Here is a 57,671-nt window from a genome sequence, read left to right as displayed (position 1 = left end):
CGCTTACCATTGGTGTCGTAAATATAGGAACCGGCCGCATGCGACACTTCCATGCCCAGCGGGTAGGGCGAGGTTTGGGCTTGATATCGCAGGAAATCTGGGTTAATTCGCTTCATTTGGTTTGACGTTTAAAGCTTAAGGTTTAGCAACTTTAAACATTGAACTAATTTGATGGCTTTGGGTTTACGTCGGTCTTGTCGTAATCGAGCGTTTCCTTACGCACTTCCATCGGCGTGTCTTCTTTGGCCATTTCAGCTTTCTTGTCGGCCTGTATCTTGGCGTCCAATTCATTTTCTTCCGGCGGAAAAATATCGTCCTTGCTTTTGATGCGCTCGTCGGGTCGCCAGACAAAACCCCTCAATTTTCGCGCATTTTCAGGCAGGTCTTTATCCGGATAAATGTCGCCGTCTACGGTCTTGAAAAAGGTAATCGTGTCTATCGCGTTGCCGTCGAGCGTCAGATTGATTTTGCTCGAGACGTTTTTATTGATGCCGATCAGCTCGTTGGTATCGTTATACATGTAATACACGACTTCCGTGTTCTTGACAATGTCCACATCATACAATTTGTTGTCGCGGAACTTGCCATACAGGTTCTGGCCTTTCACCTGATTGTACCCGGTGCCGAGCGTATCTTTGGACACCAAAAATGCGTTGTTCAACACTTTAAGCGAATCCAGTTTCTCGGTTTCCTTGTTGCTCACCAAATGCATCACGTCGCCGGTCATCTGGTTGTCGAAATTCCACATGATGGGTTTGCCGATGAGCTTGGTCAATCCCACAGCCTGTTCGGAGTGGATCGAGTCGCACTTGCCGCTCATGTCGCTCTTGTAGAACCGTGCATTGTTGAACGCCCGCACCACGCGTTGGCCTTCCTTGCCGGTAATCATCAGGATTTTTCCGTGAATGTATACCGAGTCTTTCTCTACCAAACTTACCGCTACCGCGCGCTTGGTAACGTACATTGAATCCTTGTTTTTATAGACTTCGGCGTAATGGCCTTTAACGATGCCCTTGTTGATGGTGTCCGTGATCTTGACATTGTTCGTCCCCGAAGCAAATTCCTTGACACGGTCATAATACAGACTGTCGGCCTCGATGCGCCGGTCGTTGTATTTGATATACGAATGCCGCAGGAAGTGCGCGCGGTTTTTCTTGGTGTCGTAAAATCCTTTCTCGGTGTAGATGTAGTTGTTCTTGCCCGTAATGGTCGATGGGCCGAACAAATACGCATGGCCTGGCCCGGTGTAATAGTCCAGATGGTTGGATTTCATCACGTATTTCGGGTTGGTGAGCGTGACGGCTGTCAGGAATTGGTATTTCCGTTCCTTGACGTAATACCGTCCGGATTTGCTTTTCAAAACATTGTCTTTGTTCGTAATCGTGCCGTACGTATTGTACCAAGCCTGCTGGATGTTCCGGTCGAAATTGATTGTGTCGGTTACGAGCGTCATGTCGGGCGAGCGCAAGTTCACGTTCCCGGTTGCGAACGCTTGTTTCACGTTGCCGTTGTACTCGGCGTATTTGGCATCGAGATAGAGCGTGTCGCCCTGAACCATGTGCACATCGCCGAACGCTTTAAGGTAATTTTCTTTCTGGAAATAATACGCCTTGTTGCAAGTGACCACAATGCCTTCGTGCCGTACGCGTACATTGCCCGAAAGCAGCATCGCGTCTGGAATTTCAGTTTGATTGATGTCGCCGAAATCGGCATTCTCGACAATGATTTTACTCGAACCTTGTTTTTGGGTTTTCACCTGCGCCAAGCCAATCAGCGGAAATGAAAGAAAGAACAAGAAAAACAGCAGTCTGTTCAAGGGGTGAATTTTTTTGCAAATTTAACCAAAAACAGCCATCGAACCGGCTTGTTAAGAATAAATTAGTAACAAGTAATTTGAAAATTTGAGAATTTGAAAATTCGGGAATGATCATCGGATTCTTGGTGGTTTTGCTGGCAAAAACGCGTTCAATTAATCACCCAAATACCTATATTTGTCACTTCCCGCGGGACAAAAACCAACCTGATGAAGAAACTACTTATCGCCGCGTCCGTCATCCTGTCTGTGACGGCTTCCGCACAAAAAGCCAAATCAAAAGCCCAGCCGGCTGCCAAACCCGTACAAATGACCACGCAAACCCAGAATGAAGGCCCGAAGAAGGCCGTCGTGTACCAAGTATTTACCAGACTTTTCGGCAACAAGAACACCACCAACAAACCTTGGGGAACGGTTCAGGAAAATGGCGTAGGGAAATTCAACGATTTTACCGATAAGGCCTTGCAGGAAATCAAAGGTTTGGGCGTAACGCATATCTGGTATACCGGTGTGCCGCACCATGCGTTGGTTGGCGATTACATGGCCATTGGGATATCCAACGACGACCCTGAAGTCGTGAAAGGCCGCGCCGGATCGCCGTATGCGGTGAAAGATTACTACAATGTCAATCCAGATTTGGCCGTTAACCCGAAAAACCGTTTGCAGGAATTCGAGGCGCTCATTGCCCGGACGCATAAAAATGGGATGAAAGTCATCATCGACATCGTCCCGAACCACATTGCCCGCAAATACGAAGGCAAGACCAACCCGAAAGGCGTGCGCGATTTCGGTGCCGACGACGACAAAACCGTCGAGTACAAACGCGACAACAATTTCTACTATATTCCCGGACAGGCTTTCGAAGTCCCGACATCGCCCGATTACCAGCCGCTCGGTGGCGAAAAGCACCCGATGATCGACGGCAAATTCGATGAAAACCCGGCGAAATGGACCGGCAACGGGTCGCGATTGGCCAAGCCCGACATCAACGATTGGTACGAAACCGTAAAAATCAACTACGGCATCAAGCCGGAGGGTTCAAAGGATTTCCCGGAATTGCCGGGCGGTTTCGACGTCAAATCCTATAAAGAACACTACGCTTTCTGGCAAGACAAGAGCGTGCCGTCATCGTGGAAGAAGTTTCGCGACATCGCGTTGTACTGGGTGGCCAAAGGTGTCGATGGTTTCCGTTATGACATGGCCGAAATGGTGCCGTATGAATTCTGGAGTTACATGAACTCGGCCATCAAGATGAAAAATCCCGATGCATTTCTGCTCGCCGAAGTCTACAATCCGCGCGAATACCGCAACTACATTCATTTGGGAAAGATGGATTATTTGTATGACAAAGTCGAACTATACGATAAACTCAAGGCAATCGTACAAGGAAAAAGCGACGCCGACGGCATTGCCGACATCCAGAACGGTTTGCGCGACATCGAAAAACACATGTTGCACTTCCTGGACAATCACGACGAGCAGCGCCTGGCCAGTCCGGAATTTGCGGGCAACGGTTCCAAAGGCCGTTCACTGATGGTCTTGTCGGCCACAATCAGCACCTCGCCGGTGATGATTTATTTCGGGCAGGAAAACGGAGAACCCGGCGATCAGGACGGAGGTTTCGGAAAGCGTTCGCGTACGTCGATTTTCGATTATGTGGGCGTTCCGACGCACCAGCGCTGGATGAACAACGGCGCTTTCGATGGCGGGCAATCCTATGCGGATGAGAAAGAACTCCGCGATTTCTATAAACGGTTGCTGAATTTTACAGCCACAAGTCCGGCCATTATGGGCGAATATCAGGAATTACAAACCATCAACCGCCGCGACACGCCTAATTATGGTGAAGCCGTTTACTCTTATGGGCGCTGGAGTGGCAAGGAACGGTTGCTGATTTCTTGTAATCTTTCCGCCGAAAAAACCGTGTCGTTCGAGTTGAAAATCCCGTCGGAACTGCTCAAGAAATGGGACATGAGCGACGGCCAATACGACGTCACCGAACAACTTTACGGACGCGCCAAATCGAAACTGGTAGTGAAAAATGGCGAAGGCAAGGTTTGGGTCGAACTCCGTCCGTCCGAATCGGTAATCTACAAACTGTAACTATTTGAAGCGGCCTTTGAAGAGCACGATGCGCCAGCCGTCCGGATCTTCGTAGGTGAAACTCTTGTCGTTCCAGTAGGGGTTTTCAGGCGCAACGGGTTCGCATCCGGAAGCTCGTAATCGTTCATTGGCGGCCGCATATGTATTTTCGTCGTCGAAATAAAACACCAGCAAATTTTCCTTGGTCGGTTTCGGCAAATCGAGTTGCTCCGGATGCTGTGTAAACTCCAGATGGTATTTTTCTTCCGGCAGCCCAATCATGATTCCGTCGTAGCCGTCATGGCCTTCAAAATGCCCGATGATGGGAAAACCCAACACATCACAGTAAAACCTTTTGATCTTGTCGAGTTGTGCCGTGGGCCGCGCGATACGGAATTGTACGGCGCTTGCGAATGGGTTGGAGGAGGTCATGGCGTCAATGTTTCAGTTTTCGGAGCGTCATTTTCAGCGACAAGAAACCAATTAAACCGGCAATGAGCGAGGCAACGAGAATGGCCATTTTAGAGTCGTCGATGATGTGGATGTCGTCATAGGCGAGCAGCGTGATGAAGATCGACATCGTGAAGCCGATGCCGCCCAGGAACCCGGTGGCAAAGATGTGTTTCCATTTCACGCCGTTCGGCAGTTTGCAGATGCCCGACTTCGATGACAGGTAGGAAAACAGCCAAATCCCGACGGGTTTGCCCACGACAAGGCCAAGGATAATCCCGACACTTGACACGTGCAACAGGTTTTGCTGCCAGCCGCTTTCCACCGGAATGCAAGTGTTGGCCAGTGCAAACAACGGCAAGATGACAAACGCCACGGGTTTATGCAGGAAATGTTGCAACAGGTAAGAGGTCGATTTTTCGCCGCCGTCGCCAAACGGTATCGCAAAAGCCAGCAATACACCGGCAATCGTGGCGTGTACGCCCGAATGCAGCATAAAATACCACATCGCCACACCGCCAACCAGATACGGAATCAGGTTCCGGACCTTGAAATATTTGCCCATGACGAACAAGATCGCCCAAATGCCGAGCGCGATGCCGAGGTTGAGCAACGACAGGTTATCCGTGTAAAAGATAGCGATGACCAGAATGGCACCCAGGTCGTCGATGACTGCCAGCGCAGTCAGGAAAACCTTCAGCGACGCCGGAACGCGTTTGCCCAGCAGCGATAAAATTCCGACGGCAAATGCGATATCGGTCGCCATCGGGATGCCCGCACCGGCTTGCGTCGGCGTACCGAAATTCAGCAACAGGAAAATGCCAGCCGGGATCAGCATGCCGCCCAACGCGCCGAAAATGGGCAGTGATGCGGTTTTCAGGTCAGACAATTCGCCGATGAAAATCTCACGCTCCAACTCTAATCCGATAAGCAAAAAGAAAATCGCCATCAGGCCATCGTTGATCCATTCGGCCATCGTATGGCTGCCCAAATCCTGATTCCAGAAGGCCACGAAATGCTCGCCACCGGTGATGTTCGAGAAATACAGCGACAGTGCCGTTGCCACAAGCAAAATGACACCACCCGATTTCTCGCTTTCAAAAAAGGCATTAAATAGTTTCGTGGCTTTCATTCGGTACGTGGGTTTTGATGGTACATTTCTACGCAGTCGCGTTGCAAACGTTGGCGCATCCAACTGGCCAACTGTTTTTCCTGTGCGGCAGTCAATGTTTTCGCGCTTTGATAAATCACGGCGAGGCATTGCGTCTTGCCGTCTGAGAATTCATGGTTGCTTACCGAAATGGCCTTGACTTCGGGGAAAAACGCTTTCATTTCAGCCAGGAGTTGCTTTTGGTCAAAGCGGTTTTTGTTCAGTCGTTCCTGAAGTTGTGCGATAAGCTGGTCTTTTTCGTTTTTGGAACCTTGCGCCAACTGGAGTTCATTGAGGATTTCCCGCTTGAGGTCGGTCGTGTCTTGCCTGAAATAAAGCTTCGTCCCGGCCAGCCCATAAGCCGCAAGTTTTTTGCGCAATTCGATACGTTCATTAAGATCAAATCTTTTAGACAACAGCCCGATTTCTATGCTTTTGGGGCGCCGCGCCATCTCAAATTTTTTGTAGATCACCGCGTAACCCTTATCTGAAAATTCAGCTTGGATAAAACGCTGCGCCTGTTGCGTATATTTTTTTTCCTGAAACAAGACGTAGGCGAAATAGATGCTCGGCACCAGCAGACTCATGGTCAACAAGGTCATGACCAGTGCCACTCGCTTTTCCTTTTTCTTGTCGGGCATCGAAAGCCTCGGGTATTTCAGGTATTTGACGATGACGAATGTGGCCAGGCAAATGAACACGCAGTTGATGGTGTACAGATACAGCGCGCCAGCAAAGAAGCGCCAGTTCCCGACAGCCAACCCGTAACCGGCCGTACAAAGGGGCGGCATGAGCGCCGTAGCGATGGCGACACCGGGAATCGGGTTGCCTTTTTCGACGCGCGTAATGGCGATGACACCTACCAAACCGCCGAAGAAGGCAATCAAAATATCATAAATGTTGGGCGAGGTGCGGTTGAGCAGTTCCGATTGGGTTTCCTTAAACGGGCTGAGCAAGAAATATAGGTAAGACACGGCAAGGCTCACGACCGTGGCCACGAAAAGGTTGCGCAACGATTTTTTCAGTAGCTCGAAATCAAACGTGCCGATGCCGAAGCCTGCCCCGATGATCGGGCCCATGAGCGGCGAAATGAGCATGGCGCCAATGATGACGGCGGCGCTGTTCACGTTAAGTCCGATGGACGCCACCACGATGGCACAAGCCAAAATCCAGAGGTTGGCACCGCGGAACGACACGCTGGCGCGGACGGTTTCGAGTACCCGGTTTTTGTCTTCCTCGCCTTGGTGAAGGTCAAAATAGTTCAATGCACCTTTATCCATAGGCGTTAGCAATTTATTTCATGATGGTTTGCTTGCGGTCTGGCCCGACCGATACGATTTTGATGGGAACTTCCACTTCTTTTTCGATGAACGCGATATAATCCACCAGCTCTTTTGGAAGTTGGTCGTAGGACGTCATGCCGGTCAAATCGGCGTTCCAGCCCTTAAATTCGGTATATAACGGTTCGACGTTTTCAGGTTCGATGTTGTATGGCAAGTGATCGATAGACTGGCCTTTGTATTTATAGGCGGTACATACTTTCAAAGTCTTGAACCCAGACAATACGTCGCCTTTCATCATCATGAGTTGCGTGACGCCGTTGATGCGGACGGCGTATTTCAGCGCCACCAGATCGAGCCAGCCACAGCGCCTTTTGCGTCCGGTGACCGAACCGAATTCGTTGCCCACTTTGGCCATGACATCGCCCGCTTCACCGAAGTCCTCGGTAGGGAATGGGCCGCTGCCCACACGTGTGGTGTAGGCCTTGAAAATGCCATAGACTTCCTTGATTTGGTTGGGCGCGATGCCAAGTCCGGTACAGGCGCCGGCTGCGGTCGTGTTGGATGAGGTCACAAACGGATACGTGCCGAAATCAACGTCGAGGAGCGAACCCTGCGCGCCTTCGCACAAAATGGTCTTCCCGGCTTTCTGCGCGTTGTACAGGTATTCTTCGCTGTCGATGAAGTCGAGTTTTTTCAAATCTTCAATCGCGTCGAAGAATTCCTTCTCAAGTTCGGCCAGGTTGTACTGGATGTTCACGTCGTAGAACTTGATCATGGTTTCGTGCTTGTCGGCCAACGTGCGGTAGCGCTCCTTGAAATCGGTCAGTTCGATGTCGCCGACGCGAAGACCGTTGCGTCCCGTTTTGTCCATGTAAGTTGGCCCGATGCCTTTGAGCGTGGAGCCGATTTTGGCTTTGCCCTTGGCGGTTTCTGACGCTGCGTCGAGCAAGCGGTGCGTCGGCAGGATCAAATGCGCCTTGCGCGATATGATGAGTTTGGATTTGATGTCGATGTTGAACTTCTCGAGCCCTTCGATTTCTTTTTGGAACACGACCGGGTCAATGACTACGCCGTTGCCGATGATGTTGATGGAATTCGCGTGGAAAATACCCGACGGAATGGTGCGCAAGACGTGCTTGATGCCGTCAAATTCCAGCGTATGCCCGGCGTTTGGCCCGCCCTGGAAGCGCGCGATGATGTCGTAATTGGAAGTGAGTACGTCGACGATTTTGCCTTTGCCTTCGTCGCCCCATTGGAGGCCGAGTAGGAGATCTGCCATTTTTAGTTGTTAGTTGCTAGTAGTTAGTTGCTAGTGGTTAGTAATTTCTATGTTCGTTTGACGTTTGACGTTCGACGTCTCTGCGTTAGGGATAAAAGCGGAAATCCTTTTTGGCGGTTCGAGTTTATCGAGAACCGCCGAAAAGATTGAAGCGGATAGCCCGGCGGCGGAAAATATCTTATCTGGAACGGCACGGCCGTATCCGCCGCAACGCCCAATTATTCAATATTAATTATTCACTACCCATTGCCTTCTTGGTTCCGTAGAAATACAACGAATGGTTGTGGATGTCGATATCAAAAATCTCTTCGATGGTTTTCTTGATGGTCTGGATGCGCGGGTCGCAGAATTCGATGACTTCGCCACTGTCTGTCATGATGATGTGGTCATGCTGCTTGTCGAAATACGACTTCTCGTAATGCGCCTGGTTCTGGCCGAACTGGTGTTTGCGCACCAATCCGCAATCGAGCAGCAATTCGATGGTGTTGTACAACGTAGCGCGGCTTACCCTGTAGTTCTTATTCTTCATCTTGAGGTAAAGGTTCTCGATGTCGAAATGTTCCTCAGAGTCGTAGATTTCCTGCAGGATGGCGTAGCGCTCAGGCGTTTTGCGGTGCCCTTTGCCTTCGAGATATTTGGTAAAGACAGTCTTTACAATCTCTTGGTTTTTACTGTTGTCGACGGAAATAAGTGTCATGGGGCAAAGGTAGGAAAAAAGTTGCTAGTTGTTAGCAGCTAGATAAGTCAAGTAGCCGGATGTATTATTTTCAAATTTGAATTGGAGTCAAATGTTTCGGCAAGTCAACATATCTAGCAACTAGCCACTAACAACTAACCACTAAAATGCTCCTTCCAACTTCTCCATCGCCTTCGCCATCCGGTTTACTTTTTCATCTTCGGTTTTGGCTGAGAAAATCCAGTCGGTCATTTCTTTTTGTTTGGCTTTCGGGAGTTTTTTGAATCGCGCCAAAAGTGTGGGTTCTTCTTGCAGGCAGGCCATAAAATCGTCTTCGTTCGCCGATTCCGGCTCGTCAAGGAAGAGTTCCAGTTTGACTGTATCGCCGGCTTCTTTTTTAATCACTTTCCGGATTTCGGTCTTTACGGCCAGGAACGTCCCTTTTTTCATCGCCCAGATGTGGATGTCCTTCAACTCGTAATCATCAATGAACCCGCGCACTTTCACCGTCGAATTCTTCTTCTTGGGCAAGTGCGGCATCACGGGCATGGTCACGAACGTCCAGGCGCCTTTGGCTTCGCCTTTTTCGAGTTTGATATGGTCGTTGAATATTGGGTTCAAGGTTTGAGGTTCAAGGTTTCACGTTTATGGTTCAAAGTTCAAGGTTTGAAGTTTAGACAGATGTATTTTTCACCATTCACCATTTACCATTCACAATTTACAATTCACAATTCACCATCAATTTTTATAAACCCGCGTCACTTTATCGACACCTTCTATTTTCTTGATGTTGTCGATGAGTTTCTTCAATATCGTATTGTTCGGGACAATCACCGCTACCTGCCCGTTGAACACACCCGCATCGCCCGAGAGCGAAATGCTTTGGATGTTCACGTGCATGTTGTTCGAGATGACTTTCGTGAGTTTGTTGGTCAGGCCAAGCGTATCCATGCCGGTAATCTTGAGCACGGCCTTGAATTCCTGTTGCGAGGAATCGATCCACTTGGCCACCATGATGCGGTAGGCATAATTCGATTGTAGCGCGATGGCGTTCGGGCAGTCTTTCTTGTGCACTTTGATGCCTTCATTGACCGTCACGAAACCGAATACGTCATCGCCCGGAATCGGGTTGCAGCAGGCCGAGAGCGTGTAATCGAGTTTGTCCTGTTCGGCCCCAAAAACCAGCATGTCGTACTTGGCCGATAGTTCCGGTTTGTGGATGTCTTCATCGGCGGTGTGCGCCGGGCGTTTGATGGTTTTCTTGAAGAAATTGATGAACGTGTTGCTGCGCTGGCCGGCGTAATCCTTAAGCGACTGGTTGTCTATGGCATTGGTGCCCACGCGGTAAAACAAATCGAGGCTGGTCTTGAGCTTGAAGTAGTTCACCATTTCGTTGATGACCGATTCGCTCATCGTAATTTTCAGGTGTCGGAGCTTGCGCAGCAGGATTTCCTTGCCTTCGTCGGCCATTTTCTTCATGTCCTCGTTGAGCACGCTCCTGATCTTGTTCTTGGCGCGAGACGTGGTCACATAATCCAGCCAGTTCGAAGACGGTTTTTGGTTTTGCGACGTAATGACTTCCACCTGGTCGCCACTTTTGAGTTCGGTATTGAGCGGGACGAGTTTGCCGTTTACGCGCGTGCCCAAGGTCTTGATCCCGATTTCGGAGTGGATGGAAAACGCAAAATCAAGCGACGTCGCGCCTTTCGGCAAAGACTTGATTTCACCCTTGGGCGTAAAGACGAAAATCTCTTTCGCGTAGAGGTTCATCTTGAAATCCTGTACGAAATCCACGGCGTTGGTTTCGGCGTTTTCCAAGGCTTCGCGCAAAAGATTCAACCATTGGTCCAGGCCGCTCTCTTCGCCGCCGCCTTGTTTGTATTTGTAGTGCGCCGCGTAACCTTTTTCGGCGATTTCGTCCATGCGTTCGCTCCGAACCTGAATTTCCACCCAGCGGCCTTTCGGCCCCATGACCGTGATGTGCAGCGCTTCGTATCCGGTAGACTTCGGCGACGAAATCCAGTCGCGCAAACGGCTCGGGCTTGGCCGGTAATGGTCGGTCACGACAGAGTAAATCTTCCAGGCCAGGAACTTTTCGTCGTGCGGGTTTGATTTATACACGATGCGAAGCGCAAACTTGTCGTACACTTCATCGAAACTCACATTCTGCACGCGCATTTTCCGCCGGATGGAAAAAATGGATTTCGGCCGTCCTTTGATTGTATATTCAATACCTTCCGCGTCCAGCGACTCGCACAACACATCCGAAATCGCCTTGATGTAAGCGTCTTGTTCTTCCTTGGTTTCCTTGATTTTCGAGACGATGTCGCGGTACGTATCGGGCTCGGTGTATTTCAATCCCAAGTCTTCCAACTCGTTCTTGATGTTGTACAAACCCAAACGGTGGGCGAGCGGTGCATAAATGTAGAGGGTTTCTGAGGCAATTTTCACCTGTTTGTGTTCCGGCATCGATTCCATCGTCTGCATGTTGTGCAAACGGTCGGCGAGCTTGATCAAAATCACCCGGACGTCGTCGTTGAGCGTGAGCAGCATTTTCCGGAAATTCTCGGCCTGCATCGAGATGTTCATGTCTTTCTTAACCTGCGCAATCTTGGTGAGTCCGGCCACGATCTGCGCCACTTTCGGGTTAAATTCCCGCTCGATGTCTTCCACCGTGATGTCGGTATCTTCCACCACGTCGTGCATCAATGCCGCGGCAATGGCCGTCGCGCCCAAGCCAATCTGCGACGCCACGATTTTCGCCACCGCAATCGGGTGGAAAATATAGGCTTCGCCAGATTTGCGCCGCACATCCTTATGCGCTTCCACGGCAAAATCAAACGCCTTCCGAATCAATTTCTTGTCGGCGTCGGTGAGTGTCTGGTAGCTGATGCGCAACAATTCCTTGTATTCCTGCGCAATCGCTTTGTTCTCTTTCTCGATAAATTCGTCGGTCAACTCCATAGACGCTAAAAATAGAGAATTAATTGATAATGGACAATTGGCGACAGATAATGAATAGTTAATAATTGATATTTATTGGGGCGTTGCGTCGGCTGGATGCCTACAGTAACCGAGTCTTGGTGTATGCCGCCGCCGCGCTTTCGGCACTCGCTTTTTTTCCGTTGCACTGCAAAAAGAGCTCAGACAAAGCCTCAATCGCTAACGCGAAAACGGTTGAAGCTGAAGCAGACAATAAAGTCTAAAGACCAGCGACCAAATGACTTCATTGAAAAATACGGTTTTCCCGTACGTCTTGTAATTTCGTGGTCGTTATCTTTGACCTATGGGTAGGGGAATATGGGTTTATCCCTAAAAAATTACTGGACGCCGTGTTGCGGGAAAGCCGTAGATTTTGTTAAGATGGCAGTAAGTCGAATGAAGAAAGAGAAAAGAAGAAAGAATAAAGAAAAAAGACCAGCCACCAACAACTAACAACTAACAACTAGCCACAAAAAAACCACGAACCCGCTTGTTCTTTCGCGAATTCATGGTTTACTTTTTTAGCTGATTCTACAAACTATAATTCAAGTTTACGCTCCAGCGGTATTGGGCTTCCACCATGCCGCCGTTGAGGTTTTGCGCCATCGGCAGCATCGCGTTCAAACCCGCAGAAAACTTTCCCCGGCTGGCTTCAACGCCCAGTTTCCCGAACAAGACATCGCCAGCGGTGTCGGCTATGGTCAAGCCATATTGGTGGTTGGCTTCGTATTTTTCACCCGCTAAGCCCGCCTGTGGCATGACCTTGAAACGTCCGGGTTCGAGCATGTAAAAAATAGTCGCACCATAGTTGAACTGGTTACCAAACCTGAAGTCTTTGTTGTTTTCGGTCTTAAAGGTATAATTCCCGTTGAGCATGAGCCCGCCCCTTTGGTAGTTCACCGAATACTCGGCCGCCAAGAGGTAATCCCAACTTCCGGTGCCAATCTGGAAACTCGCGTTCACGCTGCCCGCATTGTTGGCCGCATCGTATTTGCCGGTTGGCGCTTTCACGCCGCCGCCCAGTTGAACGCCATGGCTCCATTGGGTGCTGTCGCTTTTTGTTTTCCAGGCCTCAAAATACGCAAGCACGGTAAAGTCGCCGATGCCTGAGATGCTTTCGTCGCCCGAAACCCGTTCACGCTCATGCGCATGGTAGGGCAACAGCGCAATCATCTGGATTTTTTTGGTGATCGGAAATTTTGACCACAGTTGCCAGGTGTTGAACTTTTCTTTGGCTATCGGAGAGTTGTTGAAAATGCCGTCGCGGCTTTCGTAGCGTTGGTTCAAGTATCGTATGCCAATGTATTGCGTAGCCAGCATCGAACTGAAACCCATGCTGCCGCCGCTGGCCGAGCAGCCGCAGGCATCGCACGTTCCGGTGCCCAATCCGGCGGCCATTGGTGCCCACCGTTGTACAAAAGCCGGAACCGTATCTTTCGCGGGATTTGCCGCGGCAAGGTTGGCCATCAAGAGTAATATAAAAAGTTGTTTCATCAGAATTCAGATAGTCTTGGGTCGTTAAGGAATTGATCGTCGGTGAGCGTTTTCAAAAAAGCGATAATTTGTTGCTTCTCGGTGGCGGTGAGCGCGATGCCGAATGTGCCGCCTTGCTGCAACAGCGGATCCAGTGTAGCCGAAGCCACCACGCCAGAACTGTAATGGTTCAGCACAGATTCCAGCGTCCCGAAACGACCATCGTGCATGTACGGCGCGGTCTTTTCGATGTTGCGCAGGCTCGGCACCTTGAACTTGTAGCGGTCGGCTTCCTGGTTGGTCACCCGAAAATACCCGATATCGTTGATGACCGGGTTCGGTGTGAGGCCATTGTTCCGGAACGAATGGTCGGTCATCAAATCAGTGGCATGGCAACTGGCGCACTTGGCGTTGAACACCGCATAACCGGAAAGTTCTTCGCCGGTAAGCGTTCCGCCGGCCTCGTTCCGTCGGTATTTGTCAAAACGCGAGTTGGACGACATCGCCATCACCATGAATTGTGACATCGCCTTGAGCATGTTCTCTATGCTTACCTGTTGGTCGGCAAAGGCCAGCTTAAATAGCTTGCGGTATTCGGCATCGCCCTGCATCATGGCCAGGATGTCGTTAAAATCACCATTCATCTCGATTTCGCTGGTCAGTGGGATGATGGGCTGCAAATCCAGGTGATCGGCCGCGCCATCCCACATGAACACGTTTTGGAACGCCAGGTTTTGTATCGGTGGTGAATTCCTCGTTCCGGCCGCGTTGTTCACGCCGTGGCTCACGGTATGGCCGTGGTGTGTAAAGGCATTGGCCTGGATGTGGCAGAATGCACACGAAATCGTGCCGTCCGAAGCCAATCGGCCGTCGTAAAACAGTTTCTTGCCCAGTTCAAATCCTTTTTCCGTTGGCGGATTGGCGTCGATGTCATAGGCGATGTCCGGGAAGTTTGCGGGTTTTTCAAACGCCAGCGGAACGTCCTGGTATTCATCTTCATCGCTACAGCTTACAAACGCCAAAGTGAGAAAAACCATTACCAAGAAAGAAAGCCGCCCTTGACGTTGCAAAAGCGGCTTTTTCTGAGGATTAGTGTCCGTGCGCACCTTCTTCATTGTGAACGTGGTCAACGGTGAATACGCCAGGCATGTTTTGGGTAATCAAAGGCAACAAATCGCCACCCATGATCATGGCACCCGCGCCGCCGTCGTTTTCAGACAAGTTGATTTTATTGGTGCCGTCCAGGATTTTAGACAAATCGGCGATGATGTGCACCACCGGCGAGATGGTCTCGCGTACCAAACCATTGGTAGGCAAATCAAGCGTTACCTCTACATAATTGTAGTTGGCGCCGCTTTTTCCGGTATGTACCATAAATGGCGAGTCGGTATCGATGCTCGGCGAGGTATAGGTGCCTTCAAAAGCCACGAAACGGTAACCGGCAGCCCAAGTCCAGAGCATGCCTGCAGCGTCTGCGGTAGCAAGGAAATTGCCTTGGCCCGCAGCGCCCAGATTGTATTGTTCCTGATCTACCCCGATACCGAATTTCACTTTCGTATAATTGCCCGCCGGAATGCCTTCGAGTGTGATGGCATGCGTAGCTTCGTTGGCTTCGTCTACCACGAAATAGCTGTCGGCTTTCGGATAGGTGTAAGTCGTTCCGTCGGCTTTGGTCAGTACGATATTGCTCACGATGTATTTCATGGATGAAATCTTCAGCACTTCGCCTTCTGAATTGGCCGTTTGTGTGGCGCCGAAAATTAAGTCGTCGCCACCGTAAGCCTGGTCGAATTCGAGCACGAGGTCGCCGTTTCCGGTAATGGCCGGTGAATCGTCATCGCTGCTGCAGGAAGTTAAAGAAAAAGTAAGCGCCAAGGCGGCGAAAGCATATTTAAAGGTATTTTTCATGATAAGTTATTTCTTGATTAAATGTATGGCATGACAGCATCGTCCCAAAAGGACAAAGCATCACAAGTCAAAAACGGGAATCAGGAAATAACGGTGGGCGGATGAAACACCGCGTGGCCACGAAGGTTGCGGTAAAAATTGTGGTAAAGCGTACTGGCTTTGGTTTTTAGCCCAAGGATTTTCCCCGGAACGGCAACGGTTTTCACGTCGTCTATCCAGTCATGGTGTTCCAGCGGATTGGCTTTTTTGTCTGACGAAATCGGTTTTTCGCTCTCTGAAGCCGCCGCGAGTTTTTTCATCAACTGACACTTGCCGTTACATTGCAATTTCGGCTTTTCCTTGTTGACGCAAAGTTTCGTACTGATGTAGTCGTAATTGATGACGTATTCGGCCACCGGCAGCACCGGTTTGGTCAAAATCATGAAACAGACGAATACAATCAGTTTTTTCACGACGCAAAGGTAAGGAACAAATCCCGATTTTTTGTGACTTAAAGCACCTTTTCCACCCGCGAAAAGTCAAGGTCGTGAAAATCATAACTGAAATCTGTCAGCGGCGATATGGCTTTCATGGTAAAACGTTCTGCGGTGGTTTTAAAAGGGTCGAAAAAAATAAAAGCATCGGCCCCGAAACTGCGCTCGTTCCATTTCACGACAAACGTACGGTCTTTGTACAGGAAAATTTCGCCCGACAAACGCGGTGACCGTTCCGAGGCGAAATACATTTTCCCCTTTTTCGTCGAAATCGTCACCTTTCCGAACCATTTGTCCTGAAATGTACCAGAGTATAATTTCGCATCGACTTTGATTTTGTCTTTGATGTTTTTGTTTACTGATGCCCAGACGTCAGCGGTTATTTTGTCGGCGTCGTCTTCCTTGGCCTGACGGTCTGCGCTGAGTGCCGCCACATGATCTGGGTTGGAAATTCCGAGATAGCTGTCTTTTATCGTGTTCGATACGGCGTTAAATGCCGCGCCCGATTGCTGGTTGGTCAAGACAATGATGCCGAGTTTGATTTCCGGATACATGATGACTTGCGTCACGATGCCATCGAGTCCGCCCGTATGCGACACTTGCAGGTGCCCGTTGAAGTCTTGCAGTTGCCAGCCCAAGCCGTAGCATTTGAACAATGATTTGTAAGGCTTCACGTCGCGAACGCCCTGGATGGTTTGCGGCGTCCACATTTCTTTGTGACGTGCTTTGCTGAAGAGTTGTCGCCCGTTGCCGTATTTGCCGCTGTCGAGTTGCACCATGACCCAGCGGCTCAAATCATTGACGCTGGCGTATAAACCAGCGGCGGCGTTAAAGATCGGGTTGGTGTAGCGCGGCACGACTTTGAGCTTGCCGTCTGTGGGCACGTGCGGTACGATGGCATTGGTCGTGTCTTTCAAGGTTTTCCAAGACGGCGCGCTGCGTTGCATCCCGATGGGCGTCATGATGCGTTGCTGTACAAAATCGTCCCAGGATTGGCCGCTGGCACGTTTTACGACTTCGCCCGCAATCACATAAAGCAAGTTGTCGTAATCGTACTTTGCGCGGAAACCCGAAACCGGCCGTAAGTATTGGATGTTCTTGATGATGTCTTCGGGCGTGAAATTGTGTCCATCTGGCCAAATCATCAAATCGCCGGCGCCCAATCCAAGCCCGCTCCGGTGTGTCAGCAAGTCACGTACGGTGAATTCACGTGTCACATAATCGTTGTACATCTTAAATTCGGGAATGTATTTCGTGACTTTGTCGTCCCAATTCATTTTGCCTTCGTCCACCAAAATCGCCAGTGCTGCCGAGGTGAACGCCTTGCTGTTGGATGCAATGCCGAACAAGGTATTGGCGTCCGTTTTTTCGCCTGTACTGATGTTATTCACGCCATAACCTTTCGCCACTACAAGCTTTCCATCTTTAACGACGCCCACGGCCATTCCGGGAACGTCAAAAGTTTTCATCGTTCGGGCGACCACGTCGTCGAGTTGTTGCTCAGTGATTTGCGCAGATGCCGCACAAGCCATCACCAAAGCACAGAGTGCAAGGATTCTTTTCATATTTCGGGTTGTTAGTGAGTTCACGTTTTCCGGCTATCAGCAGTTGTCGTAACGGCGCAATCGGGCAAAACGGGTTGCACGACCGGATGTTAAACGCGGGCTGTCAGCTAAAATTGCGCTGGCGTTTGGCCTCGAAAATCAGCACGGCAGCAGCCACCGACACATTCATGGAATCAATGGCGCCTTGCATGGGAATGATGATGTTTTTCGTGGACGACGTGCGCCAGTCGGTACTCAGGCCGGTTGCCTCGGTACCAACTACAATAGCAGTAGGTTGGGTGTAGTCTTGGGTATGGTATGTGACCGAATCCTGCAGCGTAGCACAGAAAATGGCTATTTTTTTTGCTTTTAAAAACGCAATAATGTCCTCGGTTGTGCCCGTGGCGATTTGATTAGTGAACAAACAGCCCACGCTGGACCGCACGATGTTCGGGTTGTACAAGTCACTTTTTGGGTTGGCGATGATCACCGCATCCAGATTCGCCGCATCTGCAGTGCGCAACAATGCCCCGATGTTGCCGGGTTTTTCGGGCGCTTCGGCCACGAGAATGAGCGGGTTTTGAGACAAGTGCAGGTTGGCCAATGAAAGGTCTTTGCTTCGGGCGATGGCAATCACGCCTTCAGTGGTGTCGCGGTAGGCGAGCTTTTGATAGACCTCACGGCTTATGGCCACACGGTCAATTTGAAAATTTGAAAATTTGGAAATTTGAAAATTGATGATCTCCGGCGTGAATAACAATTTTTCGATTTCATAACCGGCTTTTAGCGCCAATTCAATTTCCCGAACGCCTTCAATAAGGAAGGTGCCCGTTTGCTTGCGGGTTTTGGCTTTTTCCTGAAGTTGGACCAGAGATTTAATGTACGGGTTCTGAACGCTCGTAATTTCCTTCATCGGTTCAAAGTTAGGCGTTTCAGTTGAAAGGCCAAAGCCAAGTTATCAACCGAAAGCCGATCTTAAGAATGAAGGTGTCGAATGTCGAATATCAAACGTCGAACGAGAAATGCATCGCACGGTTTCGATATTCATTATTAATTGTCAATTATCAATTAACTTTGCTTCATGTTCCACATCATCGAAATCCTCGGTACGATTGCCTTTGCCATTTCGGGTTCGCTCACCGCGATGAGCAAAAAGCTCGACCCGTTTGGCGTATTCATTATTGCGTTTGTCACGGCGGTCGGCGGTGGTACGTTGCGCGATGTGATGATTGGGCAAACGCCGGTGGCGTGGATGAAACAACTCGACTACGTTTACCTGATTATTCTGGGTTTTGTGCTGGCATTGTTGTTCCGGAAAAAGCTCGACCGGTTCCGGATTTCGCTGTTCCTTTTCGATACGATCGGGCTGAGTGTTTTCACGCTGATTGGCCTGCAGAAAGGGCTTGAAACCGGTTTGCACCCCATCATCTGCGTGGCGCTCGGCACCATGACGGCATGTTTCGGCGGCGTCATCCGCGATATTTTATGTAACGAAATCCCGGTGATTTTCAGGCGCGAGATTTACGCGACCATCTGCATGGCCGGCGGCATCTTGTTTTTCTTGTTGAAAGCGCTAAAAGTCAATGACGAACTGTTGTCCGTTATCGTAGCCGTATTCATGATTGTGTTCCGAATCCTCGCCGTGACGCGCAAATGGCGTTTGCAACCCGTGGAGCGGCAGTAGTCATGCCGTCAGCAACTTCCTGATCAGCACAATCTGGCCCAAATGGTAGTAACTATGTTCAATCATCGCGTCGATGTTGCGGGCGTATGAACCGTATTTTTGGTTGACGAAATCACTTCTCAACGTTTCGTCAGACATTTTCTCGACGTGTTGCGCAAAGGTTTCGGCGTCGTCCCAAAAGCGTGATAGGAATTCAAGCCATTGCGCTTGTGAAGTCATGGGACGGAAGTCAAAACTGAATTGGTCCCTGATTTCCAGTGCGCCGCCAGAAAACACTTGGTTTACCCCGTTGATGTAATAGTGGATGTGTTGGGCCAGCACGGCGATGGTATTGGCGTGCGCGGTTTGTGTATGGGCCATTGCACAATCTGTCTGTTCAAGTTCCTGCTTGAAATTCGTGTTGGCGATCCAAGTACCATTGAGGATAACTTCCCGGAAGCGTCTGGCAAGTGCGGCAGCAGTAGTCATCGGTTCAAATATAAAAACCCGGTGTACGGTTCGGGAAACCCAGGGTCGTTCAAATCCAAGACATAAAAATAAGTGCCGTCCGGAGCCTCGTTCCCGTCGATGCGCAGCCCTTTTGTGATTACGCCACGCCAGTCTTCGGTGTTGTTGTTGCCTTCCCAGACCAAAACGCCCCACCGGTTGTAAATTTCGAGTTGGAAATTCACGAAAATGTCGCGCAATCCGTCAATGAAAAACGAATCGTTCGTACCGTCTTCGTTGGCGGAAACATAATTGTACACCGTCGGCGGACAATTTTTCGACTGCAGCATAAACGATGTGACGGCAAAGCAAGAGCCGTTTTCAATTCGCACGAATATTTCCTTGGGTGTGGCCTGCGCTAGGTAATTCGATGTGTTGAAGATAGGGTTGAGGTCGTTCTCGGCATCGGCCAGATTGTCGTGGAAACTGACGGTATGCGCGGCGTCGGTACGTACCAGATCTTCGTATGATGAAAAGTCGAACAGCGCCCGGGTAAAACCGAGGTTGCAGGATTCCAACGGCGGCAATTCGTTAAACGGTGGGGCAACCAGCAGCGATACTTCCACGACGAACAAATTGTTGGTTTCCACCAATTCGGTGACATGCCCGTTGCCGTCGCCCATGTCGTCAGCGGCCAGCGTCAGTGTGAAATCGAGCGGAATGTTGTCCGGAATCGTCAACGTAATTTGACCTGATTCAGCTCCGCCAATGGGAATATCGTTGAACGTCAGCGCTTGCCCAACCAGTACGCCGTCGGCATAAAACGCGATTGGGGTTTCGGCCGGAAGGAAATCCGTACAGTTGGTGTTGGACACCATATAATCGAGTACGATAACACGGGAATCGCAATTGCGTTGCACGTTTCCGGCGATGATTGTCGCATCGGGCAATTGGCTGTTGAGCTTGGTGACGATGGCGTTGACCATGACGAAATCCTGCCCGGAAGTCAGGCTGATGTTGGCCGATGTGTCGCCGATATCGATGAAATTCTGGATGTTGTACACGTCCAGATCCATGTTGTACAATTGGTTGGAACCCGTAAAGGAATTCGTGCCGTTGAAGGCGTTGTTTACCGGGTTGAGCGGCAGGCTCGAAAGCGGTTGCCCGTTGATGCGCAATGTTTCATTGACCGCAATGCCCGAGTCGCCTTCCCAAGCCAGAAACCCGATGCGCGCGCCATCGTTGTCAATCACATTGAGGCTATTGAGGTCTATGCTGATCTCGGTCGGAACGGCCTGCAAACCGTCGTACACATTGAGTTGGTTGAGCGGTAGCGCGTCGTTTTTATAGACGATGATCAACGCCCAGCCCGCAAAGTTTGTGCTGGCCTGGGAATGATACACGATGTGGTCGGACACGTCGAGGTCAGACAGCGTGTAATTTCCATTTCCCGTAGCGATGACTTGTGAGGTCACATCCACGAAAGCGCTGAAGAAATTAAGTTCGAGAAAACCGATGAAGCGTGTATGTGCAAACGTCCTTTCGGCGGTAAGCGGTTGCCCGTTGAGCGCGACATCGAAATCGCCCGTACCGCAGCCGGCCCAATACAAATAGGCTTTTTCGATGACGTCTGTGGGTTGCAAAGCCATTGTGGCCGATGACGTCGTATTGACCGCAACGGTAGATTGGAACGAATTCTCAACCGGATTGAGCGTATTGCCCACGAACAAAAAGTCATATCGCCCGTTGAACTGCTGGTACAACGAAATGTCCTGCCCGAATCCAAAGCGCGGGAAGAGCAGGCAAACAATACAGAGGAATAGCAATTTTATCCGCACAGGCGAAGACTTAAATTGATTTTAAAGGTAAAAAATAAATGATTACTTTTCGCATATCAAAAAATTGCCGTGGCAAACTTCACCATCGAATTGTATCGCGCAGAGTATTACCGCCAATGGAATGACTTCATTGCGCTGGCCAAAAACGCGACTTTCCTCTTCCACCGCGATTTTATGGACTACCACAAAGACCGTTTCGATGATTTTTCGCTGCTGGTTTTCGATGGGCAACAATTGGTGGCTGTCATGCCCGCGAACCGCGTCGGCGACCGTGTCTTCTCGCACCAAGGCTTGACCTATGGCGGATTGGTGCACCGCGAAAAATTGAAACTCACCGAAGCGATCGGCATTGTCCAACAGGTGTTAGAATTCCTGCAATCCAGCGGCATTCAATCGGTTCAGGTGAAAATGCTTCCGGCCATTTACCACGACAAACCCGCCGATGAACTGGCGTATGCTTTATTCCTGACGAATGCCGAATTGGTCAGGCGCGATGCTTTGTCGGTGCTCGACTTGTCTAGGCCGTACAAGTTTTCGAAAGACCGTAAACAATGCATCCGACGTGGTGAAACCGCTGGTCTTGAGGTGCGCGAAGACGGTGATTTCAAAACGTTCTGGAACGAGATTTTGATTCCGAACCTGGAGCGGAAACACCAAGTGGCGCCGGTACATTCGCTGGCCGAAATCGAGAAGCTGCACCAATCCTTTCCGGAGAACATCAGACATTTTAACGTGTATCACGAGGGCAAACTCGTGGCTGGCACTACGGTTTTCGTAACGAAAAATGTAGCGCATCCGCAATACATCTCGGGCCAACAGGACAAGAATGCACTGGGTTCGCTCGACTTTTTATACCATTATCTGATTACCGACGTTTTTAAGGACGTGCGGTTTTTTGACTTCGGCATTTCTAATGAACAGCATGGCCGAAAGCTCAACGCCGGGCTGGCTTTCTGGAAAGAAAGTTTCGGCACCGGAACGCTCGTTCAGGATTTTTACGAAGTCCAGACCGCCAATCACGTCCTCTTAGAACATGTACTGCTATGATTAAATTCCTCGACCTGCAACAAATCAACGCGCCTTATGCAGAAGCCTTCCGGACAAAACTGGATGCAGCGCTCGCCAAAGGCTGGTTCATTTTGGGCGATGAGGTGACGCGGTTCGAAACTGATTTCGCGGCTTATTGTGGCGTAAAACATTGTATTGGCGTGGCGAACGGGTTGGATGCACTGACCTTGATCTTCAAGTCCTATATCGAATTGGGTAGGCTGCAACCCGGCGACGAAGTGATCGTGCCGGCCAATACCTACATCGCCAGTATCATAGCGGTCATGCAAGCCGGTTTAACGCCGGTTTTGGTGGAACCCGATGCGCAAACGTTCAATCTTGACCCACGGCAGATCACCGAAAAAATTACGCCCAAAACCAAAGCGCTTTTAGCCGTGCACCTGTACGGGCAATTGTGTGACATGCACGCCATCATCGGCATCGCGAAATCACACCATTTGTTGGTGGTTGAAGATGCGGCGCAAGCGCATGGTGCGGCGATTGGCGATATGAAAGCAGGAAACTTCGGTGACGCAGCCGGTTTCAGCTTCTATCCGGGGAAAAACCTTGGCGCTTTGGGCGATGCAGGTGCGGTGACGACCAACGATGATGCGTTGGCGGCCATGGTGAAATCACTCCGGAATTACGGCTCGGAAACCAAATACTACAACGACCACATCGGCGTAAACAGCAGGCTAGACGAACTACAGGCGGCGTTCCTCAACGTGAAGTTGCCAGACTTGGACACGCAGAACCGCGCACGCAGAACCATCGCGCAATACTATCTGGAAAATATCTCAAACGACAAGATTGTGTTGCCTGCGTACCAATTCAGCGACCATCACGTGTTCCATCAGTTTGTCATCCGGACGGCGCACCGTGATGAACTCCAAGCGTTCCTGAAGAGCAACGACATTGAAACGCTCATCCATTACCCGGTGCCGCCGCACAAACAAAAAGCACTGTCGTGCTGGAACCATTTATCGTTCCCGATCACCGAACAAATCCATCGGGAAGTATTAAGTTTGCCTATCAGTCCGGTCATGACGCCGGACGAAGTCGCGCACATCACCAACATCCTCAATCAGTATTAATGGGCATCGGCAACCGCATCAGGCATTTTTTCCTCGTGACGTTCCGGATTAAAATCTTCAGGAATTTGTCTGATTGCGCTCATGTTTCAGGCCAGCCGAGGTTGTTCCATCCGATGCTACTCAAAGGCCGGGGCAAAATTTCCTTTGGCCGAAATGTCCAGATCGGTGTCATTGCGTCGCCCAATTATTATTCGCACTACGCATATCTCGAAGCCCGAAACCCTGACAGTGTGATTGTCATCGGGGATAACGTTTCCATCAACAACGCCTTTTCGGCTTCGGCCATCACCAAGATTTCCATTGGCGATAATGTGCTAATCGGGATCAATTGCAACCTGATCGATACCGACGCGCATCCGCTCGACCCGCAATTTCGCCACACCGGCGAACCACATTCTGCACCGATACACATCGGAAATAACGTTTTTCTCGGCGACAACGTAACCGTGCTCAAAGGCGTTACCATCGGCGAGAATTCGGTCATCGGCGCGGGTTCGGTCGTCGCGACATCCATTCCTGAAAACGTGGTGGCCGCGGGCAATCCGGCCAAAGTCATCAGAACACTCTAGTTTGAAAGGCATCGCACAAAATAAGCTTTACAAAGTCTTGTCGCTCAATGCGGTTTCGGTTGGCGTCAGTTTGGTGCTGGGCGTGATTTCCACCAAAATCATCTCAATTTTCCTCGGTACGCAGGGCATGGCACTCATGGGCAGCTTGCGCAATTTCGTTGCGATGCTCAAGTCTGCGGCTACACTCGGCATCAGCAATTCTGCGGTGCGGCTACTGGTGGAATACAAAGAAGACAAGGAAGAACTCTCGGGCATCTATGCTACTTTTTTCTGGATTTTCCTGTCGGTTTCAGCCGTACTGGGATTGTTTGTGTTTGCGACCGCCGGACCGGTGTCTGCATTTCTGTTCCAAACCGATGCCTACGTGTTGCCCCTGCGTGTTTTCGCGTTGGCCTTGCCGCTGGTTGTCCTCAACACGTTCTGGCTGGCGGTTTACAACGCATTGGAGCTTTTCCGGAAGATCATCATCATCCAGATTTTGTCGAACATCATCATATTTGGCATTACGGTGTTATTGGTCTGGGAAGGCAATCTCGCGGGCGGTTTGTTGTCCGTGGCCATTGCTGAAGCCGCCATCGTCGCGGTAACTTACTTTTTCATCAGGCAACATCCGGAATATTTCAGGTTTGACTGGCGCAAAGCCATCAACCGGAAACACACAGCGGTCATCGGCAGTTTTTCAGCCATGGCGTTGCTCAGCGCAGTATTGACGCCGCTTACCTTGATTTTGGTGCGCAACCACATCATTGACACGCAATCGCTCGAACAGGCGGGCGTTTGGGACGGCGTGCTGCGGCTGTCCGGGTTTTACATGATTTTCTTCCATTCCGGGTTGTCGTTGTATTACATGCCGAAACTCTCGGGAATCAACGATGACACAGGTTTTCGCCATGAACTAAAGTTATATTTCAAAACGCTGGTGCCGCTTTTCGCGATGATGTTGCTGTTGCTTTATTTCTTGCGCGGTTGGGTCGTCGGGCTGGCTTTCACGGATGCATTTTCGGGCATGAACGACGTGCTTGCGTGGCAACTTGCCGGTGATTTCCTGCGCATCATGACTTTGGCTTTCGGGTTTCAGGTCTTGGTGAAAACAATGATGCGCGAATATTTCTTCATTGAAATCGCGTTCAATGCCACATTCCTGGTATTGTCCTATCTGTTGTTGCCTACAGAAGGCATCGCCGGCGCGCTTCAGGCATACTGCTGGGCAAATGCGTTCGGACTTTTAATTGTGCTGTTTATTTTCAGGAAATTGTTGTTCGCCCGAAGTTAGGCGTTCCAGACTTCAATATATTTTTCCGCAATTTTCACGTAGTCGTGCTGCGTTTCCACAAAACGGCGGGCGCGCTCAGAAATGGCAGCGGTTTCGGTAGGGTTTTCAATCAATTGTGACAGTTCTTTGGCGATGGCTTCGGCATCGGGCAGTGCATTGACGGCCACGCGTTCCGACAATCCGTAGTGTTGTATGAACTCTTTTTCAGCACCCGTAAAAACCACTTTCCCTTTTGCCATGGCTTCGAGCGCGTTGTAACCTTGGTCATACGCATTGACTTGGTCCAACACGATGTGCGCGTCGTCGAACAACTTGATGTATTGCGCATACGGAAGATTCTCCGCAGTGGTCACCACGACCTTGTCTCCGTATTTCCGTTGGATGATTTCGAGCGCTTTTTCAAAATACGCGTTGCCTTTCTTGTGGTAATTCCAACGGTTGATGCCGTGGAAAATCCTCACGGGTGGAGCGGGCTTTGGCGGCTGGACTGTGATCATGTTCGTATTGACCGGGTTCGGGATCATGCCCAAAAATTCGGGCGTGCCTTCGAGCGCAATCGCATAATCGATGTCGGTCGCGATCATGCCTTGGGCCAATGCCATCATTTTTTCGTGGTGTTTCTCATACGCCCGCGTCAGGTGCGGCAACACATGTCTATATTCGGCGACCAGCGCCGGGTTTTGCAGATAAGCATTGAACAACGAGTAGCGGTATTTTTTTTCGGCGACGGCCTGCATGAACCGGAAATCGGTGCCAGAGGAAAGGATGAAAAGCTTTCGGTTGGCGGCCTTGATCCGTCTCAACAACTTATATTCAAAACCGAGATGGGTCTGGATGGGTGTTTCCGAGATGAGTTGCACCACGTCGAAACCGCGCAATTTGGGCAGCATGAAATAAAACCTGATGCCGTGTTCCATCGTCGCGAAGTCGTACTTGAACAGCCGGAAAATTACCTGCCGCAAAGGGTTGAGCAGGAAAGATTTGCTCCAGTTGGCGTCGATATCCAAATCCACGGGATAATCCTTGAAGCCGTCGCCGTTGCCCACAATCGTCACGTCATGCCCCAGTTTTACCAAACCTTCCTTGAGCGTGTTGTGCAACCTGCTGTATTCGCCAATCAATAAAATCCTCATGAACCGGAATAAATCTTTATTTTTGGCTAAAATAGGAAATTAAAAGTTCAAGGTTCAAAGTTCAAGGTTCAACTCGTTGAAACACGGCTTTTGCATTGGGCTTTAAACGCTGAATGTTGAACCGCAAAACGCCAAAAATCTGCCTTATCGGAGAAAGCCTCGCCAATGGTGGCGCCGAGAAGGCCATGGCGTTGCTTTCGCAGTTTTTTCATTCCAAAGGCATCGGCGTGCACAACGTCATCGTGCTCGATCAAATCACATACGATTATTCGGGGCAGTTGCTCAATTTGGGAAAGATGAAAAACACCGCCAACGGGCCGTTGAACAAATTGAAGCGGTTTCTGGCATTGCGAAAATTCCTGCGGCAACATCGGTTTGACTTCATCATCGATTTTCGCGTGCGCGTTTCGTTTCTTCAGGAATACTTCATATCCAAGGTGTTGTACAATGCGCCAACCATTTACACCGTGCACAGCGCCATGACCGATTTGTATTTCCCGAAGAACAAAAAGTGCGCGCACTTGGTGTACAAAAATGCGTTTGCGGTTGTGGCTGTTTCCGATGTAGTGGCTGAAATCATCCGGAAGAAATACGGGTTGGACAATGTCTCGACCATGCACAATCCGATCGATATCCGCAACATTGAAAAGTGGGCCGACGCGTTCGTACCTGCAGAAGAACATTACATTCTGGCCGCCGGACGGATGAACGACGATGTCAAGCAGTTCGATAAATTAATCGCGGCGTATGCAAATTCGGGATTGCCCGCGCAAGATATTTCGCTCGTGATTTTGGGCGATGGCAGCAACCTGCCGACACTGAAAAAACTCGCGATGCGTTCCGGTGTCGAAGCGCAAATCGTCTTTAAAGGCCGCGTTGACAATCCGTTTCCGTATATGAAACACGCCAAATTCTTCGTGCTCTCGAGCAGGCGCGAAGGCTTGCCGACGGTCATTCTGGAAAGTCTGGCCTGCGGCAAACCGGTCGTGTCTTTTGACTGCGTATCCGGTCCGTCAGAAATGATTGCCCATGAACGCAATGGCCTTTTGGTTACCGATCAGGATTTCAATGCCTTGACCGAGGCGATGAACCGGATGGCGTCAGACGAAAAACTGTACACCGCATGTTGTGAAGGCGCGAAACCGTCGGTGCAATCTTTTTCACTCGAAAATATCGGCCGGCAATGGCTGGAATTCCTGAAAATAAACGTAAGTTAGCCACCATGGACATTGCCCTTATCGACATCCCCAAAATCGAAGATTACCGCGGAAATATTGCGGTCGTAGAAAAAAACACCATTCCGTTCGCCGTGAAGCGCGTGTATTATCTGTACGACATCCCAAGTACGGCGCGTCGTGGCGGCCATGCGCACAAAGAGCAGGAAGAATTGCTAGTGGCGCTTTCGGGCAGTTTCGATGTCATCCTGAACAATGGGCGCGAGTCCAAAAGTGTGACGCTCAACAAGCCCGACAAAGGTTTGGTCATTCCACGCAACATGTGGCGCGAACTGGAGAACTTTTCTTCCGGTGCCGTTTGTTTGGTTTTGGCGTCGGACGTGTTCGAGGAAGCCGATTACATCCGTGATTTCGACACGTATGTGGCCGGGATTACTTCCTAAAAGTCGTCAGCCGGACGCCGCGTCTTAAGAACAACAACTTGATTTTACGGACCAAACGCACGACGAATCCCGGTGCATGCAACAAGAATCGTTGGCTGGTCGTGAGGTTTTTCGAATCGATGGCGTTGGCGAGCAAACCGAACTTTTCACTATTTCCTTCCAGTTTATAGGCAATCGCGAGAATGTAACGGTTCACGTCCAGGAATTTCTTCAACGACGGATTTCCCGCGGCATCGGCTTCATATTTAGAAAAGTCCGTGATGTTTTTTGTGCTGAGCGATGCGCGTGTGATCTGGTTTTCGGATGCCATCGTATAAGACGCGCAAACGCCGTTGTAATAGGCCATTTTGAAGAGTTGTCCGGCGCGTATGTTGAAATCGGTATCTTCGCCGTACGTGATTTTTTCGTCAAAATAACCCGCTGCGGCAAAAACTTCCCGTCGCACGACTGCGCTGCCGTACCAGAAAATGGGTTGATAGGTGTTCGCTGCAAAGAAATCTGGAACGAGATTCATTTCGCCCGCCGCAAAATCAAGGTTTTTATGAACCGACAGCGACTTGCCGTTAGGGTATTTTTCGTCATAACCGGCCGCAAAAATCCCGGCTTCAGGAAACTGGTGAATGAGTGTATGCATTCGTTCCAGAAAGTCAGGCTTCCAAACGTCATCGGCATCGACAAAGGCAATCAAATCTGACGTTGCGTTCCGGATTCCGGTGTTGCGCGCCGCAGACAAACCGCTGTTGCTTTGGTGTGAAATGATTCGGAAACCCGACGTGAATTTTCCCGAAAAAGCTTCGGCCACGTTGCGGCTGGCATCGGTAGAGACATCGTCCACGACAACCACTTCATAATCGGTAAACGTCTGCGCCAAAATGCTTTCGAGCGTAGCGGAAACAAACTTTTCCTTGTTGTACAACGGAATGACGATGGAGAAAAACGGCACGGGCGTAATTTTTCCAAAAATACTTTATTTTCCCATAATCGGTAGTATTTTTGGCGGATGCAGTCGCGCAAGCTCCACATCGTCAGTTTTGACAACCCTTATCCGCCGGTCTATGGCGGTGTCATCGACGTTTTCTACAAGCTCAAGGCATTGCACGGGCTGGGTTTCGAGATTTACCTGCATTGCTTCGTGGATCAGGACACAGCGCCGCATCAAGAGTTGCAGCGTTACGCCAAGGAAGTCCATTTCTACCGTCGCAAGAAAAAGCGAAACAGCCACAAATGGTTTTCCGTTTACCCGTTCGCGGTATTTTCGCGCTACAAAAAGGCGCTGTACGACAACCTGAAAAAAGTGGACGCCCCGATTTTATTCGAAGGACAGCAAAGCAGTTACGTGGCGCGCAAACACGATTTTGGAGGTCGGAAAATGTTGCTCCGGCTGCACAATCTGGAAGCGAATTATTTTCTGGGGCAGGCGAGAAGCGCAACCCATTGGTTCAAGAAAGCGGCGTATTTTTCGGAATTCCTCAAATACCGTTGGTTCCAGCGCGACATGAAGAAGTTCGATGCCGTGTTGGCGTTGTCCCGATTCGAGCAACACGCGGCGCGCCAATACAGTGACAAAGTTTATTACGTTCCGGTTTTCCACGGAAACGAAGCGGTTGCCGAATTGTCCGGCTTCGGGAAATACGCCATTTACCACGGCGACCTGCGTTTGGCCGACAACCGCCGGGCAGCCAAATTCCTGATTGAAGTATTCAAGGAAATCCCGGACTATCCGTTGGTCATCGCCTCGAGCGGCCACGGCGATTTCGTGAAACCACTTATTTCGGGTACGGCCCACATTTCCTACACCGACATCAACAACGACGATCCTTCGCACCTGACTCGTCTGCTCGCTGATGCGCACCTCAACGTCATGTTGTCGTTCCAGGAATCGGGCACGAAACTCAAGGCGGTTTATGCGCTGTTCCGCAGCCGGTTTTGCATCATCAACAAGAACATGCTCGACGACGAAAACCTGCGCGGATTGTGTACGATGGCCGAGACGCGACAAGACTTTATCGATGCCGTCAACCAACTGAAAACGCAACCGTTTGACCAAACGTTTCGCCGCAAGGAAGTGTTGGCCGAAATCCTCGACGACCGCAAAAACGCTACGGAAATCCTGAACATCATAAACGATTGGCCATGAGCGCAATGTTGTATCGTTTCCGGTTTCCGATCTTGCTGATTGCGGCGGCGATGGGCTGGCTCGTGGTTTTTGCATGGTTGTCGCAAATCGACCAGCAGGGCATCATTTACGCCGATTCGACCAGTTATGTGGAATCTGCGCGGAATTTCTACGTGCATTTACGCGGCCACAATTACCGCCCGATCCTGATGGCGGCCATCAACGGGTTGCCGTATTTGTTCGGGTTTGGCGATGCCGCGATTTATGAATTCAGCTTTTACGTGAATGTGTTTTGCTGGCTGGCGACTTCGCTGATGCTTTATGCGTTGCTCAAGGACGTCGTCCGCCCGAAAATCGCGTTCTTTTTTGCGTTGGCGTTCCTCTTTACATTGGGCAATGTGTCGTACGTTTTTCATTTGTTGACCGAGAACATCTATTTGTTTTTCATCGTGTCGGCCTTTTACTTCTTGTCGAAATATTACAAAAGCAAACGGTTCCGCGACCTTTCCTTCGCTTTGTCCATCATTGTCCTGGCGATGCTGATCCGGCCGGGGTCGATGCTGCTCGGTATCGCGATGACCGTCTTTTTCCTCCGGGAAATCATCCGGAATTTCAAATCGAAAGCCGCTTTTTTCCTCTACGGAAGCATCGCGCTTGTGCTCGTGCAATGCGCAGGGATTAAGCACCAATTCGGGAATTTCACGATCAGTTACATCGATGCCGTGACGTATTACGGCTATTTGGGCAGCCGTGCAGAAGCGATGCAAAACGGTACCGAATACATCCAGGAGAACAACCCGCGCGGCGTGGCGATGTACAGCCTGCCGATGCCCGAACAAAAAAAGTTGGCTTCCGAGGATTTCGAGAAACAGCTCACCACGAACACCGTGAATTTTTTCAAGGCGTACGCCATAGATTTGCTGGACAACACCAAATCGGGCAACACGGCTTTGATGGATTGCAAAAACGTCGAACAATCCGATGTGTTTTTCGCACCGGAACTTTTTTGGGCGTCCAAATGGCAGAACCGCATCTTGACGGTCATCGGGTTTGGGCTTGCAGTGTTTTTCTTTTTCCGCGGATTTAATAAAGAACCACTGTATTTCCTGATGGCGTGCTACATTTTGTACATCGTGCTGCTTTCGGGCGTATCGTGCAGCCAAGGCGACCGTTTCCACATCGTGACGTATCCGTTTGTGTTGCTGTTATTGGCTAAATTTCTCCAACGAAGAAAAAACCTTGCTTGATGGAAGTAATCGTTGCTTTTTTTTGGCGGATTTGGGAACGGTTCCGTGACGAAATCATTTTGGTGATGATCGCGTTGGGTTGGCTGTTTTTGTTGTCAACCTCAATCCAACTTAAGCCTGAATTTACGATGGTCGGCGACGATTGGAGTTATTTCGAAGCCGTCTCAAAGTTGTATTTTGAAGGATTGCCAGACGAAGGCAGGCCGTTCGGGATCGCCGCGATTTATGGGCTGCCATTGTTATTTACAGATAATTTGGATGCCGCAATCCACTTTGGATTGGGGTTGAATTTATGTTGTTGGCTTGTTTCGATCCTGGTCGTCCACCGGATTCTTACGGAGCGTTACAACTCAGCATTCCACGCCTTCGCTTATTCGGTTTTGGTGCTGTTGTGTGTGGGCAATCTCGCGATCGCTTTCCGGTTTTTGCCTGAGCCGGTTTTCATCCTGTTGATTTTATTGGCGGTATTGTTCCTGAACCGATTCGAATTATCAAGTAAAACGAAACACTTGTCGGTAGCGTTGGCGATTTTGTGTTTCGCGATGTTGATTAAGCCGGTCGCAACCGGATTGGCGGTTATAGTCGCAGTCTGTCATTTCAGGTCGCTTTTAGCTGTCGTCAAGCATAAAAGTTCGGTTTTGGTTTATGCGATGCTGGTCTTGGTTGGCATCCAGATGAACGAAATGCACAAAGCATACGGCGACTACAAAATCAGCTACATCGGCAACACCACCTATTACAACTACTTGGGTGCGAAAGCCGATTGTTACCGCAAAAACATCGAATTTATTCCTGGCGAAAACGCGCGTGCCAAGCATTTCCAAAGTTTTTCAATCCACGATCAGCAGCGATTGGTTCGTGAGGATATCGCCGAACAATTACAAAACAATACCTTCAATCTGATAAAGGCGTACGGCTATTGTCTGATCGATAATTCTTCGAAAGGCAGCTACATTGTGGCATCGACATACAATTGGGACAACACGTTTGTATTCAGGCCGGCCAAATTTTTCTTCAAGGCTTTATCGAAAGCGCAGAACATTTTGCTGACCGCAATTGGCGTTGTGCTGTCGGTTTACGTATGGATTAAAAGGAAGTCAACGTCTGGTTTTTCGAAAATACTTGCGGCAATTACCTTGTATGTTTTCTTCGTTTCCGGGATTTCATGTTTGCAGACCGACCGTTTTCACCTGGTGTTTTTCCCGTTGGTCATCATGATGATTGCGGAATGCCGCAATAAAAAAGCGGGTGAAGAACCCGCCTGATATTTTTGAACAATATTGTTTTTAAACCGTCCGTTGTACAACCTCAAACAACGACTGTTTTTCGAGCTTGAGTGTTTTGGACGGGAATTTCATGATGAGCGCATAATCGTGCGTGGCCATTAAAACCGTTTTGCCGTTTCCGTTGATTTTTCGGAGTACTTCCATGACTTCCACGCTGGTTTGCGGGTCGAGGTTTCCAGTGGGTTCGTCGGCCAGGATCAATTCCGGATCGTTCAGGAGTGCGCGGGCAATGGCTACCCGTTGCTGTTCGCCGCCGGAAAGCTGGTGTGGCATTTTGTGTTCCACGGTTTTCAGGTCAACCTTTTCGAGCACTTCGTCGATCTTCGCTTCCATTTCCTTTTTATCGGTCCAGTTGGTCGCTTTCAGGACGAACACCATGTTTTCATGGACGCTTCGGTCTTCGAGCAACTTGAAATCCTGGAACACGATCCCGATTTTTCGACGCAGGAACGGAATGTCGCTTTCCTTGAGTTTTGCCAGGTCGTAATCTACGATGCTGCCTTGCCCTTCGCGAAGTTTCAGGTCGGCATAAAGGGTTTTCATTAACGAACTTTTCCCCGAACCGGTTTTCCCGATGATGTAGATGAACTCGCCTTGCTTGACATCGAGGTTGATGTCTTTGAGAATGGGGCGATTGTCTTGGTAAATATTGACGTTTCGCAGTGAAAGTACGGTTTGCGACATGGTTTTTCGTTTAATTTCATTCCGCTGGGCCAGGTTGGCCTCGGGTGGCGTAAAAGTAGTGAGTTTGGATTCGGTTTCAAAATTTTTTAGTGGCTAGTTGTTAGTGGCTAGTGGCTGGATAACTCGTCTTGCAAGGTGTTTATTGTTTCTGCGCGTGTTTTGTTTTGGGCGTGTCGGCGTTATCATAAATACGTAATTCAATAAGTTATTTTAACGCCGTCCGGCTTTCCGCTGTAGTCCTCGCTGCGCTGTGGGCTGCCGCTTCAATCCGTCACGCAAAAAAAATGTTCGGTTTAAAGAATATGGCTTCGGCTTGTTATCAATATCTAGCCACTAACAACTAGCCACTAGCCACTGGACTGTTAAAAACCCTGTTTATAATAAAAACTTAAACCCTGCCGTTATACAACGCATTATAAGGTAACTTTGAAATTCTTAAAAAAATGTAGCCATAATGCGTCAAATCGTCACCATTTCATGTGCTTTACTCTTTGCCGGAATCGCCTCTGTTTCGGCCCAAAAATCTGAAATACGCAACCCCGAGACCGAAGATTTCAACCGCGCACTCAACTTATACCAGAACGGTGTATACCAACCGGCGCAAATCATATTCGACAAGGTAAAATCGGAAACGCGCAATCCCGAAGTGGAAGCCGATTGTGCCTATTATTCGGCCAACTGCGCGATTCGCCTCGACCAAGGCGGCGCGGATACCGCGATGGAAAATTTCGTCGCCGATTACCCGACGAGCACCAAGCAAAACCAGGCGTACATTGAGGTCGCGCATTATTATTTCGAGCAAGGCCGTTATCCGCAGGCGTTGCAGTGGTTCGAGAAAGTCGATGAAAATTCCCTGACGCAGGCCGAACAAGACAAGTTCAACTTCCAGAAAGGCTACGCTTTTTTCACAGCCAAGAATAAAAAGGAAGCCGACAAGTATTTCAACATGGTCATCAATTCACCTGAATACGGCTCGCAAGCCAAATATTATCTGGGCTACATGGCGTATGAAACCGATGATTACAAAACGGCCACCAAGCAATTCGACCAAATCCAGGACCAGGAAAAATACAAGGAGAAAATGTCGTATTTCCAGGCCGACATGAACTTTAAGCTGGGCAAATTCGACAAGGCGATCGAACTCGGAAAAGCCGCAATGCCAAAGTCCAACGCGCTGGAAAAGTCTGAACTCAATAAAATCATCGGCGAGAGTTTGTTCAACAAAGGGCAATACGCCGAAGCCATTCCGTACCTGACCGAATACAAGGGAAAGAAAGGCAAGTGGAACAACACGGACTATTACCAGCTCGGTTACGCCTATTACAAGCAAGGCGATTACGAGAATGCCATCGCACAATTCAACAAAATCATCGGCGGCAATGACCACGTCGCCCAGAACGCCTATTACCATTTGGGCGAAAGTTACCTGAAGACCGACCGCAAGCAACAGGCTTTGAACGCTTTTAAGAATGCGTCGGAAATGGCCTTCGATGCCAAAATCCAGGAAGATGCAATGCTGAACTACGGCAAGCTGAGCTACGAAATCGGAAACTCGTACCAGCCGGTGCCGGATGTATTGGCCGGATTCCTTGAAAAATACCCGAATTCTGAAGCGAAAGCCGAAGTAGAAGGTTTGCTCATCGATTCTTACATTACGGCAAAGAACTACGCCGGTGCACTCGAATTGCTTGAAAAGAACAAAACGACAAACCGTGCGGCCTACCAGAAAGTAACCTTTTACCGCGGGCTCGAATTGTATACCGACGGCCAATACCAACAGGCATTGTCGATGTTCAAGAAATCCATCGCCGAACCGCGCGACAGCAGGTTTACGGCGCGCGCCACATTTTGGAAAGCCGAAACCGAATACGTGCTCGACAATTTCAACGAATCGCTCATCGATTTCAAGGATTTCCTGGCTTCGGCAGACGCGAAAGCCACGCCTGAGTTCAAGAACATCCATTACAACGTCGCGTATGATTATTTCAAACTGAAACAGTACGATCAGGCAGGCGATGCGTTCCAGCGTTTCATCGATACCAATCCGTCCGACAAAACCCGTTTGCACGACGCCTACTTGCGACTGGCCGACAGCCGTTTCGTGACGGCGAAATACTGGCCGGCAATGGAAGCGTACAACAAAGTCGTCGAGATGAAGAGCGTCGATGCAGATTATGCCGCATTCCAGAAAGCGATCAGCTATGGTTTCGTGAACCGCAACAATTCCAAGATCGAGGATTTGACCAAGTTCATCAACAACTATCCGCGCTCGAGCTACAAAGACGATGCGTTGTTTGAACTCGGCAATACGTATGTCACCGAAAACAAGACCGACCAGGCCATCAGCACCTACGACAAGTTGCTGGCTGAAGGCAAGAACGGTTCTTACGCATCGAAAGCGTTGCTGCGTCAGGGTTTGGTGTATTATAATGCCGAGAAAGACCAGCAGGCGATCGCGAAATTCAAGAAAGTCGCCGCCGATTATCCGCGCACGCCTGAAGCCTTGGAAGCCGTGTCGACGGCGCGTTTGATCTATGTGGATAACGGCAACGTCGATGAGTACGCGACCTGGGTAAAAACGCTTGATTTCGTTGAGGTTTCAGATGCTGACCTCGACAACGATACGTATGCATCGGCCGAAAAACAATACCTGCAAAACAACACCAAACAAGCCATTTCGCAACTGGCGGGTTACGTGTCGAAATTCCCGAATGGCATCCATGCGTTGAAGGCGAATTTCTATCTGGCGCAATCGTATTACGCAGACAATCAGGAAAGCAAGGCAGCCACGCATTACGAGAATGTGGCGGCGCGCCCACGGAATGAATTCACGGAACAATCGCTGGCACGGCTCGCGGAAATCTACATCAAAGGAGACGATGCCGCGAAAACCATCGCCACTTTGAAACGCCTGGAAAGCGATGCTGATTATCCGCAAAACGTCACCTTCGCGCAGGCCAACTTGATGAAAACCTATTACGAAGAGAAAGACTATGCGAATGCCGTGGTTTATGCAGACAAAGTGCTCGACAACCCGAAAACGGACGCAAAAGTAAAATCGGATGCGCAGATTATCGTGGCGCGTTCGGCCATCAAGACCGGAGACGAAACCAAGGCACGCGCGGCATACGGCAAGTTGCTGACCATTGCCTCGGGCGAACTCGCAGCGGAAGCGTTGTATTACGATGCGTATTTCAAGAACAAGGATGGCAAATTTGAAGCGTCGAATACTTCGGTGCAGAAACTGACGAAAAACTATTCTGGCTACAAATTCTTTGGTGCCAAAGGTTTGATCGTCATGGCCAAGAATTTCTACGGGCTGAAAGATTCATTCCAAGCCACGTACATCCTGGAAAGCGTCATCAAGAACTTTACGCAGTATCCGGATATCGTCCAGGAAGCGCAAACCGAACTGGACATCATTAAAGGAGAAGAATCCAAAACGAATTCGTCGATACAGAATTAGTAAAGTTGCTAGTTGCTAGTTTTTAGTGGCTAGAAGAAAAAAGTTGCTAGTGGTTAGTTGCTAGTGGCTAGAAAATTTAAGAAACAAAATCGAAACAGAAATTTATATGGTAAAGGAGCGAGTTGATGCCAGACAGGACAATCTAACAACTAGCAACTAGCCACTATCAACTAAATATGAAATTCAAAGCCCAATATACCGCATTCATCCTGTTACTATCCGCCACCGCATTCGCCCAGGTCAAGGACGAAAACATCGGGACAGAAGTCGTGAACGTCGTAAAGCCATACACACCGACCATTTCCGATGCATTCAAGGTGAAGGAAACGCCAGCCGTCGAAGACGAAGACAACAGCAAGAAGGCCGACATCAAGTACAACATCTTCTCGTTTCCGGTGGCATCCACCTTTACACCGTCGAAAGGACGCGCGGCCAGTGTAGATAAGACGCCGCAGGAGAAAATCTATAAGAATTTCGTGTCGTTGGCCTTGGGCAATTACGGCACGATCAACGGGGAATTGTTCGTGACCGAAAACATTGGCGATAACGGCTACATTGGCGGCATGGTGCGTCACTTGTCATCGGCGGGCGGCATCAAGGAAGTGGAGCTCGAGGACAGTTTCCGCAATTCGCAAATCGATTTGACCTACGGCACGCGCACCGATGCGATGTCTTGGAGCATCGACGGCGGTTACCAGAACCAGATGTACAACTGGTACGGTTTGCCGCAGGATTATCGTATCGAACTGCCGCAGCCTGATCGTCAGAACATCATCGACGGCATCAGCCCTGAGCATGTATTCCAGAATTTGTATCTGGGAACTAAGTTGTCTTTCAACGAAGGGGTTTTTAACGATGTCTCGGCGAAATTCAGCCATTTCTGGGATTCGTACGGTGGCGCCGAAAACCGTTTCTTCGCCAAGCCGACCATCAGTTTCGACATCAACGACACCAAGATCAAGACGGAATTTATCGTGGATTATGTGGGCGGCCAGTTCGATGAATTGTTCGGGCCGCTGGAAGATTACAAATATGGCTACACCAACATCGGTGTGCATCCGAGTTTTGGCATCGTGAGAGACGATTGGTCTATTAACCTGGGTGCGGCCGCGTTTTACAGCATGGCGACCGAAGGCGGCGACAGCAAGTTTTTCGTCTACCCGCAAGTGAACGCATCGTACAAAGTCGTCGGGGATTTGATGGTGTTTTACGCCGGTGCCGAAGGAACGCTGCAACAGAATTCGTATCGCGACCTGACCACCGAAAACCCGTTCATCGCCCCGATCCAAATCATCGCCCCGACAGACCGCCAGTTCGACGTATTTGCCGGTTTGAAAGGGAAATTGGCCAACGCCGTGAGCTACAATGTCAGGGCATCGTACCTGAGCGAGCGCGACAAGGCATTGTTCAAGGCCAATGATTACGACAACACTTACATCGACAATTACGACCACGGGAATTCATTCGGGGTTGTGTATGACGATGTCAGGACGATTACGGTTTTCGGGGAGCTCAACGCCGATTTTTCCAAAAATGTTTCCTTTGGCATCAACGGTTCGTTCTTCGGATACAATACCGCAGACCAACCCGAAGCTTGGAATTTGCCGACTTTTAAATTGGGTTCGTCGCTCGACGTAAACATCACGCCGAAATGGTATGCCGGTGCGCAGGTCTTTTTCGTGGGCGAACGCAAAGACGCCCAGTTGAATCTCGACAATGTCATCGCGGCCGAAGACGGCATCGTGACCGTGAAGAGTTACTTCGACGCCAACTTTCACTTGGGCTACAAACACAACGACCGCCTGACCGGTTTCCTGAAATTGAACAACATCGCCAACCAACAGTATGAACGCTGGCTGAATTATCCGGTACAAGGCATCCAGGTATTGTTGGGCGCGAGTTATAAGTTCGATTTCTAAGGACAAGTAAAAGTCGGTACGCGGTTAAAGGTTAAACTGAAGAAACCTATGAAAAAGCCATTCCTTATTTTATGGGCGGTCATCTTCGCGAGTTTAGCCATGTTGTTTTTTTTCATCTTTTTAGGAAGGGCAGGGTTGCCTTATAATAGCGAAGGGAACTATTTCGACGAAAATAATATGGTGACGTATCAAACGCAAAGCGTGGCGGCGTACGGCGTGTTGTCGCTTGGGAGTTTAATTGTCGTAGGGATAATTTCGTATAAATATTTCTTACCGAAAAGGCCTGAATGCGACAAACCATAACCAAATAGATGGAATTAAAGGAAGAGATTCTGTTGCGGTACCGACAGTTGGTACAGGATAAGATTGATGTCTTCCGCGACATGATATCCGGGCTGGCCGACGATGCGCAGAACGATGCCAAAGGTTCGGCCGGCGACAAACACGAAACGGCGCTCTCGATGATGCATCTCGAGCAGGAAAAGCTCACGCAGAAACTTCGCGAAAACCTTGACATGAAAGCGGTTCTCGATAAACTCGAACCGCACCCAACCACCAAAATTGCCCTCGGCAGCCTGGTCAAAGCCAACAACACTTATTTATACCTCTGCGCCGCATTGCCCAAAATCACCGTCGATGGAAAAAGCATCATAGCGCTGTCTCCGCAGTCGCCGCTTGGGCAACAACTCTTGGGGCAATCGCCCGGTTTCTGTTTTCAAATCATGGGCACCGAATACGTCGTAGAAGCGGTAAGCTAGTTAACAGTTTTTAAGCGATGGTGTCGATTCCTGACGTTTATCGTTTTCAATTTTCTACAATTACTTTATTTAGATTTAAATTTGTAACTAAAATTAATTTTTTGGTTTATATATTTAAAGTCATCGTACATCTTTGCTTCACCAAATAAACAATTATGTGCGGATTTTTAGCCATCGTCGGCAAAGGGCTCGATGAAGAACTTGTAAAGGAACTGTCCAAAAGGATGTCGCACCGCGGCCCGGACGAAAGCGATATCGTCGTCACCCAAAACGGCCACATCCTGAGCCACGAAAGATTGTCCATCATCGACCTGCATTCCGGCCGCCAGCCCATTCAGGGTTGCAAAGGTTCGTGGATGGTGCACAACGGCGAAATCTACAACCACCAGCATTTGCGCGATACGGTTTTGAAAGACCATACCTTCCGGAGCAAGTCTGACTCTGAGGTCATTGTGCATTTGTACGAGGAATTCGGTTACGACTTCTGCGACAAACTCGACGGCGATTTTGCCTTTGTGGTCATCAATGGCGACGACTTTATCGCAGGACGCGACCCGATGGGCGTGAAACCACTTTACTACGGCATCGACGAGCGCGGACGCACTTGGTTCGCTTCGGAGATGAAACCGCTGGCCGACCAGTGTAAAACCTTCGCAACCTTTCCGCCGGGGCATTTCTACACGCCACAAACCGGATTCGTAAAATACTACCAGCCCGCGTATGAAGACCATGCCAAGGCTATTGAAAAACTTGATTTGGAAGCCATCCGCGAAACGCTGACCGAGGCCACAAGGAAAAGGCTGATGAGCGATGTGCCGATCGGCGTTTTGCTTTCGGGTGGGCTCGATTCCTCACTGACGTCCTCGATTGCGGCACGTTTACTGGCCGAAGCCGGCAAAACACTGCATTCGTTTTCAATTGGGTTAGACAACGCGTCGCCAGACGCCGCCGCTGCCCGTAAAGTTGCCGCATTTCTGGGGACGCAGCACCACGAAATCCACTTTACGGTCGAGCAGGGCATCGACATCCTGGGCAAGCTCATCTGGCATCTGGAAACCTATGATGTCACCTCGGTGCGCGCCAGCACGCCGATGTATTTCCTTGCCAAAGCCATTACCGACTTGGGCATCAAGGTCGTGCTCTCGGGCGAAGGTGCGGACGAAGTTTTCGGTGGCTATCTGTATTTCCGTAACGCGCCGTCTACCGAGGCGTTCCAAAAGGAAACCATCGAGCGCGTCCAGAAGTTGTTCACCGCAGACTTGCTCCGCGCCGACAAATCCACGATGGCGCACGGCCTGGAAGCGCGCGTGCCGTTCCTCGACAAAGCGTTCCTGGATTTGGCTATGACCATCGAAGCCAAGGAAAAACAGCCGCAATCCTACGATGGGCTCGAAAAATATATTCTAAGGAAAGCGTTCGACACGCCCGAAAAACCCTATTTGCCCGATGAAATCCTCTGGCGTCAGAAGGAACAATTCTCCGACGGCGTGGGCTACAACTGGATCGACACGCTCATCGCACACTGCGAGTCGCAAGTCACTGACGCCCAGATGGCGCAGGCCGCTGAGCGTTTTCCTTACAATACGCCGCTCACCAAGGAAGCGTATTATTACCGCGACATCTTCCACAAGCATTACCCTCAGAAAAGCGCTGCCCAAACCGTGCGCAAATGGATTCCGAAATGGCAGGAAAACCAAGACCCGAGCGGCCGCGCCAATGCCGCGCACGTTCACGCCGATGTCGACATTGCAAAAAGCAATATATCCGTTTAAAATATAAAAGTAAGGTTGTTGTTTAGTTTGTTTGTATTTTTGAAAGCGCCGGGTTTCTGGCGCTTTTTTTAATTGACAATTGACAGTTGACAATTGACAATTGGGCATAACGCCGCGCCTGAGGCCAACGACCGAACGGAGCGAAGCCAATCCGTAACTTGCTTGCGTCAGTCGGGCGCTATTGATACATCAATTATTAGCTGTCGAACCGAATCGACAGACTTTCGGTAGATAACATTTTCAATTGTCCATTGTCAATTATCAATTATGAATTTAGACTTCCGCCTTTTCGAAATGCCGCTCAAGCATCCGTTCACGATTTCACGTTACACCGTGAATGTCCAGAAAACCATAGTGGCGCGCATTTCAGACGGAGAAATATCAGGTTACGGCGAAGCCACGGTCAATCCGTATTACCATTCTACGGTCGAGAAACTCTCGGCCAGTGTCCAGAAAGTAACACCCATTGTCGCGGCTTTGCCCGAAGACTTGCACCCGGCCGCATTCTGGGATGTCATCGCACCGCGCTTGCAGGATGATTATTTTGCGCTCTGTGCCATCGATATCGCTTACTGGGATTATTTCGCGCGCAAACAGAGAAGAACGCTCAGAAGCTTTTTTACGGGCACGGAGCAACGCCCCATGACATCATACACCATCGGTATCGACGACATCGAAACCATGAAGGCCAAAATCCTTGAGATGCCTTGGCCGATCTACAAGATCAAACTCGGCCGCGGAAATGACATGGCCATCGTGGAAACTTTGCGCAAAATCACCGACAGTTTGTTCCGCGTGGACGCTAACGCCGCCTGGACCGCTGCGCAAGCCATCGGCTATTCCAGAATTCTCAAAGACCTGAACGTGGAGTTTATTGAACAGCCGCTACCGGCCGCAGATACTGATGGTATGAAGCGCGTTAAGGAAGCATCCGTATTGCCCGTAATTGCTGACGAAAGTTGCCAGCGGTTGGAAGATGTGGCCGCGTGCAAGCCGCTTTTCCATGGCATCAACATCAAACTCATGAAATGTGGCGGCATCACGCCTGCGCTCAAAATGATCGGCGAGGCGCGTTCCGCCGACTTGAGCATCATGGCTGGCTGCATGACCGAGTCGAGCGTTGGTATTTCCGCGCTATCACAACTGGCGCCTTTACTCGATTATCTCGATGCCGATGGCGCACTTTTGCTCGCCGGCGATATTGCCGATGGCGTAACCTTCCGCGAGGGCAAAATCAGGTGGGCAGAAGGTTGCGGTTCCGGTGCTGAAATGCATCGGTTTTAAGTCGAAAAAATGTTAATAACTTCACGCCCGAAAGCCTTGTTTTGACTAGATTTTCGAGCGTGTTTTCTTATATTTGCGCATCGCGTGAAAAAAGCGATTTTATAGCGAAAAATTTATATGAGCGAAGAAGGCAAAAAACAGTATTCGGCCGACAGTATTCAGGCACTCGAGGGAATGGAGCACGTAAGGATGCGTCCTTCCATGTACATTGGCGACATTGGCGTCCGCGGATTGCACCACTTGGTGTACGAAGTCGTAGACAACTCGATTGATGAGGCGCTCGCCGGCCATTGCGACACGATTTCGGTGGTCATCAATGAAGATAACTCTGTATCGGTTGAAGACAACGGCCGCGGCATCCCGGTAGACATGCACAAGAAAGAAGGCGTTTCGGCGCTGGAAGTGGTCATGACGAAGATCGGGGCAGGCGGTAAGTTCGACAAAGATTCATACAAAGTATCGGGCGGTTTGCACGGTGTGGGTGTTTCGGTGGTGAATGCGCTCTCAATCAGAATGCACTCTACGGTATTCCGCGAAGGCAAAGTGTACGAGCAGGAATACGAGCGTGGAAAATCATTGTATCCGGTCAAACAAACCGGCGAAACGACCAAGCGCGGCACACGTCAGCAATTCTGGCCAGACCCGATCATTTTCACGCAAACCACAGAGTTCAGTTACGACACTTTGGCGGCGCGTATGCGCGAACTCGCGTACCTGAACAAAGGCATCACGATTACCTTTACTGATTTGCGGAATTTTGACGACAAAGGCAATCCTATATCGGAAACATTCCATTCGGAAGAAGGCTTGAAAGAATACGTCAAATACCTTGACGGCAACCGTGAGCCGATTATTTCGCACGTCATCTCCATGGAGAACGAGAAAAGCGAAATTCCTGTGGAAGTGGCCTTGATTTACAATTCAAGCTACTCAGAGAACATTTTCTCTTACGTCAACAATATCAATACGCATGAAGGCGGAACGCACTTGCAAGGTTTCCGCATGGGCTTGACCCGTACGTTGAAAAAATACGCAGACCAGTCTGGTTTGCTGGACAAATTGAAATTTGAGATCACCGGCGACGACTTCCGCGAAGGCTTAACGGCAATTATTTCGGTGAAAGTGGCCGAGCCGCAGTTCGAAGGCCAGACCAAGACCAAATTGGGCAATAGGGAAGTGGTTTCCCCGGTGTCGCAGGCGGTGGCTGAAATGCTTGAAAATTATCTCGAAGAAAATCCGAACGACGCGAAAATCATCGTACAGAAAGTAATCCTTGCGGCCCAAGCACGTCACGCGGCCAAGAAAGCACGCGAAATGGTGCAGCGCAAAACCGTAATGGGCGGCGGCGGATTGCCGGGCAAACTCTCGGATTGTTCTGAACAAGATCCGGCGAAATGTGAAGTGTTCCTTGTCGAGGGCGACTCGGCGGGCGGAACGGCCAAACAAGGCCGCGACCGTAACTTCCAGGCGATTTTGCCGTTGCGTGGTAAAATCTTGAACGTGGAGAAAGCCATGCACCACAAGGTTTTTGAAAACGAGGAAATCCGCAACATCTTTACGGCCTTGGGGGTAACCATCGGCACGGCCGATGATTCCAAAGCGCTCAACCTGGAAAAACTCCGGTACCACAAAATCGTCATCATGTGTGACGCCGACGTGGACGGCAGCCACATTTCGACCTTGATTTTGACATTCTTCTTCCGATTCATGCGCGAGCTGATCGAGGAAGGTCACGTGTATATCGCAGCACCACCGTTGTATCTCGTCAAAAAGGGCAACAAGAAGGAATATGCGTGGAACGATTTGCAACGCGACCAGGCCAACGAACGCATGGGCGGCGGCGCGGGCATTCAGCGCTACAAAGGTTTGGGTGAGATGAACGCAGAACAATTGTGGGAAACCACCATGGATCCGGAGCACCGGACGCTGCGTCAGGTAACTATTGACAGCCTTGCGGAAGCCGATCGCATTTTCTCGATGCTCATGGGCGATGAAGTACCGCCTCGTAGGGAATTTATCGAGAAAAACGCCGTGTATGCGAACATTGACGCGTAGTTAATTTTACGTTCTAGATTCTAAATCTTAAATGATTTGGAACTTGGAATTTGAAGTTTGTCTGATGACCTGCAGCTTTAATTTAAAATTTATAATTCAAAATTTAAAATAATGAAAGTTACAATAGTAGGCGCCGGAAATGTAGGCGCAACCTGTGCCGACGTGATTGCTTACCGCGGCATCGCCAGCGAAGTGGTTTTGCTCGATATCAAGGAAGGTTTTGCGGAAGGCAAGGCGATGGATATTTCGCAGTGTACGGCCAATACGGGTTTCAATACACGTGTTTCGGGTGTGACGAATGATTATTCAAAAACGGCAAACTCGGATGTCGTGGTGATTACATCAGGTATTCCGCGCAAGCCGGGCATGACACGCGAAGAACTCATTGGGATCAATGCCGGCATCGTAAAAGGCGTGGCCGAAAACCTATTGAAACATTCGCCGAACGCTATTATGGTTGTGGTGTCGAACCCGATGGATACCATGACTTACTTGGCCTTGAAAGCCACCGGGTTGCCGAAGAACCGCATCATTGGTATGGGCGGCGCGCTAGACAGTTCACGTTTTAAATATTATTTGTCTAAGGCGCTCGACAAACCCATCAATGACGTCTCTGCGATGGTGATTGGCGGTCACGGCGACACGACCATGATTCCGTTGACGCGCTTGGCTTCTTACAACGGAATCCCGGTTTCTGAGTTCCTGTCCCAAGAGCAACTTGACAAAGTAGCTGCCGACACGATGGTTGGCGGCGCAACACTCACCGGATTGCTGGGCACATCGGCTTGGTACGCACCGGGCGCGTCTGTCGCGTATCTCGTGGATTCGATCCTGAACGACCAGAAGAAGATGATTGCTTGTTCGGTCATGCTTGAAGGCGAGTATGGGCTGAATGACATCTGTATTGGTGTGCCGTGTATCATCGGTAACAATGGCATCGAAGAAATCCTGACGATCAATCTGGATGAGAAGGAAAAAGCGTTGCTCGCGAAGAGCGCCGATGCGGTTCGCGCCATGAACGGCGACCTGAAAACGGTACTCGCTTAGTCAACATACATTATATATAGGAAGGGCTGCCGATGGCGGCCTTTTTTTGTCGGATGTCAAACCTAACACGCGGATATCACCTACGATGGAACGCTTCGCAATGTCATGTCTTTCTTTTATCATTGGAGACAGTTTTACGTTTCCACGTTCGTTATCCTTCGTTCGACGTTACCGTCTGACAAAATTCCCGATTAACCACAAATAAAATTGGTTAATCTTTTCCTTAATTATATATTTGCACGTTTCAAAAAAAATGTGATATTGCGGCGCGGGATGCCTTGAAAATCCTAAAAAGGCTAATCGCTTCGTAGCAAACACATTAACCTAGGCCAAAACAAGAGATTAATTAATTTTTAGTAATAATGCAGAATAGAGGACTCGTTAAATTTTTTGCAATTTTATTTGCGCTGGTAAGTATTTACCAATTGACTTTCACTTTCGTAGCCCACAATGTGGAAAGCGACGCCAAGGCATTTGCCAAAGGCGATTCACAGAAAGAAGTGAAGTATCTTGATTCCATCGGGAAGACCGAAGTGCTGAACATGGGCTTCACGAGCTTCACCTACAACGAAGTGCGGGACAAGAAAATCAACAAAGGACTTGACCTCGAGGGCGGTATCAACGTACAGCTCCAGATTTCTGTAAAAGACATCCTGAAAGGGTTGGCGAACAATACAACCAATCCGGCGTTCAACCAGGCTTTGGATAACGCTACAAAGAACAAACAGGGCAACCAAGACTATATCGATGCCTTCTACGACGAGTGGGACAAAGTGTCAAAAGGCACCAAACTCGCTTCACCGGAGATTTTCTCAAACCGCATCATGGGCGATGAGGTCAACATCAACATGACCGACGATCAAGTAAAGAAAGTCGTCGCACGTAAGATAGACGAATCGATCACGTCTGCGTTCGAAGTATTGAACAAACGTATCGACAAGTTCGGCGTGGTGCAACCAAACATCCAGCGTTTGGGCCAATCGGGCCGTATCCTCGTGGAATTGCCAGGTGCAAAAGACGTTGACCGTATCAAGAAGCTCTTGCAGAGCACCGCACAGTTGGAGTTCTGGGAAACCTACAAAAGCGAAGAGTTGGGCAACTTCCTGTTGGCCGCCAACGAAACGCTGAAGAATTCAACCAAAAATGAAGCTGCTCCGGTAGCTGCAGACACGACCAAACCAGCCGATACGAAATCTGAAGAAATCTCCAAACTGCTCGGGGCAGACAAAGCCAAGGATTCGGCGGCAGCCACGGCCAAAACCGGTCGCGGCCCACTACTCGATAAGATTTTGTCTGGCGGCGGCGGTCCAGTACTCGCCATCGTCGCTTCTAAAGATACGGCTGAAGTGGGCGGTTACCTCAGAAGGCAAGAAGTGCGTTCGCTGTTGCCAGCCGATATGCGTTACGCCAAATTCGTTTGGGGCAAGCCAGTAGCAGGTAAAGACGACAAAGGAAAAGATATTGAAACGACCGAACTGTATGCGCTAAAAGGCAACCGTTCCGGTCAAGCGGCCTTGAGCGGCGGTGTTGTAACCGACGCCCGCGATTCATTCGATCAATTGGGCAAACCATCGGTGACGATGCAAATGAATGGTCAAGGTGCGCGTGCTTGGGAAGAATTGACCGGCAAAGCATTTACGACCAAAGGCTTCATCGCCATCGTGCTCGATAACGTCGTGTATTCTGCGCCGGGTGTATCGTCTGGCCCAATCTCCGGCGGACGTTCTGAGATTTCAGGCAACTTCGACGTTACAGAAACAAAAGACTTAGCCAACGTGCTCCGCGCGGGTAAATTGCCTGCCGCGGCCGAAATCGTACAATCAGAAGTCGTTGGCCCGTCATTGGGTCAGGAAGCGATTGACAACGGCACCACATCGGCCATCATCGGTCTTTTAATCGTAGCACTTTGGATGATGGTGTACTACGGCAAGTCTGGTTTGTACGCCAACATCGCCTTGATCGTAAACTTGTTGTTCTTGTTTGGCATCTTGGCCAGCCTTGGCGCGGTATTGACGCTTCCGGGTATTGCGGGTATCGTGCTTACAATGGGTACGGCCGTGGATGCGAACATCATTATCTATGAACGTGCGAAGGAAGAACTTCGTGCGGGCAAGTCTCAGGAAGAAGCCATCAAAGCCTCTTTCGGATGGAAAGGCGCCATGCGTTCCATCGTCGATGCGAACGTGACACACGTCTTGACCGGTGCCGTACTCCTTATTTTCGGAACGGGTCCAATCCAAGGTTTCGCGACGACGCTCTTGATTGGTATCGCTACTTCATTGTTCACGTCAATCTTCATCACCCGCATGTTGCTGGACCGCGGTTTGGCCAAAGGCGAGGCGTTGACTTTCACCACAGGTTTCTCTAAGAACTTCTTTACGAATTTCCACTTTGACTTCTTGCGCATCAAGAAATGGACGTACGCGTTTTCTGCGGTTGTCCTGGTGGTTTGCATCGTTTCGTTGTACACGCACGGTTTGAACTACGGTGTTGACTTCAAAGGCGGACGTACGTTCCAGGTGCGTTTTGAAAAGCCGGTATCTGCCGAGGAAATCCGCGAGGAATTGCTCAAGCCGTTTGACGGTAGCGCAGAAGCAAAAGTATTCGGTTCAAACGACCAGTTGAAGATCACGACGAAATACAAAGTGGACGAACACGGTACCGAAGCCGACGCAGCCGTGAACCAAGTGTTGTTTGAAACCTTGAAGAAACACTATGGCCCGGACATGACGTATGACAAATTCGTCAACATTTACGACGGCAAGAAACTGGGCATTTTGCAAGGATCGAAAGTATCTGCGACGGTTTCCTCAGACATCCAGACCAATTCATATTATGCCGTTATCGGTGCGATGTTGATCGTGTGTCTTTACCTGATGGTATCGTTCCGCAAATGGCAGTATTCGCTTGGTGCGATTGCCGCGATTGCGCACGACGTCATTTTCGTTCTTGGCGCGTACTCGTTGCTGTGGAAATACATGCCGTTCGGGATGGAAATCGACCAGCATTTCGTGGCCGCGATCCTGACCGTGATCGGTTACTCGATGAACGATACCGTAATCGTATTCGACAGGGTTCGTGAATACCTTGGCGGTAAAGTAAAAGGAAATTTCAATGAAATCGTGAACCAGTCCATTAACTCCACCATGTCGCGTACCATCAACACGTCACTCACGATGATCTTGGTATTGGCCATCATGTTCGTGTTCGGCGGTGAATCCATCCGCGGCTTCATCTTCGCGATGTTGATCGGTATCGTGGTAGGAACGTATTCATCGTTGTTCATCGCGACGCCGGTGTTGTGCGACACGATTTCGGATGCCGAGCACAAACGCATCGAAGAAGAGCACAACAGGGAATAATCGATTGAAAGAAAATAAAAAGAGGCCTCGGACAATTCCGGGGCTTTTTTTATCTTGACAGTATGAAACATTTAATGACGATGCTATTGTTGTCGGCATACGCTTCATGTATTGCGCAAAATGTAGCGGACTGCGAAACGGATTTGCAGGCTGTTGCAGCCAGACGCGCGCATTTCTTGGATCGCTACATAAATGGTCATGATACGACCGATATGGATTCGATCGTCGTTTACAACGAAAAGCTGCAGACGCGGTTGCTGGAATGTACGCAAACCCAGGAAAGCCTCGACAAACCATTCAAATCGCTTGAAGAGTATAATGTTGGGTTGACCCGTTCTCCAGACGGGCTTCTCAGTATTTACAGTTGGGACGATGAGACTGGTGGAACGATGCGTTATGCCATCAGCGTATTCCAATTCAGTGATGGCCATCGCGTGTTTTCACAGAAACCCATTTGGCTGGAGACCGAAGACCCGGACGAATCCGTAAGCTTCTTCTATGACGTGTTGGACGAAGTGGTTTCGGGCGGCAAGAAGTATTATGTCGTAAAAGGGGTGGCTGTCGGAAGCTCAGCGGTATCTGTCCATACGGTAAAGATATTCTCCGTGGAAGACGGCGTGCTCAACAGCGATGCAAGGCTGATCAAAACCCAAACAGGTATCCGCAATGAACTGTCCTATGAAATCGATTTTTCGGCTTCTCCCAATCGCGATAATCCCATCAATAGGGAAGAAGCTTGGCTGCAATATGACGCAAAGTCGCACACCATATGCATTCCCCTCATTCAGGAAAACGGCCGCCTAACCAGAAAGAAAATCCGCTACCGTTTTACCGGAACATATTTCGAAAAAATATAAAAAGAGCCGACAACAGCGTTGTCGGCTCTTTTCAATATTAATTACTCCTTATTAATTATCAATTCCTTCAATCGGTTTGTCTGCATTCCACATTAAATACAGGCCAATCAGGATAAACGGAATACTCAGCCACTGGCCTGTCGAGAACAAGCCTAATGCACTTTCAAATCCGCCTTGGCTTTCCTTGACGTATTCCACGACAAAGCGCACCGACCAAAGCAACACGAGGAACAGCCCAAACATAAATCCGCGGCGTTCGCGCGTGTCGGTTCTCCAATACAGATAGAACAAGATGCCAAAAATGATGATGTAGCCAATCGCTTCCATAAGTTGCGCCGGATACTTCGGCTGCACTTCCTGCAACAGATGGGCGAACGCTGGGTTTTCCGCTATGGCTTGGTAGGCTTCGTTGGGTGTTTTCATCCGGGTTTGTGCCATCGCCTCACGCGGCAGGAATTGGTCGCGTACGAACCGAATGCCCAATGATGACGAGGTTTCTTTGCCGACGATTTCAGAGTTGAAGAAATTCCCGATCCTGACGAACACAGCGCCGAGTGTGATCGGGATAACGATACGGTCCAAGATCCAGAGCAACGGCCTTTTCATCACGCGCTTGCTGAAGAAATACATCGCAATGGCGATGGCAATCGCTGCACCGTGGCTGGCCAACCCCTGAAATCCCGTGAATTCGAGTTTAGGCGTAAAGCGCACCGGCAGCAGGATTTCGGCTGGATGGTTCCTGAAGTATTCCCAATCGTAAAAGAAAACGTGGCCGAGACGCGCACCCAGCAAAGTCGCCAAAACCGTCCAGATGAACAGCGAGTCGAGTTTTTCTATGGGCTCGTGTTCGTTGTCGAAAATCCTTTTCATGATGTACCAGCCCAAACCAAAGGCCAGCACGAACATCAGGCTGTAGTAACGAATCACGAAAAATCCAAGGTCGATGCCTTCCGACGGATTCCAGATAATTTGCAGAGGTAAAGTCATGTGGTGAAGTTGTTGGGTAAAAATAGGAAAAATAGTCGAAAGGCAAACGTCAAAGTCAAACGTCCAACGTCAAACGTCGAACGACGGACGTCAAACACTGAACGTCAATTGTTTCCGTCCATATTTTTTTTAGGCACCGGATCGTAGCCGCTTTTGCCCCACGGATGGCAACTCAGGATTCTTTTTATGCCCAAATATCCGCCATAAAATAGCCCATGCGTCCTGAGTGCTTCTATCATGTAATGAGAACACGTCGGCTGGAACCTACAGGTGGCCGGAAATAAGGGCGAAATCACGATCTGGTAAAAACGTACCAGCGCCACAAAAGGAGAAATCAGGATGTTCTTCAGCAAGGCCAATGTCAGTAGGTAAACGTAGTGCCGTCCTTGCCGTCTTTCAACTGGATGCCGAGCGCCGCCAACTGGTCGCGGATCTGGTCAGACATCGCGAAATCCTTGTTGGCGCGGGCAGTGTTGCGCATCTCAATAAGCAACCCAACCAAGCCTTCGATTTTTTCGGTGCCGTCGGCCGGCAATTTTTCGTCCTTCAATCCCAAAACGTCAAACAAAAATGCCTGCATCGTCTGTGCCAGCGTCTGTAAATCGGCCGCTGTCAAGGTCGCCGAGCCGTCTTTCAGTAAATTGATATAACGCACGCCTTCAAAGAGTTGCGCAATCAAAATCGGTGTGTTGATGTCATCGCTCATGGCATCGTAGCAAGCCTGCTTCCAAGCGGCGATGTCCAGTGTAGAAGCGTCCGAAGCCGTCAAGTTCGGCAGGCTGTCCATGGCTTCCATGATGCGGTTAAAGCCTTTTTCGCTGGCGACCATGGCGTCGTTGGAAATGTCCAGCACGCTACGGTAATGCGCCTGCATGAAGCAGAAACGCACCACGCCGGGAGCGAAAGCCTTTTCAAAAAAGTCGTTCTCGCCGTTAACGAGTTGCATCGGCAAAATGTAATTCCCGGTTGATTTACTCATGCGCAACCCGTTCATCGTAAGCATGTTGGTATGCATCCAGTAATTCACCGGTGCCTTGTCGTTGCAGCCTTTTCCTTGCGCGATTTCGCACTCGTGGTGTGGGAATTTCAAATCCATGCCGCCGCCGTGGATGTCAAAATTTTCCCCAAGGTATTTGGTGCTCATGGCCGTACACTCCAAATGCCAGCCCGGAAAACCTTCGCCCCAAGGCGAGTTCCAGCGCATGATGTGCGCCGGCGAGGCTTTCTTCCAGAGGGCAAAATCCTGCGGGTTTTTCTTTTCGTTCTGGCCGTCCAGATCACGCGTATTGGCCAGCAATTCGTCCACGCTCCGGTTGTTTAGTTCGCCGTAATTCAGTCCGCGGCTGTTGTATTCCAACACATCGAAATACACCGAGCCTTCGCTCACGTAAGCCAGCCCTTTTTCAATGAGTTTCTGTGTCAGTTCAATTTGCTCCACAATGTGTCCGGTGGCCGTCGGTTCAATGGTCGGCGGCAGGAAATTAAAGGTGTCGAGGACTTTGTGGAAATCCACCGAATATTTCTGCACAACCTCCATCGGCTCCAGTTTCTCAAGCCGCGACTGCTTTACGAAACGGTCGTTTTCCACGTCGCCGTCATCGGTCAAATGCCCGGCATCGGTAATGTTCCGTACATAACGAACCTTGTAGCCCAAGTGCAGCAGGTAGCGGTAAATCATGTCGAATGACATAAACGTACGTACGTTCCCCAAATGTACATTGCTGTAAACGGTCGGGCCGCACACGTACATGCCAACATTGCCTTCGTGTATGGGCGTAAACACTTCCTTTTCGCCCGAAAGCGAATTGTAAATCTTGAGCGGATGGGTTTTGTATAGCTGCATTTTTAGGAGCTTTTTCCCGCTTTCCGTTGCAATCTTTTTTAAACGTATTTCCTTGCTTCGCCGGCAAACATTTAAAAAAGGATTTCCTCTGCAATCGGGGCTAGGGTTTGGTGGTTTATTCGAATTCCGTATCCAGCTGGATGTAGTCCAAAAACTCACGCTTCACTTGCGGATCTTTGAACTTGCCACCGAATTCAGACGTTACCGTACTGGATGCGATGTCTTTGATGCCGCGCGAGTTCACGCACAAGTGTTTTGCATCGATGACACAGGCAACATCCTCGGTGCCGAGTGCCTGCTGCAATTCTTGTACAACCTGCATGGTCAGGCGTTCCTGCACCTGCGGCCTTTTCGCATAGTATTCCACGATGCGGTTCATCTTGGACAGTCCAATGACTTTCCCGCTCGAAATGTACGCTACGTGCGCCCGACCGATGATCGGAAGCAAATGATGTTCACAGGTAGAGTAGAGGGTAATGTTTTTCTCCACGAGCATTTCGCCGTATTTGTAATTGTTTTCAAAAGTGGACGGCTTTGGCTTGCGCTGTGGGTTCAGCCCACCAAAAATTTCCTTGACAAACATCTTCGCCACGCGGTTGGGCGTGCCTTTAATGCTGTCGTCGGTCAAGTCCATACCCAAGGTGTGCAGGATGTTTTCCACATCTTTTTTGATGCGTTCGATTTTATCCTCGTCAGATAGGTCAAATGCATCGTCGCGAATCGGGTTTACGGCACTGGTATATGGATGATCTTCGGCTGAAAGTTCGTCTAAATCTCTGGAATGGCTCATTTAAGGGCGATTTTTTACAGGCACAAAGATAAATAATAAATAAGTAACAATTCTTAACCGTTTTAAATTAAAACTTTTCTGAATTTAACGTCAATCTTTTCTTAATTTTCTGTAAATTTCGCCCTGCTATAATTACCAAAAAAATGAAAAAGAGTTACCTACTGTTAGTTTTACTGACTTTTTTGTGTATTAACGCTTACGGTCAGTCGCCCACGTGCGCTGGCGCAGATCCATTCTGTGCCGGCGGTTCAGCGTTAACGTTCCCTAACGTAACCAACCAGCCTGCTGCCGAGGCCGGTATCGATTACGATTGTTTATTTACCCAGCCGAACCCGGCTTGGTTCTATCTCCAGATTGGTATTGCCGGTAATCTGAATTTCCAGATTTCCCAGGTGAGTAATGGCGGTACTGGTATCGATGTCGACTTTATCGCTTGGGGCCCATTTGCCACGCCCATTTGCGGTGCCGCCAACCTCAATGCCACATCACAGATTGCCTGTAGTTATTCTGCGGCAGCCGTAGAAAACTTCACCATCACTAATGCGCAAGTAGGTGAGGTGTACATGCTCCTGATTACCAATTTCAGTAATCAGGCGGGGCAAATCAGCTTAACGCAGACCAACAGTGGCGGTCCGGGTGCTGGTGCAACAGATTGTAACATCATCTGTCCGTTGTCCATTTTAGGTGCCGCTCCACCGTGTCCGCAAACTACCTTGACAGCGCAATACCTGAATGCTACCGCACCTACCTTTCAATGGTACAATTCTTCAGGTCCCATTTCTGGGGCAACGGGTTCAACCTACACGACTTCGGTGCCCGGTGACTATACCGTGGTGGCCAACAGTCCGGGTTGTTACGCCAATGCGTCGGCAACCGTAACCATACCACCGCCGGTATTGGCTCCGACGACTCAAAACCCGGTAACGTTAAACGAATGCGGTCCCGCGCCCGCATTTTTCGATTTGACGCAGAATGATGAGGCGTTTATGGGGCTCGATCCCAACGATTATACGATTAACGGATATTATACAGATCCTACCAACGCCGGACTGGGCATATCGCCAATCGGATCGCCGACGAACTATTCAGGCGCCGACGGACAAACCATTTACTTGGCCATCGAAGATAATAATGGCGGTTGTATTACCGTGCTGTCTTTTACGCTCGACATTATCGACTGCGGCCCGATTCCGCCGCCGACACAAGCGGTCTGTGACGACATCTCTAACGATGGAACGGAGACATTTGACCTCGACGCATTGATTCCAGGTATTTTGGGTACGCACAGCGCAACTGATTACACGGTTACATTTCACACGTCACAAGCCAATGCGGACAATGATGTAGCAGATGTTTTGCCAACCAATGCCTATGTTGGCGGACCGAATCAAACGATTTTTATCCGGATGGAAGAAAACGCTACAGGATTGTTCGGTACGACATCGTTCTTGTTGGTCGTTCATCCGCAACCGGCTACGCCAAACCCTGCCGACGTTACCGTTTGTGATTCTTACGTACTCCCGGCGCTTCCAGCAGGGCAAACCTATCATGCCGGTTCCGCTACTGGTCCGGTCATCGCTGCCGGCTCCAGCATCACAACCACGCAAACTATTTTTATTGTAGCGGAATCCGGAACTACACCAAATTGTACCGCCAGCGGCGACTTCCTTGTTACGGTGAACGTCACCCCGACGGCACCGAACCCTGCTGACGTGACGGCCTGCGACAGCTACGTGCTTCCGGCCCTTCCGTCGCCGACACAGACTTACCACGCGGGCACGGCCACAGGCCCAGTGATAGCTGCGGGCACGACCATCACCACGACGCAGACCATCGTGATCGTGGATGAGACGGGCACCACGCCGAACTGTTCCTCCAACGGCGATTTCGTCGTCACTATAAACACGACACCGGTCGCGCCGAACCCNGCNGACGTNACGGTNTGCGACAGCTATGTGCTCCCTGCCTTGCCATNGCCGACCCAATCCTACCACGCGGGCACGGCCACCGGCCCNGTNATCGCNGCGGGCACGGCCATCACCACGACGCAGACCATCGTGATCGTGGACGAGACGGGCACCACGCCGAACTGCAGCGCCAGCGGCGATTTTTTGGTTACGGTGAACGTCACCCCGACGGCACCGAACCCTGCTGACGTGACGGCCTGCGACAGCTACGTGCTTCCGGCCCTTCCGTCGCCGACACAGACTTACCACGCGGGCACGGCCACAGGCCCAGTGATAGCTGCGGGCACGACCATCACCACGACGCAGACCATCGTGATCGTGGATGAGACGGGCACCACGCCGAACTGTTCCTCCAACGGCGATTTCGTCGTCACTATAAACACGACACCGGTCGCGCCGAACCCGGCGGACGTCACGGTGTGCGACAGCTATGTGCTCCCTGCCTTGCCATCGCCGACCCAATCCTACCACGCGGGCACGTCCACCGGCCCTGTGATCGCGGCGGGCACGGCCATCACCACGACGCAGACCATCGTGATCGTGGACGAGACGGGCACCACGCCGAACTGCAGCGCCAGCGGCGATTTTTTGGTTACGGTGAACGTCACCCCGACGGCACCGAACCCTGCTGACGTGACGGCCTGCGACAGCTACGTGCTTCCGGCCNTNCCGTCTCCGACCCAATCCTACCACGCGGGCACGGCCACCGGCCCGGTCATCGCTGCGGGCACGACCATCACCACGACNCAGACCATCGTGATCGTGGACGAGACGGGCACCACGCCGAACTGTTCCTCCAACGGCGATTTCGTCGTCACTATAAACACGACACCGGTCGCGCCGAACCCTGCTGACGTGACGGTCTGCGACAGCTATGTGCTCCCTGCCTTGCCGTCACCGACACAGTCCTACCACGCGGGCACGGCCACCGGCCCTGTGATCGCGGCGGGTACGGTGATCACCACGACGCAGACCATCGTGATCGTGGACGAGACGGGCACCACGCCGAACTGCAGCGCCAGCGGCGACTTCCTTGTTACGGTGAACGTCACTCCAATCGCCGACGCCCCTTCGAACGTGATTTCGTGCGACAGTTATGTATTGCCTTTCCTGAACTCGGGTTCTTATTATAGCGGTCCGGGCGGTACGGGCACGTCCTATGCCGCGGGCGACGTGATCACGTCCTCGATGACGATGTACGTCTTTGCGCAGACGGGCACCACTCCGAACTGCACCGACGAGCACAGCTTCACCATCACGATCTTCAACAGCCCGGTGGCTTTGCCTGCCACGGACATCCATGTCTGCGACGACAACAACGACGGCTTCTCGTGCCTTTTCGACCTTACGCCGGCCATCGCGCAGGTCACCGGGGGCAACGCTGCCCTTTCGGTGAGCTTCCACGAGACGGCCACCGACGCCCAGACGGGCGCCAGCCCGATAGCGACGTCCTCGGCCTACTGCAACATCGTGGCCTCCTCCCAGACGATCCATATCAGGGTATTCGACCCCGCTGCGCCGCAGTGCTCGAGCCAGCAGACCGTCGATATCTTCGTGGATCCGGTACCGGTGCCCAACCCGGTGATCCCTGACTACCGCCTGTGCGATTACAACGCCCCGGGGGACAATCAGGAATCCTTCGATTTGACCACCATGGACGGCGTGATCCTGAACGGGCAGACGGGCATCACGGTCACCTATTACGTGAACAACGCCGATGCGGTCCTGGGCACCAACGCGATCCCGACCCCGACGGCCTATACCAATACGGGCAGCCCGCAGCAGATATGCGCCAGGCTGACCAACGATACCAGCGGCTGCTTCGCCGTGGCGTGCTTCAACCTTGTGGTCGATCCGCTCCCTGCGGTCTTCGCCTCCTCGATGAACGCCTGCGGTGACGCCACGGGCATCTCGGTTTTCGATCTGACCAGCCAGTCCCTTACGGTCTCGGGCGGCGTTCCGGGATTGGGCGTTTCGTATTACCTGACCCAGGCGGGTGCGCAGGCGGGAGATGCCACGGCCGCGTCATACATCGCCGACCCTGTCAATTTCCAGAATACGGCGGCCAACCCGCAGGTTGTCTATGCCTCTGTGCGGGAGCTTGCCACGGGCTGCATCTCGGTGGCCCCGGTCACCCTGACGGTTAGCCAGGGCCCGCCGGCGGCAATCCCTCAGCCCCTTGAGGTCTGCGACCCGAACAACGACTGCTTCGCGCCGTTCGACCTGACGCTTTCCATCGCGGACATCCTGGGTTCGCCGGTTCCCCCTGCGGGCATCACGGTGACTTTCCATGAGACCCTGACCGATGCCCAGAACGGGCAGACGCCTATCGCCACCCCGGGCTCCTATACCAACATCGTCGCCTGCGACCAGGTGGTGTACGTCTCGGTGGCCTACGATGCCACGGGCTGCCGCACGGTGGTTGAGCTCCCGATC

At 50.4% G+C, this 57,671-nt stretch carries 45 protein-coding genes and 1 pseudogene (1 of these 46 running past the window's edge); 22 read left to right on the top strand and 24 right to left on the bottom strand.

Going from position 1 to position 57,671, the window contains the following annotated elements:
• On the bottom strand, nt 1-107 hold the 5' portion of the coding sequence (locus tag ACM9J1_RS05860) for an aspartate aminotransferase family protein (RefSeq protein WP_415581566.1). Its footprint begins 1,081 nt before the window's first position; the window shows 107 of its 1,188 coding nt (coding positions 1-107); the start codon lies at nt 105-107; the stop codon falls past the left edge of the window.
• Nucleotides 108-163: 56 nt separating this feature from the next.
• Complete coding sequence (locus tag ACM9J1_RS05855; RefSeq protein ID WP_415581054.1) at nt 164-1,816, bottom strand: OstA-like protein; 1,653 nt, start codon at nt 1,814-1,816, stop codon at nt 164-166.
• 207 nt (nt 1,817-2,023) lie between these two features.
• On the opposite strand from ACM9J1_RS05855, the gene ACM9J1_RS05850 reads away from it, so the two are divergent.
• A complete protein-coding gene (locus ACM9J1_RS05850) occupies nt 2,024-3,916 on the top strand; it encodes an alpha-amylase family protein (RefSeq protein ID WP_415581053.1) in 1,893 nt (630 codons plus the stop codon).
• Here the strand turns inward: ACM9J1_RS05850 and ACM9J1_RS05845 are convergent, their stop codons facing one another.
• From ACM9J1_RS05845 to ACM9J1_RS05785, 13 genes are all read right to left on the bottom strand, one after another.
• A complete protein-coding gene (locus tag ACM9J1_RS05845; RefSeq protein WP_415581052.1) occupies nt 3,917-4,327 on the bottom strand; it encodes a VOC family protein in 411 nt (136 codons plus the stop codon). It abuts the gene before it with no gap.
• A gap of 4 nt (nt 4,328-4,331) precedes the next feature.
• Nucleotides 4,332-5,477 carry a Na+/H+ antiporter NhaA gene (gene nhaA / locus ACM9J1_RS05840; protein ID WP_415581051.1) on the bottom strand — a complete coding sequence of 382 codons (1,146 nt, stop codon included), beginning with the start codon at nt 5,475-5,477 and terminating at the stop codon, nt 4,332-4,334.
• Nucleotides 5,474-6,775, bottom strand: a complete 1,302-nt coding sequence (locus ACM9J1_RS05835) for a DUF389 domain-containing protein (protein WP_415581049.1) — start codon at nt 6,773-6,775, stop codon at nt 5,474-5,476. Before ACM9J1_RS05835 ends, nhaA begins: the two co-directional genes overlap by 4 nt.
• Before the next feature lie 13 nt (nt 6,776-6,788).
• Nucleotides 6,789-8,057, bottom strand: a complete 1,269-nt coding sequence (locus tag ACM9J1_RS05830) for an adenylosuccinate synthase (RefSeq protein ID WP_415581048.1) — start codon at nt 8,055-8,057, stop codon at nt 6,789-6,791.
• Between the two features lie 232 nt (nt 8,058-8,289).
• A complete protein-coding gene (locus ACM9J1_RS05825) occupies nt 8,290-8,754 on the bottom strand; it encodes a Fur family transcriptional regulator (protein ID WP_415581046.1) in 465 nt (154 codons plus the stop codon).
• Between the two features lie 141 nt (nt 8,755-8,895).
• Nucleotides 8,896-9,354 (bottom strand): YdeI/OmpD-associated family protein, encoded by a 459-nt coding sequence (locus tag ACM9J1_RS05820; RefSeq protein ID WP_415581044.1) that lies wholly within the window; start codon nt 9,352-9,354, stop codon nt 8,896-8,898.
• Nucleotides 9,355-9,471: 117 nt separating this feature from the next.
• A complete protein-coding gene (locus ACM9J1_RS05815) occupies nt 9,472-11,697 on the bottom strand; it encodes a RelA/SpoT family protein (protein WP_415581043.1) in 2,226 nt (741 codons plus the stop codon).
• 549 nt (nt 11,698-12,246) lie between these two features.
• Nucleotides 12,247-13,209 (bottom strand): transporter, encoded by a 963-nt coding sequence (locus tag ACM9J1_RS05810; protein ID WP_415581042.1) that lies wholly within the window; start codon nt 13,207-13,209, stop codon nt 12,247-12,249.
• Nucleotides 13,209-14,225 carry a cytochrome-c peroxidase gene (locus ACM9J1_RS05805; RefSeq protein WP_415581041.1) on the bottom strand — a complete coding sequence of 339 codons (1,017 nt, stop codon included), beginning with the start codon at nt 14,223-14,225 and terminating at the stop codon, nt 13,209-13,211. The genes ACM9J1_RS05810 and ACM9J1_RS05805 overlap by 1 nt, the downstream gene beginning before the upstream one ends.
• 52 nt (nt 14,226-14,277) lie before the next feature.
• Nucleotides 14,278-15,096 (bottom strand): MbnP family protein, encoded by an 819-nt coding sequence (locus ACM9J1_RS05800; protein WP_415581040.1) that lies wholly within the window; start codon nt 15,094-15,096, stop codon nt 14,278-14,280.
• 80 nt (nt 15,097-15,176) lie between these two features.
• Nucleotides 15,177-15,548, bottom strand: coding sequence for a hypothetical protein (locus tag ACM9J1_RS05795; protein ID WP_415581039.1), 372 nt, complete (start codon nt 15,546-15,548; stop codon nt 15,177-15,179).
• A gap of 38 nt (nt 15,549-15,586) precedes the next feature.
• Entirely contained in the window at nt 15,587-17,134 is a 1,548-nt protein-coding gene (locus ACM9J1_RS05790; RefSeq protein WP_415581037.1) for a serine hydrolase, read from the bottom strand.
• Nucleotides 17,135-17,237: 103 nt separating this feature from the next.
• A complete protein-coding gene (locus ACM9J1_RS05785; RefSeq protein ID WP_415581035.1) occupies nt 17,238-18,026 on the bottom strand; it encodes a TrmH family RNA methyltransferase in 789 nt (262 codons plus the stop codon).
• A 168-nt stretch (nt 18,027-18,194) separates the two neighbouring features.
• On the opposite strand from ACM9J1_RS05785, the gene ACM9J1_RS05780 reads away from it, so the two are divergent.
• Nucleotides 18,195-18,797, top strand: coding sequence for a trimeric intracellular cation channel family protein (locus tag ACM9J1_RS05780; protein ID WP_415581033.1), 603 nt, complete (start codon nt 18,195-18,197; stop codon nt 18,795-18,797).
• On the opposite strand, the gene ACM9J1_RS05775 is transcribed toward ACM9J1_RS05780, so the two are convergent.
• Both ACM9J1_RS05775 and ACM9J1_RS05770 read right to left on the bottom strand, forming a co-directional pair.
• Nucleotides 18,798-19,265: a DUF1572 domain-containing protein gene (locus tag ACM9J1_RS05775; RefSeq protein ID WP_415581032.1), complete on the bottom strand. Its 468-nt coding sequence runs from the start codon at nt 19,263-19,265 to the stop codon at nt 18,798-18,800. It abuts the gene before it with no gap.
• Nucleotides 19,262-21,049, bottom strand: coding sequence for a gliding motility-associated C-terminal domain-containing protein (locus ACM9J1_RS05770; protein WP_415581030.1), 1,788 nt, complete (start codon nt 21,047-21,049; stop codon nt 19,262-19,264). Before ACM9J1_RS05770 ends, ACM9J1_RS05775 begins: the two co-directional genes overlap by 4 nt.
• A gap of 81 nt (nt 21,050-21,130) precedes the next feature.
• Between ACM9J1_RS05770 and ACM9J1_RS05765 the strand changes: the two genes are divergently transcribed.
• The 4 genes from ACM9J1_RS05765 to ACM9J1_RS05750 are packed head-to-tail and all read left to right on the top strand — an operon-like array spanning nt 21,131 to nt 25,044.
• Entirely contained in the window at nt 21,131-22,108 is a 978-nt protein-coding gene (locus ACM9J1_RS05765; protein WP_415581029.1) for a GNAT family N-acetyltransferase, read from the top strand.
• Nucleotides 22,105-23,202, top strand: a complete 1,098-nt coding sequence (locus ACM9J1_RS05760) for a DegT/DnrJ/EryC1/StrS family aminotransferase (protein WP_415581027.1) — start codon at nt 22,105-22,107, stop codon at nt 23,200-23,202. Before ACM9J1_RS05765 ends, ACM9J1_RS05760 begins: the two co-directional genes overlap by 4 nt.
• A complete protein-coding gene (locus ACM9J1_RS05755; protein WP_415581026.1) occupies nt 23,202-23,771 on the top strand; it encodes a DapH/DapD/GlmU-related protein in 570 nt (189 codons plus the stop codon). Before ACM9J1_RS05760 ends, ACM9J1_RS05755 begins: the two co-directional genes overlap by 1 nt.
• Before the next feature lies 1 nt (nt 23,772).
• Nucleotides 23,773-25,044, top strand: coding sequence for an O-antigen translocase (locus tag ACM9J1_RS05750; RefSeq protein ID WP_415581025.1), 1,272 nt, complete (start codon nt 23,773-23,775; stop codon nt 25,042-25,044).
• Here ACM9J1_RS05750 and ACM9J1_RS05745 read toward each other — a convergent pair.
• The gene (locus ACM9J1_RS05745; RefSeq protein ID WP_415581024.1) at nt 25,041-26,177 is read right to left on the bottom strand and encodes a glycosyltransferase; all 1,137 of its coding nucleotides are present in this window, start codon (nt 26,175-26,177) and stop codon (nt 25,041-25,043) included. The genes ACM9J1_RS05750 and ACM9J1_RS05745 overlap by 4 nt on opposite strands.
• A 113-nt stretch (nt 26,178-26,290) precedes the next feature.
• Between ACM9J1_RS05745 and ACM9J1_RS05740 the strand changes: the two genes are divergently transcribed.
• Together ACM9J1_RS05740 and ACM9J1_RS05735 are read left to right on the top strand one after the other, a co-directional pair.
• The gene (locus ACM9J1_RS05740) at nt 26,291-27,394 is read left to right on the top strand and encodes a glycosyltransferase (protein WP_415581023.1); all 1,104 of its coding nucleotides are present in this window, start codon (nt 26,291-26,293) and stop codon (nt 27,392-27,394) included.
• A 5-nt stretch (nt 27,395-27,399) separates the two neighbouring features.
• Nucleotides 27,400-27,795 carry a sugar 3,4-ketoisomerase gene (locus tag ACM9J1_RS05735; RefSeq protein ID WP_415581022.1) on the top strand — a complete coding sequence of 132 codons (396 nt, stop codon included), beginning with the start codon at nt 27,400-27,402 and terminating at the stop codon, nt 27,793-27,795.
• On the opposite strand, the gene ACM9J1_RS05730 is transcribed toward ACM9J1_RS05735, so the two are convergent.
• The gene (locus ACM9J1_RS05730; RefSeq protein WP_415581021.1) at nt 27,785-28,738 is read right to left on the bottom strand and encodes a glycosyltransferase family 2 protein; all 954 of its coding nucleotides are present in this window, start codon (nt 28,736-28,738) and stop codon (nt 27,785-27,787) included. The genes ACM9J1_RS05735 and ACM9J1_RS05730 overlap by 11 nt on opposite strands.
• A 57-nt stretch (nt 28,739-28,795) precedes the next feature.
• Between ACM9J1_RS05730 and ACM9J1_RS05725 the strand changes: the two genes are divergently transcribed.
• Genes ACM9J1_RS05725 through ACM9J1_RS05715 form a run of 3 tightly spaced genes read left to right on the top strand, consistent with a single transcriptional unit; the run spans nt 28,796 to nt 32,423 of the window.
• Entirely contained in the window at nt 28,796-29,932 is a 1,137-nt protein-coding gene (locus tag ACM9J1_RS05725) for a glycosyltransferase family protein (RefSeq protein WP_415581020.1), read from the top strand.
• Complete coding sequence (locus tag ACM9J1_RS05720) at nt 29,929-31,158, top strand: glycosyltransferase family 39 protein (RefSeq protein WP_415581019.1); 1,230 nt, start codon at nt 29,929-29,931, stop codon at nt 31,156-31,158. Before ACM9J1_RS05725 ends, ACM9J1_RS05720 begins: the two co-directional genes overlap by 4 nt.
• Nucleotides 31,158-32,423 carry a hypothetical protein gene (locus ACM9J1_RS05715; RefSeq protein ID WP_415581018.1) on the top strand — a complete coding sequence of 422 codons (1,266 nt, stop codon included), beginning with the start codon at nt 31,158-31,160 and terminating at the stop codon, nt 32,421-32,423. Before ACM9J1_RS05720 ends, ACM9J1_RS05715 begins: the two co-directional genes overlap by 1 nt.
• A 21-nt stretch (nt 32,424-32,444) precedes the next feature.
• Here the strand turns inward: ACM9J1_RS05715 and ACM9J1_RS05710 are convergent, their stop codons facing one another.
• Nucleotides 32,445-33,128 carry a cell division ATP-binding protein FtsE gene (locus ACM9J1_RS05710; RefSeq protein WP_415581017.1) on the bottom strand — a complete coding sequence of 228 codons (684 nt, stop codon included), beginning with the start codon at nt 33,126-33,128 and terminating at the stop codon, nt 32,445-32,447.
• 454 nt (nt 33,129-33,582) lie between these two features.
• Between ACM9J1_RS05710 and ACM9J1_RS05705 the strand changes: the two genes are divergently transcribed.
• The 10 genes from ACM9J1_RS05705 (at nt 33,583) to ACM9J1_RS05660 (ending at nt 49,648) form a co-directional block, all read left to right on the top strand.
• A complete protein-coding gene (locus tag ACM9J1_RS05705) occupies nt 33,583-36,594 on the top strand; it encodes a tetratricopeptide repeat protein (RefSeq protein WP_415581016.1) in 3,012 nt (1,003 codons plus the stop codon).
• A gap of 176 nt (nt 36,595-36,770) precedes the next feature.
• On the top strand, nt 36,771-38,513 hold the full coding sequence (locus ACM9J1_RS05700) for a TonB-dependent receptor (RefSeq protein ID WP_415581015.1): 1,743 nt from the start codon (nt 36,771-36,773) through the stop codon (nt 38,511-38,513).
• 48 nt (nt 38,514-38,561) lie between these two features.
• The gene (locus ACM9J1_RS05695) at nt 38,562-38,816 is read left to right on the top strand and encodes a hypothetical protein (RefSeq protein WP_415581013.1); all 255 of its coding nucleotides are present in this window, start codon (nt 38,562-38,564) and stop codon (nt 38,814-38,816) included.
• 8 nt (nt 38,817-38,824) lie between these two features.
• Nucleotides 38,825-39,271, top strand: a complete 447-nt coding sequence (locus ACM9J1_RS05690) for a hypothetical protein (protein ID WP_415581012.1) — start codon at nt 38,825-38,827, stop codon at nt 39,269-39,271.
• Nucleotides 39,272-39,426: 155 nt separating this feature from the next.
• Complete coding sequence (gene asnB, locus ACM9J1_RS05685; RefSeq protein ID WP_415581011.1) at nt 39,427-41,043, top strand: asparagine synthase B; 1,617 nt, start codon at nt 39,427-39,429, stop codon at nt 41,041-41,043.
• Between the two features lie 267 nt (nt 41,044-41,310).
• Nucleotides 41,311-42,327 carry a dipeptide epimerase gene (locus ACM9J1_RS05680; RefSeq protein ID WP_415581009.1) on the top strand — a complete coding sequence of 339 codons (1,017 nt, stop codon included), beginning with the start codon at nt 41,311-41,313 and terminating at the stop codon, nt 42,325-42,327.
• Nucleotides 42,328-42,444: 117 nt separating this feature from the next.
• On the top strand, nt 42,445-44,382 hold the full coding sequence (gene gyrB / locus ACM9J1_RS05675) for a DNA topoisomerase (ATP-hydrolyzing) subunit B (RefSeq protein WP_415581008.1): 1,938 nt from the start codon (nt 42,445-42,447) through the stop codon (nt 44,380-44,382).
• Between the two features lie 111 nt (nt 44,383-44,493).
• A complete protein-coding gene (gene mdh, locus ACM9J1_RS05670; protein ID WP_415581007.1) occupies nt 44,494-45,429 on the top strand; it encodes a malate dehydrogenase in 936 nt (311 codons plus the stop codon).
• Nucleotides 45,430-45,791: 362 nt separating this feature from the next.
• Entirely contained in the window at nt 45,792-48,791 is a 3,000-nt protein-coding gene (secDF, locus tag ACM9J1_RS05665) for a protein translocase subunit SecDF (protein WP_415581006.1), read from the top strand.
• Nucleotides 48,792-48,853: 62 nt separating this feature from the next.
• Nucleotides 48,854-49,648, top strand: coding sequence for a hypothetical protein (locus tag ACM9J1_RS05660; RefSeq protein WP_415581005.1), 795 nt, complete (start codon nt 48,854-48,856; stop codon nt 49,646-49,648).
• A 51-nt stretch (nt 49,649-49,699) separates the two neighbouring features.
• Here ACM9J1_RS05660 and lgt read toward each other — a convergent pair whose 3' ends face one another.
• The 4 genes from lgt to folE all read right to left on the bottom strand — a co-directional run bounded on the left by lgt (nt 49,700) and on the right by folE (nt 53,268).
• Nucleotides 49,700-50,635, bottom strand: a complete 936-nt coding sequence (gene lgt / locus ACM9J1_RS05655; RefSeq protein ID WP_415581004.1) for a prolipoprotein diacylglyceryl transferase — start codon at nt 50,633-50,635, stop codon at nt 49,700-49,702.
• Nucleotides 50,636-50,739: 104 nt separating this feature from the next.
• Nucleotides 50,740-50,985: a membrane protein insertion efficiency factor YidD gene (gene yidD / locus ACM9J1_RS05650; protein ID WP_415581565.1), complete on the bottom strand. Its 246-nt coding sequence runs from the start codon at nt 50,983-50,985 to the stop codon at nt 50,740-50,742.
• Nucleotides 50,986-50,996: 11 nt separating this feature from the next.
• Nucleotides 50,997-52,478, bottom strand: coding sequence for a cysteine--tRNA ligase (gene cysS / locus ACM9J1_RS05645; RefSeq protein WP_415581003.1), 1,482 nt, complete (start codon nt 52,476-52,478; stop codon nt 50,997-50,999).
• 115 nt (nt 52,479-52,593) lie between these two features.
• A complete protein-coding gene (folE, locus tag ACM9J1_RS05640) occupies nt 52,594-53,268 on the bottom strand; it encodes a GTP cyclohydrolase I FolE (protein WP_415581002.1) in 675 nt (224 codons plus the stop codon).
• 2,714 nt (nt 53,269-55,982) lie between these two features.
• Here folE and ACM9J1_RS05635 point away from each other — a divergent pair.
• Nucleotides 55,983-57,671, top strand: a pseudogene (locus ACM9J1_RS05635) (hypothetical protein); the annotation flags it as partial.

The sequence above is a fragment of the Flavobacterium longum genome, assembly GCF_965137575.1.
Lineage (GTDB): Bacteria > Bacteroidota > Bacteroidia > Flavobacteriales > Flavobacteriaceae > Flavobacterium > Flavobacterium longum.
Note: the sequence above shows the minus strand (reverse complement) of the source record. Positions and strands in the feature narration are given on the sequence as shown.

Excerpts from the sequence above, each read along its gene's own strand:
- ACM9J1_RS05775 (WP_415581032.1), bottom strand. The coding sequence starts at position 19,265 with ATGACTACTGCTGCCGCACTTGCCAGACGCTTCCGGGAAGTTATCCTC.
- ACM9J1_RS05755 (WP_415581026.1), top strand. The coding sequence starts at position 23,202 with ATGGGCATCGGCAACCGCATCAGGCATTTTTTCCTCGTGACGTTCCGG.
- ACM9J1_RS05760 (WP_415581027.1), top strand. The coding sequence starts at position 22,105 with ATGATTAAATTCCTCGACCTGCAACAAATCAACGCGCCTTATGCAGAA.
- ACM9J1_RS05690 (WP_415581012.1), top strand. The coding sequence starts at position 38,825 with ATGGAATTAAAGGAAGAGATTCTGTTGCGGTACCGACAGTTGGTACAG.
- ACM9J1_RS05680 (WP_415581009.1), top strand. The coding sequence starts at position 41,311 with ATGAATTTAGACTTCCGCCTTTTCGAAATGCCGCTCAAGCATCCGTTC.
- asnB (WP_415581011.1), top strand. The coding sequence starts at position 39,427 with ATGTGCGGATTTTTAGCCATCGTCGGCAAAGGGCTCGATGAAGAACTT.
- mdh (WP_415581007.1), top strand. The coding sequence starts at position 44,494 with ATGAAAGTTACAATAGTAGGCGCCGGAAATGTAGGCGCAACCTGTGCC.
- ACM9J1_RS05740 (WP_415581023.1), top strand. The coding sequence starts at position 26,291 with ATGTTGAACCGCAAAACGCCAAAAATCTGCCTTATCGGAGAAAGCCTC.
- ACM9J1_RS05660 (WP_415581005.1), top strand. The coding sequence starts at position 48,854 with ATGAAACATTTAATGACGATGCTATTGTTGTCGGCATACGCTTCATGT.
- ACM9J1_RS05850 (WP_415581053.1), top strand. The coding sequence starts at position 2,024 with ATGAAGAAACTACTTATCGCCGCGTCCGTCATCCTGTCTGTGACGGCT.
- ACM9J1_RS05700 (WP_415581015.1), top strand. The coding sequence starts at position 36,771 with ATGAAATTCAAAGCCCAATATACCGCATTCATCCTGTTACTATCCGCC.
- ACM9J1_RS05745 (WP_415581024.1), bottom strand. The coding sequence starts at position 26,177 with ATGAGGATTTTATTGATTGGCGAATACAGCAGGTTGCACAACACGCTC.
- ACM9J1_RS05790 (WP_415581037.1), bottom strand. The coding sequence starts at position 17,134 with ATGAAAAGAATCCTTGCACTCTGTGCTTTGGTGATGGCTTGTGCGGCA.
- ACM9J1_RS05695 (WP_415581013.1), top strand. The coding sequence starts at position 38,562 with ATGAAAAAGCCATTCCTTATTTTATGGGCGGTCATCTTCGCGAGTTTA.
- ACM9J1_RS05805 (WP_415581041.1), bottom strand. The coding sequence starts at position 14,225 with ATGGTTTTTCTCACTTTGGCGTTTGTAAGCTGTAGCGATGAAGATGAA.
- ACM9J1_RS05825 (WP_415581046.1), bottom strand. The coding sequence starts at position 8,754 with ATGACACTTATTTCCGTCGACAACAGTAAAAACCAAGAGATTGTAAAG.
- ACM9J1_RS05705 (WP_415581016.1), top strand. The coding sequence starts at position 33,583 with ATGCGTCAAATCGTCACCATTTCATGTGCTTTACTCTTTGCCGGAATC.
- ACM9J1_RS05830 (WP_415581048.1), bottom strand. The coding sequence starts at position 8,057 with ATGGCAGATCTCCTACTCGGCCTCCAATGGGGCGACGAAGGCAAAGGC.
- ACM9J1_RS05780 (WP_415581033.1), top strand. The coding sequence starts at position 18,195 with ATGTTCCACATCATCGAAATCCTCGGTACGATTGCCTTTGCCATTTCG.
- ACM9J1_RS05835 (WP_415581049.1), bottom strand. The coding sequence starts at position 6,775 with ATGGATAAAGGTGCATTGAACTATTTTGACCTTCACCAAGGCGAGGAA.
- folE (WP_415581002.1), bottom strand. The coding sequence starts at position 53,268 with ATGAGCCATTCCAGAGATTTAGACGAACTTTCAGCCGAAGATCATCCA.
- ACM9J1_RS05800 (WP_415581040.1), bottom strand. The coding sequence starts at position 15,096 with ATGAAAAATACCTTTAAATATGCTTTCGCCGCCTTGGCGCTTACTTTT.
- ACM9J1_RS05815 (WP_415581043.1), bottom strand. The coding sequence starts at position 11,697 with ATGGAGTTGACCGACGAATTTATCGAGAAAGAGAACAAAGCGATTGCG.
- cysS (WP_415581003.1), bottom strand. The coding sequence starts at position 52,478 with ATGCAGCTATACAAAACCCATCCGCTCAAGATTTACAATTCGCTTTCG.
- secDF (WP_415581006.1), top strand. The coding sequence starts at position 45,792 with ATGCAGAATAGAGGACTCGTTAAATTTTTTGCAATTTTATTTGCGCTG.
- ACM9J1_RS05845 (WP_415581052.1), bottom strand. The coding sequence starts at position 4,327 with ATGACCTCCTCCAACCCATTCGCAAGCGCCGTACAATTCCGTATCGCG.
- ACM9J1_RS05735 (WP_415581022.1), top strand. The coding sequence starts at position 27,400 with ATGGACATTGCCCTTATCGACATCCCCAAAATCGAAGATTACCGCGGA.
- ACM9J1_RS05715 (WP_415581018.1), top strand. The coding sequence starts at position 31,158 with ATGGAAGTAATCGTTGCTTTTTTTTGGCGGATTTGGGAACGGTTCCGT.
- ACM9J1_RS05720 (WP_415581019.1), top strand. The coding sequence starts at position 29,929 with ATGAGCGCAATGTTGTATCGTTTCCGGTTTCCGATCTTGCTGATTGCG.
- nhaA (WP_415581051.1), bottom strand. The coding sequence starts at position 5,477 with ATGAAAGCCACGAAACTATTTAATGCCTTTTTTGAAAGCGAGAAATCG.
- lgt (WP_415581004.1), bottom strand. The coding sequence starts at position 50,635 with ATGACTTTACCTCTGCAAATTATCTGGAATCCGTCGGAAGGCATCGAC.
- ACM9J1_RS05785 (WP_415581035.1), bottom strand. The coding sequence starts at position 18,026 with ATGAAGGAAATTACGAGCGTTCAGAACCCGTACATTAAATCTCTGGTC.
- ACM9J1_RS05725 (WP_415581020.1), top strand. The coding sequence starts at position 28,796 with ATGCAGTCGCGCAAGCTCCACATCGTCAGTTTTGACAACCCTTATCCG.
- ACM9J1_RS05710 (WP_415581017.1), bottom strand. The coding sequence starts at position 33,128 with ATGTCGCAAACCGTACTTTCACTGCGAAACGTCAATATTTACCAAGAC.
- gyrB (WP_415581008.1), top strand. The coding sequence starts at position 42,445 with ATGAGCGAAGAAGGCAAAAAACAGTATTCGGCCGACAGTATTCAGGCA.
- ACM9J1_RS05810 (WP_415581042.1), bottom strand. The coding sequence starts at position 13,209 with ATGAAACAACTTTTTATATTACTCTTGATGGCCAACCTTGCCGCGGCA.